This window comes from Arminella tubonensis (assembly GCF_003240585.1).
GTDB lineage: Bacteria > Pseudomonadota > Alphaproteobacteria > Rhizobiales > Rhizobiaceae > Rhizobium > Rhizobium tubonense.
Genome location: NZ_PCDP01000082.1, coordinates 54,342 through 110,046, shown reverse-complemented (window position 1 = coordinate 110,046; position 55,705 = coordinate 54,342). Strand labels below are relative to the sequence as shown.

At 59.8% G+C, this 55,705-nt stretch carries 58 protein-coding genes and 1 other RNA gene (2 of these 59 only partly in view); 32 read left to right on the top strand and 27 right to left on the bottom strand.

Translation table 11 applies throughout. The features are described from left to right. From CPY51_RS31660 to CPY51_RS31645, 4 genes are all read right to left on the bottom strand, one after another. Positions 1–70, bottom strand: partial view of a YciI family protein gene (locus CPY51_RS31660; protein WP_111164323.1) — the start only. Its footprint begins 281 nt before the window's first position; the window shows 70 of its 351 coding nt (coding positions 1–70); its start codon is at positions 68–70; its stop codon lies beyond the left edge, outside the window. Between the two features lie 260 nt (positions 71–330). Next, complete coding sequence (locus CPY51_RS31655) at positions 331–519, bottom strand: YegP family protein (protein WP_111164322.1); 189 nt, start codon at positions 517–519, stop codon at positions 331–333. 145 nt (positions 520–664) lie between these two features. Next, positions 665–958, bottom strand: coding sequence for a BrnT family toxin (locus CPY51_RS31650; protein ID WP_111164321.1), 294 nt, complete (start codon positions 956–958; stop codon positions 665–667). A 93-nt stretch (positions 959–1,051) separates the two neighbouring features. Beyond that, on the bottom strand, positions 1,052–2,866 hold the full coding sequence (locus CPY51_RS31645; protein WP_420820772.1) for an ABC transporter transmembrane domain-containing protein: 1,815 nt from the start codon (positions 2,864–2,866) through the stop codon (positions 1,052–1,054). A 182-nt stretch (positions 2,867–3,048) separates the two neighbouring features. Between CPY51_RS31645 and rpmE the strand changes: the two genes are divergently transcribed. Then, a complete protein-coding gene (gene rpmE, locus CPY51_RS31640; protein WP_111164319.1) occupies positions 3,049–3,270 on the top strand; it encodes a 50S ribosomal protein L31 in 222 nt (73 codons plus the stop codon). A 131-nt stretch (positions 3,271–3,401) separates the two neighbouring features. Here rpmE and rcdA read toward each other — a convergent pair whose 3' ends face one another. From rcdA to CPY51_RS31625, 3 genes are all read right to left on the bottom strand, one after another. Further along, positions 3,402–3,917: a protease adaptor protein RcdA gene (gene rcdA / locus CPY51_RS31635; protein ID WP_111164318.1), complete on the bottom strand. Its 516-nt coding sequence runs from the start codon at positions 3,915–3,917 to the stop codon at positions 3,402–3,404. 376 nt (positions 3,918–4,293) lie between these two features. Next, entirely contained in the window at positions 4,294–4,485 is a 192-nt protein-coding gene (locus tag CPY51_RS31630; RefSeq protein WP_111164317.1) for a DUF1192 domain-containing protein, read from the bottom strand. Positions 4,486–4,500: 15 nt separating this feature from the next. Beyond that, complete coding sequence (locus CPY51_RS31625) at positions 4,501–5,778, bottom strand: MFS transporter (RefSeq protein WP_111164316.1); 1,278 nt, start codon at positions 5,776–5,778, stop codon at positions 4,501–4,503. Positions 5,779–5,939: 161 nt separating this feature from the next. Here CPY51_RS31625 and CPY51_RS32960 point away from each other — a divergent pair, with 161 nt between their 5' ends. Then, on the top strand, positions 5,940–6,101 hold the full coding sequence (locus CPY51_RS32960; protein WP_195909671.1) for a hypothetical protein: 162 nt from the start codon (positions 5,940–5,942) through the stop codon (positions 6,099–6,101). Here the strand turns inward: CPY51_RS32960 and CPY51_RS31620 are convergent. The 9 genes from CPY51_RS31620 to tkt all read right to left on the bottom strand — a co-directional run bounded on the left by CPY51_RS31620 (position 6,098) and on the right by tkt (position 18,402). Beyond that, on the bottom strand, positions 6,098–7,015 hold the full coding sequence (locus CPY51_RS31620) for a PhzF family phenazine biosynthesis protein (protein WP_111164315.1): 918 nt from the start codon (positions 7,013–7,015) through the stop codon (positions 6,098–6,100). The two genes, CPY51_RS32960 and CPY51_RS31620, sit on opposite strands and share 4 nt — an antisense overlap. 179 nt (positions 7,016–7,194) lie before the next feature. Next, a complete protein-coding gene (locus tag CPY51_RS31615; protein WP_111164314.1) occupies positions 7,195–7,587 on the bottom strand; it encodes a hypothetical protein in 393 nt (130 codons plus the stop codon). An 11-nt stretch (positions 7,588–7,598) separates the two neighbouring features. After that, a complete protein-coding gene (locus tag CPY51_RS31610; protein WP_111164313.1) occupies positions 7,599–9,746 on the bottom strand; it encodes a S10 family serine carboxypeptidase-like protein in 2,148 nt (715 codons plus the stop codon). Between the two features lie 281 nt (positions 9,747–10,027). Next, the gene (locus CPY51_RS31605; RefSeq protein ID WP_111164312.1) at positions 10,028–11,053 is read right to left on the bottom strand and encodes a class I fructose-bisphosphate aldolase; all 1,026 of its coding nucleotides are present in this window, start codon (positions 11,051–11,053) and stop codon (positions 10,028–10,030) included. A gap of 191 nt (positions 11,054–11,244) precedes the next feature. Continuing rightward, complete coding sequence (locus CPY51_RS31600) at positions 11,245–12,447, bottom strand: phosphoglycerate kinase (protein ID WP_111164311.1); 1,203 nt, start codon at positions 12,445–12,447, stop codon at positions 11,245–11,247. Between the two features lie 73 nt (positions 12,448–12,520). Next, entirely contained in the window at positions 12,521–14,371 is a 1,851-nt protein-coding gene (locus CPY51_RS31595) for a potassium/proton antiporter (RefSeq protein WP_111164310.1), read from the bottom strand. A 356-nt stretch (positions 14,372–14,727) separates the two neighbouring features. Beyond that, entirely contained in the window at positions 14,728–15,309 is a 582-nt protein-coding gene (locus CPY51_RS31590; RefSeq protein ID WP_111164309.1) for a putative glycolipid-binding domain-containing protein, read from the bottom strand. Between the two features lie 7 nt (positions 15,310–15,316). Further along, positions 15,317–16,327: a type I glyceraldehyde-3-phosphate dehydrogenase gene (gene gap / locus CPY51_RS31585; RefSeq protein ID WP_111164308.1), complete on the bottom strand. Its 1,011-nt coding sequence runs from the start codon at positions 16,325–16,327 to the stop codon at positions 15,317–15,319. Positions 16,328–16,425: 98 nt separating this feature from the next. Further along, a complete protein-coding gene (gene tkt, locus CPY51_RS31580) occupies positions 16,426–18,402 on the bottom strand; it encodes a transketolase (protein ID WP_111164307.1) in 1,977 nt (658 codons plus the stop codon). A gap of 408 nt (positions 18,403–18,810) precedes the next feature. Here tkt and CPY51_RS31575 point away from each other — a divergent pair, with 408 nt between their 5' ends. The 9 genes from CPY51_RS31575 (at position 18,811) to CPY51_RS31535 (ending at position 27,433) form a co-directional block, all read left to right on the top strand. Next, entirely contained in the window at positions 18,811–19,086 is a 276-nt protein-coding gene (locus tag CPY51_RS31575) for a DUF4164 domain-containing protein (RefSeq protein ID WP_111164306.1), read from the top strand. Between the two features lie 54 nt (positions 19,087–19,140). After that, positions 19,141–19,518, top strand: a complete 378-nt coding sequence (locus CPY51_RS31570) for a cell division protein ZapA (protein WP_111164305.1) — start codon at positions 19,141–19,143, stop codon at positions 19,516–19,518. A 76-nt stretch (positions 19,519–19,594) separates the two neighbouring features. Then, positions 19,595–19,753: non-coding RNA, 6S RNA (gene ssrS, locus CPY51_RS31565), on the top strand. A gap of 407 nt (positions 19,754–20,160) precedes the next feature. Then, positions 20,161–22,770 carry a bifunctional lysylphosphatidylglycerol flippase/synthetase MprF gene (gene mprF / locus CPY51_RS31560; protein ID WP_111164304.1) on the top strand — a complete coding sequence of 870 codons (2,610 nt, stop codon included), beginning with the start codon at positions 20,161–20,163 and terminating at the stop codon, positions 22,768–22,770. Next, entirely contained in the window at positions 22,767–24,146 is a 1,380-nt protein-coding gene (locus CPY51_RS31555) for a virulence factor (RefSeq protein ID WP_111164303.1), read from the top strand. The genes mprF and CPY51_RS31555 overlap by 4 nt, the downstream gene beginning before the upstream one ends. 143 nt (positions 24,147–24,289) lie before the next feature. Next, positions 24,290–24,961, top strand: coding sequence for an HAD-IA family hydrolase (locus tag CPY51_RS31550; protein WP_338049448.1), 672 nt, complete (start codon positions 24,290–24,292; stop codon positions 24,959–24,961). A 76-nt stretch (positions 24,962–25,037) separates the two neighbouring features. Next, positions 25,038–25,625, top strand: coding sequence for a 5-formyltetrahydrofolate cyclo-ligase (locus CPY51_RS31545; RefSeq protein ID WP_111164302.1), 588 nt, complete (start codon positions 25,038–25,040; stop codon positions 25,623–25,625). A gap of 3 nt (positions 25,626–25,628) precedes the next feature. Further along, positions 25,629–26,453 (top strand): TIGR00282 family metallophosphoesterase, encoded by an 825-nt coding sequence (locus tag CPY51_RS31540; RefSeq protein ID WP_111164301.1) that lies wholly within the window; start codon positions 25,629–25,631, stop codon positions 26,451–26,453. 131 nt (positions 26,454–26,584) lie between these two features. After that, entirely contained in the window at positions 26,585–27,433 is an 849-nt protein-coding gene (locus CPY51_RS31535; protein WP_111164300.1) for an MBL fold metallo-hydrolase, read from the top strand. Positions 27,434–27,492: 59 nt separating this feature from the next. Here CPY51_RS31535 and CPY51_RS31530 read toward each other — a convergent pair whose 3' ends face one another. Further along, complete coding sequence (locus CPY51_RS31530; RefSeq protein WP_111164299.1) at positions 27,493–27,996, bottom strand: pyridoxamine 5'-phosphate oxidase family protein; 504 nt, start codon at positions 27,994–27,996, stop codon at positions 27,493–27,495. A gap of 209 nt (positions 27,997–28,205) precedes the next feature. On the opposite strand from CPY51_RS31530, the gene CPY51_RS31525 reads away from it, so the two are divergent. Further along, positions 28,206–28,955: a YebC/PmpR family DNA-binding transcriptional regulator gene (locus CPY51_RS31525; RefSeq protein ID WP_111164298.1), complete on the top strand. Its 750-nt coding sequence runs from the start codon at positions 28,206–28,208 to the stop codon at positions 28,953–28,955. A 65-nt stretch (positions 28,956–29,020) separates the two neighbouring features. Here CPY51_RS31525 and CPY51_RS31520 read toward each other — a convergent pair whose 3' ends face one another. Then, positions 29,021–29,326, bottom strand: coding sequence for a hypothetical protein (locus CPY51_RS31520; RefSeq protein ID WP_111164332.1), 306 nt, complete (start codon positions 29,324–29,326; stop codon positions 29,021–29,023). A 97-nt stretch (positions 29,327–29,423) separates the two neighbouring features. Next, a complete protein-coding gene (locus CPY51_RS31515; RefSeq protein WP_111164297.1) occupies positions 29,424–30,425 on the bottom strand; it encodes an LLM class flavin-dependent oxidoreductase in 1,002 nt (333 codons plus the stop codon). Between the two features lie 259 nt (positions 30,426–30,684). Between CPY51_RS31515 and ruvC the strand changes: the two genes are divergently transcribed. From ruvC to CPY51_RS31485, 6 genes are all read left to right on the top strand, one after another. Then, positions 30,685–31,197, top strand: a complete 513-nt coding sequence (gene ruvC, locus CPY51_RS31510; RefSeq protein WP_111164296.1) for a crossover junction endodeoxyribonuclease RuvC — start codon at positions 30,685–30,687, stop codon at positions 31,195–31,197. Positions 31,198–31,260: 63 nt separating this feature from the next. Further along, the gene (locus CPY51_RS31505; protein WP_111164295.1) at positions 31,261–31,512 is read left to right on the top strand and encodes an AbrB/MazE/SpoVT family DNA-binding domain-containing protein; all 252 of its coding nucleotides are present in this window, start codon (positions 31,261–31,263) and stop codon (positions 31,510–31,512) included. Positions 31,513–31,516: 4 nt separating this feature from the next. Then, on the top strand, positions 31,517–31,930 hold the full coding sequence (locus CPY51_RS31500) for a type II toxin-antitoxin system VapC family toxin (protein ID WP_111164294.1): 414 nt from the start codon (positions 31,517–31,519) through the stop codon (positions 31,928–31,930). An 11-nt stretch (positions 31,931–31,941) separates the two neighbouring features. Continuing rightward, positions 31,942–32,559 carry a Holliday junction branch migration protein RuvA gene (gene ruvA, locus CPY51_RS31495; RefSeq protein ID WP_111164293.1) on the top strand — a complete coding sequence of 206 codons (618 nt, stop codon included), beginning with the start codon at positions 31,942–31,944 and terminating at the stop codon, positions 32,557–32,559. A 78-nt stretch (positions 32,560–32,637) separates the two neighbouring features. After that, positions 32,638–33,678, top strand: coding sequence for a Holliday junction branch migration DNA helicase RuvB (gene ruvB / locus CPY51_RS31490; protein ID WP_111164292.1), 1,041 nt, complete (start codon positions 32,638–32,640; stop codon positions 33,676–33,678). 44 nt (positions 33,679–33,722) lie between these two features. Next, complete coding sequence (locus CPY51_RS31485; protein ID WP_111164291.1) at positions 33,723–34,286, top strand: DinB family protein; 564 nt, start codon at positions 33,723–33,725, stop codon at positions 34,284–34,286. Here CPY51_RS31485 and CPY51_RS31480 read toward each other — a convergent pair. Genes CPY51_RS31480 through CPY51_RS31470 form a run of 3 tightly spaced genes read right to left on the bottom strand, consistent with a single transcriptional unit; the run spans position 34,231 to position 37,264 of the window. Continuing rightward, positions 34,231–35,184 carry an NAD-dependent epimerase/dehydratase family protein gene (locus CPY51_RS31480; RefSeq protein ID WP_111164290.1) on the bottom strand — a complete coding sequence of 318 codons (954 nt, stop codon included), beginning with the start codon at positions 35,182–35,184 and terminating at the stop codon, positions 34,231–34,233. The genes CPY51_RS31485 and CPY51_RS31480 overlap by 56 nt on opposite strands. Then, the gene (locus CPY51_RS31475; protein ID WP_111164289.1) at positions 35,181–36,047 is read right to left on the bottom strand and encodes a glycosyltransferase; all 867 of its coding nucleotides are present in this window, start codon (positions 36,045–36,047) and stop codon (positions 35,181–35,183) included. Before CPY51_RS31475 ends, CPY51_RS31480 begins: the two co-directional genes overlap by 4 nt. Further along, positions 36,044–37,264 carry an NAD-dependent epimerase/dehydratase family protein gene (locus tag CPY51_RS31470; protein WP_111164288.1) on the bottom strand — a complete coding sequence of 407 codons (1,221 nt, stop codon included), beginning with the start codon at positions 37,262–37,264 and terminating at the stop codon, positions 36,044–36,046. Before CPY51_RS31470 ends, CPY51_RS31475 begins: the two co-directional genes overlap by 4 nt. Positions 37,265–37,399: 135 nt before the next feature. Between CPY51_RS31470 and ybgC the strand changes: the two genes are divergently transcribed. After that, positions 37,400–37,861, top strand: coding sequence for a tol-pal system-associated acyl-CoA thioesterase (gene ybgC / locus CPY51_RS31465; protein WP_111164287.1), 462 nt, complete (start codon positions 37,400–37,402; stop codon positions 37,859–37,861). Between the two features lie 69 nt (positions 37,862–37,930). Here the strand turns inward: ybgC and CPY51_RS33675 are convergent, their stop codons facing one another. Both CPY51_RS33675 and CPY51_RS31455 read right to left on the bottom strand, forming a co-directional pair. Next, a complete protein-coding gene (locus tag CPY51_RS33675) occupies positions 37,931–38,131 on the bottom strand; it encodes a type II toxin-antitoxin system RelE/ParE family toxin (RefSeq protein WP_244598849.1) in 201 nt (66 codons plus the stop codon). A gap of 121 nt (positions 38,132–38,252) precedes the next feature. Next, positions 38,253–38,516 carry a CopG family ribbon-helix-helix protein gene (locus CPY51_RS31455; protein WP_111164286.1) on the bottom strand — a complete coding sequence of 88 codons (264 nt, stop codon included), beginning with the start codon at positions 38,514–38,516 and terminating at the stop codon, positions 38,253–38,255. 354 nt (positions 38,517–38,870) lie between these two features. On the opposite strand from CPY51_RS31455, the gene tolQ reads away from it, so the two are divergent. From tolQ to CPY51_RS31405, 10 genes are all read left to right on the top strand, one after another. Beyond that, the gene (gene tolQ / locus CPY51_RS31450; RefSeq protein WP_111164285.1) at positions 38,871–39,590 is read left to right on the top strand and encodes a protein TolQ; all 720 of its coding nucleotides are present in this window, start codon (positions 38,871–38,873) and stop codon (positions 39,588–39,590) included. 28 nt (positions 39,591–39,618) lie between these two features. After that, the gene (gene tolR, locus CPY51_RS31445) at positions 39,619–40,080 is read left to right on the top strand and encodes a protein TolR (protein ID WP_111164284.1); all 462 of its coding nucleotides are present in this window, start codon (positions 39,619–39,621) and stop codon (positions 40,078–40,080) included. A 9-nt stretch (positions 40,081–40,089) separates the two neighbouring features. Then, positions 40,090–41,331 (top strand): hypothetical protein, encoded by a 1,242-nt coding sequence (locus CPY51_RS31440; RefSeq protein WP_111164283.1) that lies wholly within the window; start codon positions 40,090–40,092, stop codon positions 41,329–41,331. A 110-nt stretch (positions 41,332–41,441) separates the two neighbouring features. Next, on the top strand, positions 41,442–42,749 hold the full coding sequence (tolB, locus tag CPY51_RS31435) for a Tol-Pal system beta propeller repeat protein TolB (protein WP_111164282.1): 1,308 nt from the start codon (positions 41,442–41,444) through the stop codon (positions 42,747–42,749). Between the two features lie 153 nt (positions 42,750–42,902). After that, complete coding sequence (gene pal / locus CPY51_RS31430; RefSeq protein WP_111164281.1) at positions 42,903–43,436, top strand: peptidoglycan-associated lipoprotein Pal; 534 nt, start codon at positions 42,903–42,905, stop codon at positions 43,434–43,436. A 181-nt stretch (positions 43,437–43,617) separates the two neighbouring features. Then, on the top strand, positions 43,618–44,640 hold the full coding sequence (gene ybgF / locus CPY51_RS31425; RefSeq protein WP_111164280.1) for a tol-pal system protein YbgF: 1,023 nt from the start codon (positions 43,618–43,620) through the stop codon (positions 44,638–44,640). A gap of 11 nt (positions 44,641–44,651) precedes the next feature. Then, positions 44,652–46,031, top strand: coding sequence for a tRNA lysidine(34) synthetase TilS (gene tilS / locus CPY51_RS31420; RefSeq protein ID WP_244598848.1), 1,380 nt, complete (start codon positions 44,652–44,654; stop codon positions 46,029–46,031). 66 nt (positions 46,032–46,097) lie between these two features. Next, a complete protein-coding gene (gene ftsH / locus CPY51_RS31415) occupies positions 46,098–48,041 on the top strand; it encodes an ATP-dependent zinc metalloprotease FtsH (protein WP_111164278.1) in 1,944 nt (647 codons plus the stop codon). Positions 48,042–48,265: 224 nt separating this feature from the next. After that, a complete protein-coding gene (glmM, locus tag CPY51_RS31410) occupies positions 48,266–49,618 on the top strand; it encodes a phosphoglucosamine mutase (protein WP_111164277.1) in 1,353 nt (450 codons plus the stop codon). Positions 49,619–49,842: 224 nt separating this feature from the next. Further along, positions 49,843–50,691, top strand: a complete 849-nt coding sequence (locus CPY51_RS31405; RefSeq protein ID WP_111164276.1) for an outer membrane protein — start codon at positions 49,843–49,845, stop codon at positions 50,689–50,691. Positions 50,692–50,770: 79 nt separating this feature from the next. On the opposite strand, the gene CPY51_RS31400 is transcribed toward CPY51_RS31405, so the two are convergent. After that, positions 50,771–51,106 (bottom strand): type II toxin-antitoxin system PemK/MazF family toxin, encoded by a 336-nt coding sequence (locus CPY51_RS31400; RefSeq protein ID WP_111164275.1) that lies wholly within the window; start codon positions 51,104–51,106, stop codon positions 50,771–50,773. Continuing rightward, positions 51,093–51,623 (bottom strand): hypothetical protein, encoded by a 531-nt coding sequence (locus CPY51_RS32955; protein WP_195909672.1) that lies wholly within the window; start codon positions 51,621–51,623, stop codon positions 51,093–51,095. The genes CPY51_RS31400 and CPY51_RS32955 overlap by 14 nt, the downstream gene beginning before the upstream one ends. Between CPY51_RS32955 and CPY51_RS31395 the strand changes: the two genes are divergently transcribed. The 3 genes from CPY51_RS31395 to serA all read left to right on the top strand — a co-directional run bounded on the left by CPY51_RS31395 (position 51,565) and on the right by serA (position 55,412). After that, the gene (locus CPY51_RS31395) at positions 51,565–52,398 is read left to right on the top strand and encodes an outer membrane protein (protein ID WP_111164274.1); all 834 of its coding nucleotides are present in this window, start codon (positions 51,565–51,567) and stop codon (positions 52,396–52,398) included. The two genes, CPY51_RS32955 and CPY51_RS31395, sit on opposite strands and share 59 nt — an antisense overlap. A 155-nt stretch (positions 52,399–52,553) precedes the next feature. Continuing rightward, positions 52,554–53,732 carry a phosphoserine transaminase gene (locus CPY51_RS31390; protein ID WP_111164273.1) on the top strand — a complete coding sequence of 393 codons (1,179 nt, stop codon included), beginning with the start codon at positions 52,554–52,556 and terminating at the stop codon, positions 53,730–53,732. An 84-nt stretch (positions 53,733–53,816) separates the two neighbouring features. Continuing rightward, complete coding sequence (serA, locus tag CPY51_RS31385; RefSeq protein ID WP_111164272.1) at positions 53,817–55,412, top strand: phosphoglycerate dehydrogenase; 1,596 nt, start codon at positions 53,817–53,819, stop codon at positions 55,410–55,412. A gap of 77 nt (positions 55,413–55,489) precedes the next feature. Here serA and CPY51_RS31380 read toward each other — a convergent pair whose 3' ends face one another. After that, positions 55,490–55,705, bottom strand: the end of a protein-coding gene (locus CPY51_RS31380; RefSeq protein WP_111164331.1) for a helix-turn-helix domain-containing protein. The gene runs 819 nt beyond the window's last position; only the last 216 of its 1,035 coding nucleotides appear in the window; its start codon lies beyond the right edge, outside the window; its stop codon occupies positions 55,490–55,492.

Here is a 55,705-nt window from a genome sequence, read left to right as displayed (position 1 = left end):
CACCAGCCGTCGGATTGTCTCGCAGAGCGAAATCGTCGGCCGATTCGCGAATAAGGATGGCATATTTCATCGCTGTTCTCCTGATACTCGGTTGATGTACGGCAGAAGACAGGTTCGAGCGCGGCTCGGCCGCGTTGGTCCTTCTGTCCGCCGGTGGACCGGTTCATTCATACGATCCGATACAATGAGCCTCGGGTCGTCGAGATTTCGACAGAGATGGCGAAAATTTTCAAGATGGTTGGTTGTTCCGCTATGCCCTATGGAACTGCGGCCGGCTTACCTTGTGGTAGCCGGCCGCAAATGATGACGCGATCTATAAGAAACCAGGCCTCAGGCGAGGGCTGATGTCTGATCGTCCGTGGTGGCGTCCGGCACATGCTTCTTGATCGAATCGATGGCGTGCAGGGCCGAAGCCTTTGCCTTGTAGCCTTCCGACGAAAACATCGTCTCGCCATTCGATGCCTTGAACCGGAAGCGGAACTCGCCGGCCTTGTCCTTGTAAACTTCGAATTTATACATCTCGCCCGTCTCCCTGACAGATCGCTTGGACTCGCTCTCACGTTGAAAGCGCATCGTAATGCCGCCTGAAAGATCAAATTCTGTCAAGTCGCCATCGTCGACAAAACGCGCTGCATCCTCGTCAGAAGCGAATTCCGGCAGAGATTTAAGCTTTTTGCTGCTCCAAGTGTCGAACTTCCTTTGCATGCATATACCTAGCGCTTACGGGCCGCAGTAATGTTAGACGGTTTTTTCTCCGCAAGCAAAACACAATGAAGGTATATCGGTCGTCCCCGTCTTTACCTATGCCGCGGTACCGGTGCTCCTCGTCACGATCGGATGAGTCGTCTAAAACCCTCACATCACCATCAAAGATCGATTCTATTTGACTCTTGGATAGCCCATGCTTGCCACATTTTGGCCAGTTGCCATTGTCCCAATCGAAGCCGCCGATCTTCATGTTTTGCCGTTCGTGAACTCTCGTGCAAGAGTACAGGAAGGCACCGCGATGGCAACAATAAGTTGTGCTTTGGTGCTTTTGCGACCGCGACCTCTACTTCACCGTCAGCATGCGCTCCTCGACGCCGGCGTCGAATTGGAGGCGGGCAAGCTTGGCGTAGATGCCGCCGTGGCGGACGAGGCTTTGGTGGGTGCCTTCCTCGACGATGCGGCCATGATCCATGACGAGAATGCGGTCGGCTTTCAGGACCGTTGCGAGCCGGTGGGCGATGACAACTGTCGTCCGACCTTCCATCAATCCGTCGAGGGCCTTCTGGACGAGGGTTTCGCTTTCGGCATCGAGGGCGGACGTTGCTTCGTCGAGCAGCAGGATAGGTGCATTCTTGAGGATAGCCCGGGCGATGGCGATGCGCTGGCGCTGGCCGCCGGACAGCGTGATGCCGCGTTCGCCGACCGGCGTATCGTAACCCTGGTCCAGCCTCGAGATGAACTCGTCGGCCTGGGCGGCAAGGGCTGCCGCCTTTACCTCCTCGCGCGTTGCGCCCGGGCGGCCGAAGGCGATGTTCTCGTGGATCGTCGCGACGAAGATGGTCACGTCCTGCGGCACGATGGCGACGCGTTCACGCAACGCGTCGGGCGAGACGTTTCGGGCGTCGATGCCGTCGATGATCACCGATCCCTGCTGCGGATCGTAGAAGCGCAACACAAGCGAGAAGACGGTGCTTTTCCCGGCGCCTGATGGCCCGACGATGGCGACGGTCTCGCCCGGCTTCACCGCCAGCGAGAGACCATGCAGGGCAGATTTTCCCGGTCGCGAGGGGTAGGAGAAATGTACGTCGGAGAACTCGACCCGGCCTTCCGCAGGCTCGGGGAGCGGCAGCGGATTGGCGGGGCTGGCGATCGGCGACACTTCGCCGAGTAGTTCGCCCAGACGATCCGCGGCGCCTGCCGCTTGCGAAAGCTCGCCCCAGACTTCGGACAGCGCGCCGAGTGAGCCGGCCGCGATGACGGAATAGAGAAGGAATTGGCCGAGGGTCCCTGCCGATAGCGTCCCATCGAGGACATTGTGCGCGCCGACCCAGAGCACGGCGACGACGCTGCCGAAGATGAGGGTGATTGCAAAACCCGTCAGCATGGAGCGCGACTTGATAGCGGAGCGGGCTGCCTCGTAGGCATTCTCGACCGCGCCGCCGTATCGCGCCGCCGCTGCGTCTTCACCGTTGAAGGCCTGGACGGTACGCGTTGCCGCGATCGTTTCGTTGGCGAAGGCGGAGGCGTTGGCGAGCATGTCCTGCGCGGCGCGCGAGCGTTTGCGCACCGAGCGACCGAAGGCCACGAGCGGCAGGACGATCAGCGGAATGGCAATGAGCACGATGCTCGACAGCTTCGGGCTGGTGGCAATCATCATCACCATGGCGCCGAAACAGAGAATGAGGTTGCGCAAGGCCACCGAAGCGGTTGCGCCAACCGCGGATTTGATTTGCGTCGTGTCGGCCGTCAGGCGCGAGACGATCTCGCCGGATTGGTTGACGTCGAAGAAGGAGGGCGACAGCCGCGTTACATGGTCGAAGACCTCGCGGCGCAAATCGGAAACGATGCGCTCGCCGAGAGTAATGACGAAATAGTAGCGAAGGGCACTGGCCACAGCGAGCACGACCGCCATCACCATGATGACTGCGAAATAGCTGTTGATGAAGGTGCTGTCGGAGCGGGAGAAGCCGTGATCGATCATGCGCCTGACGGCGAGCGGCAGGGCGAGCGAGGTCAGCGCCGCCAGCGCAAGTGCTACGATCGCACCCGCCACCATACCGCGATAACGCAAGAGATAGGGGGTCAATCTGCCGAGAGGCCGGATCGAGCTGCGCTTTTTCGCTTCAGTTTGTGCCGTCTCTGCCAATACTCGTTCCATCCATAAAAAGCCCGGGGTCACACGGCCTGATGGCTCTTGTTATCCGCGCCACCTTCCTGTATAGGCACCGCATCTTAATGGGAAGCCGTAGCCTTTATCGGACTGCGGCTTCATTTATTCAATCGGTTCGGTTGCCGCAATGGGTTGCGACAAATGGACCCCGGCATGGCAGGAAGATTGTTATGAAGGCGAACATTCACCCAGAATACCACATGATCAAGGTGGTCATGACTGACGGCACCGAATACCAGACCCGCTCGACCTGGGGTACTGAAGGTGGCGTCATGAACCTCGAAATCGACAGCAAGTCGCACCCGGCCTGGACCGGCGGCAACCAGCAGCTGATGGACCGCGGCGGTCGCCTTTCGAAGTTCAACAAGCGCTTCGGCGGCCTCGGCCTCTAATCGCTTCGCGACAAGATGTTTTGAAAGAGCCCGGTTTTGCCGGGCTTTTTTGTTGCGCATTCGCCTGGAACAAACAAAAAACCGGCCGCGCTGAGCGCGACCGGTTTGATAGGACGGATATTGTTCTCGGTTCAGTTCAGGCCGAAAGCCGTCTGCAGCAGGTTGAGCTGGGCCTTGACGCTATTCTGGTTGTCCGGAAGCTTCTGGACCTCGTTCGGGCGGTAGATTTCGCGATCGAGCAGGGCAATGCGGTTCTGGAGGCGGAGCGAGCGTTCGACGAGATCGCGGAAAGACTCCGGCAGATCGTTCCAGCCGGGTGCGGCGCGATCGACGTTGAAGCCGTCGAGACGAACCTTGTTCTTTTCGCTCAGAACCTGGTCGCGCGACATTTCGCCATTGTTTACAGCGCGCTGCAGCAAAAGCCAGGACGCCATCTGCATCAGGCGGGTGGTGAGGCGCATGGATTCGGCGGCATAAAGGACGGATGCCATGCGCGGCAGAACCTTCGATGCAGCGCGGCCGTTTCCGTCGAGATAGCCTGCGGTTTCTTCGACGAGTGCCATGCCTTCGGAGTACAACGCCTTGAATTGCGAGGACGATGCCGCACGTCCTGCAAAGCTGATCGTGTTCAATCCAAGTTCGGACATGCAGGTAATCCCCATTTCATGCATACTTTGATCAGGTAATGCAGGCAAACCCCAAAGGTTTCGCCGCCTTCGTTCTTATGACTTCAAGATGGTATTTCTAACCGAAATTCGCAAGGCGATTCTTAAGAAAGGGTTAATCTCCACAGTTTCGTTAACCTAGGGAGAGGTCAAACAAAAAAGAAGAGCCGCGAAAGCGGCTCTCAAGGTAAAACAGGGAGAAAAATCAGACCAATTCGCCAAGTGGAGAAACTGTCTGAGTCCAGACAAAATCTGGATAGCCATAGTAATATCTCATAAAGCCTAATATTGGGTTAAAGATGCCCCGAAACTGTACTTCAAAGGCCCCGCGCAGGCTCACACGGACTATTTCCAGGCCCTAGGATCTGAACAGGTTTTCGGCGGCTTTGCGGCCGGATGCCTTGCTGGCGCATTCCGTTTCCAGCCTCTCGATTTCAGCCTGCAGCAGGGCGATGCGCGCCTTCAACTCGTCGACGGAAAGCATGGAAAGGTCGCTGCCGATCTCATGGGCGAGAGGCTTTTTCGGTCGATCGTCGTCAAAGATGCTCATGGTCCATCCTCCTCTTCAGCCGAACTTTACAGCCGGGTCCTCTGCCTCGGCAACTGTATCCGTGCGGTTGGCAAGCGACATGCTCTCCGGTGTTATCATCTGGGCATTGGCCGAGGGCATATTGGTATAGGCGTCGCGATCGCCCGCTGGTATTGCGGCGCGGCGTCGACTGCGGAACATGGCGTAGACGGTGATCGTCACATGGGCGAGGGCGGTGACGAAGAACAGCGAGTAAGGGCCAACCGAAGACATAACGGGGCCGCTGAGCGTCGGGCCGATGATCGTCCCGATGCCATAGAGCAATAGCAATCCGCCCGAGACTTTGACGAAGTCCTCGGACGAGGCGAAGTCGTTGGCATGGGCAACGGCGATTGGATAGAGCGTGTTGGCCGCCGCACCATAGATGATCACGAGGGTGATCAGGAAAGCGGGGCTGCTGGGCTGCACGAAAAACAGCAGCAGGCCGTCGATGGCGGCGATACAGGCCATCATCGCCAGTACATAGCGACGGTCGATCCGGTCGGAAAGCCGGCCGGCGGGAAGCTGCATGACGGCGCCGGCAAAGATCGTAGCGCTCATCATGATGGCGATATTGCTGTCCGACAGGCCGGCCCGTGCGCCGAAGACGGCGCCGAGCGTGCCATAGGCCCCGTTGGCGATGCCGACGAGGAGGATGCCGAGGCAGGAGACCGGCGAGTTTCGATAGAGCGCGCGCAGGTCAAGGCTGACGGTCTTGAGGGGTTGCGGCGAGGCGGCATTCGACAGGGTCGTCGGCAGCATGGCGACGCAATAGCAGATGCCGCAGACCATGAAGAGCATCGGCGTATGGATGTCGCCAAAGGGGATCATCATCTGGCCGCCGACGGCGCCAAGCAGGGTGATGCCGATATAGAGCGAGAAGATCGCGCCGCGGCTTTCGTTGGTGGCACGTTCGTTCAGCCAGCTTTCGATGATCATCGATGTGCCGGCCGTGCAGAAACCGGTGACGGCGCGAAGAACCACCCACCAGGTGCTGTCCACGACGAGCCCGGTCAATAGCGCGATGATGGCAATGACGGAAATGAAGCCGGAGAAAGCGCGGACATGGCCGATGCGCCGGACGAGCTTCGGGGCGGTCAGGCAACCAAGGACGAAGCCCGTCGCCCAGGTCGTTCCAAGCAGGCCGAGCGTCGTTGTCTCATAACCTTCGGCGGTGCCGCGGACCGGCAGCAGAAGGCTATGCAACCCATTGCCCATGAACAGGAAGAGCGTGCCGAAGAGCAGGGCAAGGACGGGTAAAAGATTTCTTCTCATTTATGCATTCTCGGCTATGTCGGCTTAAAAATCAGATAAAGCGGCATCGAAACCCGACAAGCATTGCTTGTGTAATCGGGAGCCTTTAACCGCTTCAATAATATGTCTGTTGGCGGGCAAAAATGTCGCCGCTATGACGGCTTCGCAATATAGAGAATCCCATGTCCAAATTGATAGGTCTGCTGCTGATTTTGGCCATGGTAGTGCACGTCATAAAGCCGCTCGGCCTGCCGGGACTGAGGCGGCGAGGCGACTTCTGGAAAATCGCGATTGCAGCATTTGCGATCTGGTCGATCGCACTGGTGTTCCGCGAGGCTTTCTAGAGCTCGATCACCCCGCGCATGACAGGCATGCAGCGCCCTGAGATGGTGACGGAGGCTACCACGCCGGCCGATTTACTGACGTTCACATCGATTATGCTGCGCCTCCCCATCTCGACGCCCTGCTCGATCATGATCCGGGCTTCGATATCGGTCTCAGGCATCAGGGACACCAGATAGGCGCCGAGCGCTGCGGATGCGCTTCCCGTCGCCGGGTCTTCCATGACGTTGTCGAGCGGCGCGAACATGCGGGCGCGGATATGCGAGGGGTTTTCGTGGCTTCGTGAATAAAGGAAGAGCGAGAAGTCGGCCTGTTGCGTGCGGTGGCATGCCAGTGCTTCCGCGAAGACCGCGAGGTTTGGGCGGGCAGATGCGAGAGTTTCGAGCCCATCCACCTCGGCGAAGGCGAACGGCAGTCCGACGGAGGCGAAGACGGGTTCGTGGCTGGAAAGCCGGATGGTGGCCGGATTGATCGAAGCGCAGCGGGCGACGAGCTCGGGGGCTATGGCCCCGCCGACCTGCAAAGGCCGCGGCGCCCTGATGGTGGCGCCGACGATAGCGCCTTGCTCGCTCAGAAGCCGAACCTCTATCAATCCCGCCTTCTCTTCGAAGCGGAGTGTCTCGCCGACTGGCCGGCCGAAGATCTCCTTCTGCTGTCCGATCACGAAAGCGGTTCCGACATTCGGATGACCCGCAAACGGCACCTCCGTCGTTGGTGTGAATATGCGAACACGCGCAGTGTTTTGAGGGTCTTCGGGCGGCAGTACGAAGGTTGTTTCCGAATAATTGAACTCCGCCGCGATCCTCTGCATCGCCTCATCGCCCACACCGCGCGCATCGGGAATGACGGCAAGGGGATTGCCGGCAAAACGGCTAGCCGTGAAGACATCGAGGGTGACGTAGGCGATGGTGCTCATGGGAAACTCCACTGGAGAACTAGCGCCCATTCTCAGCCGCCTGACGCGTCGGATGAAGCCCCAATCTTGTGTCGATGACAATTGCTAGCTGTGCGGAATAGAAAGCCCCGCTGCCAGGCAGCGGGGTTGGCAGTACGGGGATGCGGCGGCAGGTGCTGCCCCACGCCAAAGCGGCAAGGCTAGCGGATAACCTGGACGGCTTTGGCCGCCGTGTTGGCGCGCTGTTGCTTGACGGGCGACCGGGCATCGAAGAAAGCCTGCACCTCGGAGAAGGTGGCAAAGCCATCGCCATCGCGGTCGATCTTGGCGAAACGATCGGCGACAAGCCCCCAGCCTGCATCCTTGGCCTGTCTTGCGGTCAGGATGTTGCTGGATGTGCCGGCGGCCGCCTCGAACTTGGAGCGCAGCTGCTGGTCCATGGCGTCTTGTACGACTTCCGGTGTCATCTTAGTCACGATTGTCCCCGGCGGGTCCTCGGGGGGACGTCCGAGTGTTTCGCCTGATGAAGCCGGGCTGGCGAGGCCGGCGGCGATCAGTAAAACAAGAAGTGATAGTTTGGGTGAGATGATCATGGTGGTTTCCATCAGTTGAAGGTGACAGCGGAGGGCGCGGCGCCGGCTAGTGGCGGCGTTAGGGCTTCCGTGGCGGCAACGCTTTGCGGAGCGTTGAGACCGTCGGCCACCGGTGGCGCCTGATAGAATTCGTCCAGCCTAGCCTTGAGCGGGGCGCGGGACGCTTCGGTCAGATAGGTCATGTGGCCACCATCGAACCATTTGACCGGTACGCGCTCGGTCAGGCCCGCCTCGGCAAGATCGAGTTCGGTCTGGTGGAACGGGGTTACCAGATCCGTATAGCCGCCGACTATGGTAACCTTGAGCCCGTTGCCATCGCGGATGGCGGTCTGCAAATCGACGATGCTGCTTTTCCAGTATTTTACCGAAGGGTCACGCTGGTACATCCACGCGATACTGATGCCCTTTGTTATCGTCTTGTATTCGGTCACGGAGGTGTAATTCGCGAAGTCGGCGAGATGCGGCGTGATCGCGTTGCAGAAGGCGGTGTCCTCGTAGAAGCTCATATCGTAAGGGATTTTCCTGTCCCCATCCCCCGGCGCGGACATGCGAGTATCGTAGATATTGACAGCTTTTCCAGGCAGGAAGTTCAATATGAAATCACGCGTCCCAACATTCGGTGTAGCGGATAGAAAATCCGTGCTGATCCCCGTCCATGCCGACAGATCCTTCACGAAAGCCGCACCAATGTCTGTTGGCACAAAGGCGGTCCATCCGGTGTCGGCCGGTGCTTCCTTCGTTTTCAATAGAAATTGCACGACAGAGTCTATACCACCAGCATTGTTCAGGAGCTTGAGCGACGAGACTAGCTGGGCGGCCTCTTCGGGCAGTTCCGATTCGGGGTAAAGAACCGCTGCTGCGAATGCCCTCGCGCCTCCATACAAATCGGTGTTCTTGGGAAACATTGGAAAATATACGTCATATTCGTGGTTGATGAATGTTCTAATGGCGTCCAGAAACGCTGGAACGGAACGGTTGCCGCGTTGGGATTTGCCGTAGTGATCAACCGTCATCGCGTATGTCGGCAAAATTCCGTTGCACGAAACGTCAAAGCTCATGGCGCATGAACTCTGGTAATTCAGTATCGGCGAATGAAGAACGAGGCCGGAGAGGACTATCGGCGGTTTTCCAGAAGGGTCGGGCTCATAATTGGCCGTTCCCGCCGCCTCCAGCTTGGCTGCCATGATCGGCACGCGGATGCCGCTGTAGGATTCGCCATAAATGTATTTTGGTGAGCTCTGGCGATTGTAGTAGTTTATGAAGCGGGTAATGAAATCGTTGTTGACTTCGGCGTCGCGATCCATGTCCCAGAAATCGGTGTTGGTGTGCGGCAGGATAGCTTCGGACAGGCTGGTGCCGGGAGGATTGACAAAGACGAGGTCTGACTGGTCAAGCAAAGTCTCGTCATTGTCGATCAGCGGAAAGCTTTCCGGACGCGTAGCCCTGAATTCCGGTGGGATGTTTGGGGCGTCAGTTTTAAGCCGCTTTGGTGCCCACGAGCCAAGCTGCAGCCAGATCGCGGCCGAGCCTGGGCCGCCATTAAAGAAGAAGGTTACCGGCCGCTTGTCCTTCGGCAGACCATCTCGCGCATAATATGTGTAAAAAATCGCGGCTTCCGCGTCCTTCTTGTTGGAATCCTTGGGGTCCTTCGGTGCATAGGCGATCAAATGTCCGGCCCGAGTGATGAAATTCACATCCTTGCCGCCGATCTTCATCATCTGGCGCTTGGACGAGGGCGTCTCGTCAACCGTTTCGAGTGCAAGGCCGGCAGCAGCGGTACTGAGGTAGGCGGTCTTGTCGTCAACCTTGTGATCCTCCGGCGCCAGCAAGGGGAAGGCCTCGTCCTCCAACCCGGCATCGGCGAGTACGGCGCCGGCGCGCGTGATAAGGCCCTGAGCTTTGAGGACCTCAGCCGTCTGCCGCGCTATTGCTGCCGCGTCGGGCTTTGCCGGTTCGGGAGTTTGGACGGATACGGTATCTGCCGGAGATCGATCAGCATACCATGGCGTAGTCGAAACAGGTGAGGTGGCCGAAACTACACTGGCCTGAGGCGCAGTGTCGAAGGTACCTGAAGACTGAACTTGCGGACTTGTCGAACTAGAGTCGTCGCATGCCGAAAGCAAAAGCAGCAACGGAAGGGAAAAACGTTTCCAATTCATTAGTATATCCTTTTCTAAAAAGTACTAATACGAAAAGTTGCTTAAATATATTGCGCGTCATATTTCTGACACCTTCGGTTGTGACGTCAAGCTAAATTTTAATCAATGTTGTTGCATGCGTAAATTTTAGCACTGGCAAGGTGCCTTGCCAAAGAACGAGATCAGCTTTGCATGCGAAAAGTCCCGACCAAATAGAAACGGCCCCCGAAAGTTGGCAACGCAACTTTCGGGGGCCGTTCAAAGGCGATTGGGCTTGATGTCTCGCTAAAAGTGAGCCTTGATCAGGCCGCCTTTTCCAGCTCCTTCTTCCAGCTTCCCTTCGCGGCAAGGCTGTTCATTTCGGCGCGGTGAGAAAATTCGCGCTGGCCGGCGGCAACGTTTTCCTTTTTGCCGTTCCAGGCCTTGAGCGCGCTGTCCTGCAGGGCGCGGCCATAGGAGAAGGTGACATGCCACGGCAGGTCGTAGCCCGAGTTGATGGCGGAGAGATGCGCCGTCGCCTCTTCGGTCGACTGGCCGCCGGACAGGAAGGCGATGCCCGGGACGGCAGACGGAACCGTCTCCTTGAGCACCTTCACGGTGCGCTCGGCAACCTGTTCGACGGATGCCTTGCGAAGCTTCTTGCCGTCGATGACCATGCTCGGCTTCAGGATCATTCCTTCGAGGTTGATCCGTTCTTCGTTGAGCGCTTCGAAGATGATCTGCAGCGTCCAGCGGGTCACTTCCTCGCTGCGGGCTAGGTCCTGTGTGCCGGGTACACCGTCCATCAGGACTTCGGGCTCGACGATCGGGACGATTTTCGCTTCCTGGCAGAGCGCCGCATAGCGGGCAAGCGCATGTGCATTGGCTTTGATGGAGCCATAGGATGGCAGCGTGTCGGAGATGGCGATCACGCCGCGCCATTTGGCGAAACGGGCGCCTGCATCGTAATATTTGGCCAGGCGATCGGCGAGGCCGTCGAGGCCTTCTGTGACTGTCTCGCCGGGGAAGAGAGCCATCGGCTTGGCGCCGAGGTCGACCTTGATGCCCGGGATGCCGCCGGCGGCGCGGATGACGTCGACGAACGGCGTGCCGTCGGCTGCCTTCTGAAACAGCGTTTCATCATAGAGGATCACGCCAGAGATGTACTTCTTCATGGCGTCCTCGGACCGGAAGAGCATCTCGCGATAGTCGCGGCGGCTTTCCTCGGTGGAGACGAGATTGATCGCGTCGAAACGCTTCTTGATGGTAGCGGTGGATTCGTCGGCAGCGAGGAGGCCCTTGCCGCCCGAAACCATCTTTATGGCAATATCTTCAATTCGTTCGCTCATCTTCGTTCTCCAGCTCTTTTCAGTCCGCGACGGGTGTATCAGTCGGCGATAACAGAAGTTTGTACAGAGGAAAATGCCAGGCTAAATAATTGAAACGATTGAATTGATTTCAACCGATTGAAAGTTGAGATCGCATTTTACTACCGGCGGGGAAGCTGCGAAAGCTTTTCCGCCGCGAGATCACGAAAGCGCTATTTCTGCGCAGTCAGGACGGCAACACCCGGAAGCACCTTGCCTTCCATCCATTCGAGGAAGGCACCGCCGGCCGTCGAGACATAGGTGAAGTCATCGACGACGCCTGCGTGGTTCAGCGCCGATACCGTGTCGCCGCCGCCGGCGACCGATGTCAGCTTGCCGGCCCTAGTGCATTCGGCGGCATGCCTTGCGGCTGCCACGGTCGCGGCGTCGAACGGTGCGATCTCGAAGGCGCCGAGCGGGCCGTTCCAGACCAGTGTCGATGCGCGGGAAATCCAGGACTTCACGGCCTCGACCGATTTCGGACCGACATCGAGGACCATCGCGTCGGAGGGAATAGCGTCGATCGCCACGACTTCGTTGGCGGCCCCGGCCTTGAATTCGCGGGCAACGACACCGTCTTCCGGCAGCACTATAGCGCAGCCCGCAGTCGCGGCCTCGATCATGATCTGTCGGGCAGTATCGGCAAGATCGTGCTCGCAGAGCGACTTGCCGACGTCGGCACCCCGGGCGGCGATGAAGGTGTTTGCCATGCCGCCGCCGATCACCAGGGCGTCGACTTTCTTTACCAGGTTCATCAGCAGGTCGATCTTGCTCGACACCTTGGCGCCGCCAACGATGGCGACAACCGGGCGGACGGGATTGCCGAGGCCTTTTTCGAGTGCCTCAAGCTCGGCCTGCATGGTGCGGCCGGCATAGGCCGGCAGGTGATGCGCAAGGCCCTCGGTCGAAGCGTGGGCGCGGTGGGCGGCGGAAAAGGCGTCGTTGACGTAGATATCGCCGTTTGCGGCCAGGGCCTTGGTGAAGTCCGGGTCGTTCTTTTCCTCGCCCTTGTGAAACCGGGTGTTTTCGAGAAGTAGAATATCGCCGTTCTTCATCTTGGCGACGGCGTCGCTTGCCTGCGGGCCGATGCAATCAGCGGCGAAAAGCACGGCGTGGTCGAGCACTTCCTCCACCGTCGGCACGATCAGCGACAGCGACATGTCGGGCGAGGGACCATCCTTCGGACGACCGAAATGCGCAAGCAGGATGACCTTGGCACCCTTCTTCGACAATTCGAGAATGGTCGGTGCGACGCGCTCGATACGGGTTGCGTCGGTGACCTTACCGTCCTTCACCGGGACATTGAGGTCGACGCGCACGAGCACGCGCTTGCCTGCGATATCGGAAAGATCGTCGATGGTCTTGAAGGCTGGCATTTGTCATATCCGGGGTTGTTATGCGTACGAGTTTGGGCCGACCATACTACGGATGCGATGATACGCAAGGCGTTCATGCCTCGTTTTCGCCTGTATTCGAATCGTTTGAAATCTGCTTGGCCGGCTGCTTGCCGCGCTTGCGAACGAAGTCGCGGAGGCGGTCGACGATCTCGTGCATATTGATGAAGATGGGGAAATTCATCGCCGGTTCCACGGCTTCGAGCGACATGCCGACCGAGCGGATATGATCCGTCTCGTCGAGGTCGCGAACGATCAGGATAAGGGAACCGAGGCGTACGCGGTCGGCATAGTCCGCCTTGCCGCCGAGGCGCTGCTTCATCAATTCGGCGATGGTTAGCGTCCTCTCCTGCTCGTTCAAAAGGCCCGGGCCGTAGGCCGCGTCGAGGTCGGCTGCCGGGCGCAGCGGCGAGATCGTGAACGACCCGAAGAAGTCGGTGTCTTCAGGATCGACTGGCGCGCGGCTGGCGAAGAGCCGGTCGAGCAGGCGTGAATAGCTTGGAGCGATGAAGAGGTAGACGAGGTCGTTTTCGCGTAGACGGCCGGCATATTGGTAGCGCATCGACTTTCCGTCGCGCACCACCAGCGACGGCATGGCCCAGCGCGGTATCCGCTCGCCGCGCAGCACGGGGCTGTCCTTGACGACGCGATAGGAGAGCAGTTCGTGGTGGGCGGCGCCCGGCAGGTCGATCTCGACTTTCTGCACGGCGCCAATCCGCGGCGGAGTGATCAGGCCGAGCTTCTTGGCGACCGGCTTGATGGTCCATCCCTGGACCAGCAGCGAGACCAGCACGACGATGAAGGCGACGTTGAAATAGGTCTGGGCATGATCAAGGTTGCCGAGGATCGGCATGATGGCGAGAAGGATGGAGACAGCGCCACGTAACCCGACCCAGGCGACGAAGCCGGTCTCGCGCTGGATATAGTCGAACGGCAGCAGACAGAGCCAGACGGCGATCGGGCGGGCGACGAAGATCAGGAACAGGGCCAGAAGCACGGCCGGGATTGCGATCGCCGGAAATTGCGAAGGCGTGGCAAGCAGACCAAGCACCAGGAACATGACGATCTGGGCAAGCCAGGTCATGCCGTCCTGGAAGCGCTTGATGGTGGCCGATGCCGGCATTTTCTTGTTGCCGGCGTAGATGCCGGCGACATAGACGGCAAGGAAGCCGCTGCCGCCGACGGCGCCGGTGAACGAGAAGACCAGGAGCGCGAGCGCCAGAACGAAGATCGGGGTCAGGCCGCGATCCGTCTCCAGCCGTCCTGCGACCAGCACGATCATCATGCCGCCGAGCAGGCCGAGGATGACGCCGAGCCCCATCTGCTGAACGAACATCGCCAGCATGGCGAGATTGATGCCGCCATAGCCTTCGCCGCTGCCGATGGTCTCGACGAGCGCGATGGTGAGGAAGATCGCCATCGGGTCGTTGGTGCCGGATTCGACTTCCAGCGTCGAGCGCACCTTGTCGCGGATGTTGATGCCGCCGATGCGCAGCAGGAAGAAGACGGCGGCCGCGTCGGTCGAGGCGACGATGGAGCCGAGCAGCAGACCTTCGAGCCAGGTGAAGCCGAGGAGAAAGGAGGCGGCAAGGCCGCAGAGGGAAGCGGTCATCAGCACGCCGGCGGAGGCAAGCGTCAACGATGGGATGGCAGCAATCTTGAAGGACTGGAGCGAAGTTCCATAGCCGCTATCAAACAGGATGACGGCAAGGGCGATCGAGCCGAGAATATAGGCGAGATAATTGTTGCTGAACTCGATGCCAAGTCCGTCCGTGCCGGCGATCAGGCCGATCAACAGGAAGAGCAGCAGCAAGGGGGCGCCGAAGCGAAACGCAAGAAGGCTGGAAAACGCGGCGATCAGGACCAGAACCGTCGAGACCAAGACCACGATGTAGAATGCTTCCACCGACCGTTCCCCTTCTTACCGCATGTGACCGGAGCTCTGACGACACCTAGATGCCTGCAGCTGTCCGGATTTCTCCTGTCGCGCGCTTCCCCCTGACAAGACATCGAGCCGTGCTGAAAGGCCCGGCCATGAACTTAGACCGAGCGTGCAGGTCCAATGCCCGCCTGTCAAACTTCAACTTGGCGCAGTGTCGGTTTGCCGAAGCGGCAACAGGGGTCGGAGCGAGGTTGGGAGATGTCCAACGATTAAAAATTTAGAGATCGATCTGGACCAGAGAAGGGCGAAATGTGGCGTAAATCAAGGAGATCGGAAAATATGTCCGGTCAGAAACAACGTTTCGGATTGTGACGGTTAGCTTACAGCGCCAGACGCTGGAAAAGGCCGGGATAGTCGAGAACCAAGCCATCTTCATCGACAGGCAGATCGGCGGTGAAAGACCGCTCCTCGGCTTCGTAGCGATACAGTGCGTCTTGCTTGAGACAGCTGTAGCGCTGGGCGTCGCGTGTCGGCTCGAATGTGTCGAACGGGATGTAGAGCATGTTCAGCTTGGCCGCGGCAGAACCGGGCGTCAGGTCTAGTCGGCGGATCGGCAAGCTGTTGGTGAATGGAGTGCCAGCCAGGTCGATATCGATGCAGCCATCGAAATCAGGCAGGGGCCTGCCGTCAGCATGCCGCCAATGCCCATTGCCATCGGACCATAGCGCGACGGTTCGGCCGTCGGTGGTCTCGACGGAAAAGAACAGCACCTCCCAATGGGGAGAACAGTCGATGCGATAGCTTACGCCGTAGGGCGTTCCGCCCCGGTCGCCTATAATAGTGCCACCGGCGCGGATTATGGCGCCGGCGGAAGTTTCGACAGGACGAATCGTCAGATGTTCCAGTCCTTCTCCATCGAACGGACGCCAGCGGGCGTTCGTTTGTCGGAGAGAGCGGAACATGCGGGCTTCAGATGAGCTTGGCGAAGGCGACCGAGGTGTCGGCCATGCGGTTCGAGAAGCCCCATTCATTGTCGTACCAGGACAGGACGCGCACGAACTTGCCTTCCAGGACCTTCGTCTGGTCGGTCGCGAAGATCGAGGAGTGGCTGTCGTGATTGAAGTCGCGGGAAACCAGCGGCTCGTCGGTATAGCCGAGAATGCCCTTGAGCTTGCCATTGGAGGCAGCCTTGATAGCCTCGTTGACTTCCTGGATGGTCGTGTCGCGCTTGGCGACGAACTTGAAGTCGACGACGGAGACGTTCGGGGTCGGCACGCGGATCGAGGTGCCGTCGAGCTTGCCCTTCAGTTCCGGCAGTACGAGACCGACAGCCTTGGCAGCACCCGTCGAAGTCGGGATCATCGAGAGCGCCGCGGCGCGGGCGCGATAGAGATCCTTGTGCATTGTGTCGAGCGTCGGCTGGTCACCCGTGTAGGAGTGAATGGTGGTCATGAAACCGTGGTCGATGCCGATGGCATCGTTCAGGACCTTGACGACGGGAACCAGGCAGTTCGTCGTGCAGGAAGCGTTGGAGATGACCAGGTGTTCCCTAGTCAGCTGGTCATGGTTGACGCCGAAGACGACGGTGAGGTCGGCGCCATCGGCAGGTGCCGAGATGACCACGCGCTTGGCGCCGGCGGTCAGGTGCAGGGCGGCCTTGTCACGCGAGGTGAAGATGCCGGTGCATTCGAGCGCGATATCGACGCCATATACTCCGTGCGGCAGGGCTGCGGGGTCCTTGACGGCGGTGACCTTGATCGGCTTGCCGTTGCCGACGATGATCGTATCACCCTCGACCTTAACTTCGGACGGGAAGCGGCCGTGGATGCTGTCGTAGCGAAGCAGATGGGCGTTGGTCTCGACCGGGCCGAGGTCGTTGATCGCCACGACTTCGATGTCGGTGCGGCCGGATTCGACGATGGCACGGAGGACGTTGCGGCCGATGCGGCCGAAGCCGTTGATGGCTACTTTAACAGTCATTGAGTTCTCTCCCAATCAGGCAGGGCTTTGTTTTTCGGTGAAACGGAGGACGCGGCAGGCGCCCTCCCAATTTCGTAATAAGGCCGCGTTGTTCGCAATCAGGCCAGTTTGGCTTCGGCAGCGGCGACGATGGCATCCGCCGTGATGCCGAAATGCTTGAAGACGTCCTTGGCCTGGCCGGAAGCGCCGAAGCTCTTCATGCCGACAAAGGCGCCTTCCGGTCCGATGAAGGCATCCCAGCCTTCGCGAACAGCAGCTTCGGCGGCGATCTTGACCGGCGAGTTGCCAAGGATTTCCTTGCGGTAGGCATCTGGCTGCTCGAAGAAGAGCTCGGTGCAGGGAACGGAGACGACGCGGACGGAAATGCCCTTGCCTTCCAGCGTTGTGCGTGCCGCGAGGGCGATTTCGACTTCGGAACCAGATGCAAAGACCGTCACCTTGGCATCGGCATTGCCGGCCAGCGTGTAGGCGCCGAGTTCGCAAAGGTTCTTTTCGCTATACTCGGTACGGGCTGGGGCAAGGTTCTGGCGGGTCAGGGCAAGAGCCGACGGACGGTTGCGGGTCTTGATGGCGATCTGCCAGCATTCCGCGGTCTCGGTAGCATCAGCCGGGCGGAATACCATCAGATTCGGGACGGCGCGCAGGCCGGCCAGCTGCTCGACGGGCTGGTGGGTCGGGCCGTCTTCGCCGACGCCGATCGAGTCATGTGTCAGGACGTGGATGACGCGAATGCCCATCAGCGAAGCGAGGCGGATCGGCGGACGGCAATAGTCCGAGAAGATCATGAAGCCACCGCCGTAGGGGATCAGGCCGCCGTGCAGCGAGATGCCGTTCATGGCGGAGGCCATGCCATGTTCGCGAATGCCCCAGTGCATGTAGCGGCCGGCGAAATCCGTCGGCGTGATCGAGTGCATCTGGCTGGTCTTGGTGTTGTTCGACGGCGTCAGGTCGGCAGACCCACCCAGCGTTTCGGGCAGGAAGCCGTTGATGACTTCGAGCGCGTCCTCGGAAGCCTTGCGGGTTGCGACCGTCGGCTTGGTTTCGGCGAGCTTCTTCTTGTAGTCGCTGATGGCGGCGTCGAAGCCTTCCGGCAGATCGCCAGCAAAACGACGGCTGAATTCGGCCTTTGCGGAAGCCGTGGCAAGACCGTCTTCCCAAGCCTTGATTGTGTCAGCCGAACGCGTGCCGGCTGCGCGCCAGGCGTCGAGAACGTCGGACGGGATGACGAAGGGTTCGTATTCCCAGTTCAGCGCCTTGCGGGTCTCGGCGATTTCCTCGGCGCCGAGCGGCGAGCCATGGACCTTATGCGTGCCCTGCTTGTGCGGTGCGCCGAAGCCGATGATCGTCTTGCAGGCGATGAAGGTCGGACGGTCGGACTTGTGGGCGGCTTCAATCGCGTCGGCGATGGCGGCCTGATCGTGGCCGTCGACCTCGATGGTGTTCCAGTGAACCGCCTTGAAGCGGGCGACCTGGTCAGTCGAGTCCGACAGCGAGATGGCGCCGTCGATGGTGATCGAGTTGTTGTCCCAGAAGAGGATCAGCTTGTTCAGCTTCAGGTGGCCAGCAAGGGCGATCGCCTCATGGCTGATGCCTTCCATCAGGCAGCCGTCGCCGCAGACCGCATAGGTATGGTGGTCCTGCAGATCAGCGCCGAACTCCTCGCGCAGCTTGCGCTCGGCGATCGCCATGCCGACGGCGTTGGCAATGCCCTGGCCGAGCGGGCCGGTCGTCGTTTCAATGCCCGTTGCGTGGCCGTATTCCGGGTGGCCGGCGGTCTTCGAGCCGAGTTGGCGGAACTGCTTCAGGTCTTCGATCGTCATATCCGGATAGCCGGTCAGATAGAGCAACGAATAGAGCAGCATGGAGCCGTGGCCGGCCGAGAGCACGAAGCGGTCGCGGTTCGGCCAATGCGGCTTCTTCGAATCGAACCTCAGATACTTGGTGAACAGGACCGTCGCTACGTCGGCCATGCCCATCGGCATGCCCGGATGACCGGAATTGGCCTTTTCGACTGCATCCATGGCAAGGAAACGGATCGCATTTGCCATCCGGTCGTGTTGTTCGCGAGAGGTCATGGGGTTTTTCCGCAGGGTTCCGGGTTCAGGGGATGGTCGCAAGCGTGGGAGGTAAGGACCATCGGTTTGAAAGGCCACCCCTGAATTGGGCGGGTCCGAAAAACCGCCAGTTCCAGGTTGGCCCCAGGTGGCTGAGACATAGCATTTGATACGAGCAAGTCAATAAATCCAAAGCCGGTTCCGGTAGGGTGCGACGTTTTTCGACATTTGACCGCGGCGGTATACAAAAGACGACTTTGGCAAAAATGAGCGACGAAGCCGTAAAAAGCTGGGGGTTCATCCACAGAATAGCGCCTGTTGGACGTCATTGCCTTTATTGACGCACACTTCCCGAGTTGAATATTGTTACAAATCAGACAAGTGGCCGAATGTGGTGATTCGGAATCTTGGCGCTAAGGACCGAAAGACATGATGCCCACAGGCAAGACGGTGGATGCGGCGCTCGACGGGCTTCGCCAGGCAATAGCCGCACTTGATAATGCGGTCGACATGCGTTTCGAGCGCGAGCGTGAACGAGGCGAGATGGACGGAGAAGTCCGCAGGATCCATACGGACCGCTCGCGACTTGCTCAGGAACTGGACCAGGCGGAGTTTCGGGCCAACCGGCTCGAGGAAGTCAATCGCGAGGTCTCGCGCCGGCTGGTGACAGCGATGGAAACGATCAGAGCCGTGCTGGACCGCTAACCACCCGACTTCGGACGGCGTGCGGGAACAGCAGGGTAGGAAGCGAAGAGTCGGATGGCACAGGTAACGGTAACGATCGACGGCAAGGCCTATCGCATGGCCTGCGAGGAGGGGCAGGAAGATCATCTGACCGATCTCGCGACGCGCTTCGACCGCTATGTCAGCCACCTGAAGGATCAGTTCGGCGAGATCGGCGATCTCAGGGTCACGGTCATGGCCGGCATCATGATCACCGACGAGGTGGCGGAACTGACGCGGCGGGTCAGCGGTCTCGAGTCCGAACTCGAGACGTTGCGTAGCAATCGCGATACGGTGCTTGCCTCAAACGCGAGGACGGAGGAGAGCCTGGCGACGGTGCTTAATGAAGTCACGACCAACATCCGCGGCATTGCGGAGAAACTCGTGGCCCGGCCCGGCGCCGAAACGAACTAGCCGCGGCTACATTTATTTCTCTGCGCGAAGCCGTGTGGCACTGGTGTGTCGTCCAAAATCGCCCTATATGTCTGCTTGCGGTCTACGCTTCCCGACAGGAACCACAATCCCTGGGGCCATACTCGATCCAAAGGGAGCTGTCCCTGACTAGGCTCGTGGGCTTGGTCACACGGCGCCCACCTACGTTTGTAGGCACCCAGGATCGTAAAAATCCACCGGTCGTCGTGGATCGCACTTTTCCCTTTTTTTAGATTTCCGGGTCCCGATCTAGTCGCTTGCTCGCATGAGCAGCGGCCAATCGTGATTGTGCCGGGCACTTCTTCCGAATCTCACACATTTGGACTAGGCCAGAAATAGCTGCTACAGCGCAGCGACCAACGTCGACGCGAGGCGCGGCGGCCGATGAATTGTGTGTGGATAAGCCCAGATCGATCATAAATGACAATTTCCTTTTGCAAATAACGGATTCATTGCTGCGGGAGCGAGATCTGCGCCAAAATTGCCCGAATTGAGAACGATTGGAGCGCTCAACACTGGAGCCTCGCGAAATGTATGCAGGCAGTCATGAGAAATATAGATGTTGGCTGTACTGCACATCCGATGAACGGAGCTGGCCAAAAGCCAATTCAAAACAGGTAGTTTATGTCGAGCCAAATCGATCTGGAAGACGCCGATGAGGAACTGGTCGAGCACGGTTGGCTGGGCGGAATTTTGCGCAGATACAAGACGCAGCTCCTGGCGCTCGGCAGTGTCATCGTCTTCGGTCTCGTCGCTTTGGCGATCTTTCACCTGACGACCGAAGTGCGCTACGACGACGTCGTCCTCGCGCTCAGCGAGACGAAGTATAGTTCCATCCTGCTTGCGCTCCTGTTCACGGGCTTAAGCTTTTTCGCGCTGGTATTCTATGATGTCAACGCGCTGGAATTCATCGACAAGAAGCTGCCGTTTCCGCATGTGGCGCTGACTGCTTTCAGCGCTTATGCCGTGGGCAATACCGCCGGCTTCGGTGCACTCAGCGCCGGCGCGATCCGCTACCGTGCCTATTCCCGCCTGGGGCTGACCCCGGAAGACATCACCCGCGTCATCGCCTTCGTCACGCTCTCCTTCGGCCTTGGTCTTGCCGCGGTCGGTTCGATCGCCCTCCTGGTTATTGCAGACGAGATGGGACCGCTGATCGGTATCGACGGTATCTGGCTGCGGCTGATGGCGGGGGTGATCCTTTCGATCCTCGCCGTGCTGTTGTTCATGGGTCGCGGCGGACGGGAAATCGCCATCGGCTCGTTTTCGCTGCGACTGCCGGATTCGCGCACATGGTCGCGGCAGTTCCTGGTGACGGCCTTCGATATTGCGGCGTCGGCATCGGTTCTCTACGTCCTGCTGCCGGATTCATCGATCGGCTGGCCTGGCTTCCTGGCAGTCTATGCCATTGCCGTTGGGCTCGGCGTGCTCAGCCACGTTCCGGCGGGGCTCGGCGTCTTCGAAACGGTCATTATTGCCTGGCTCGGCAATGCCGTGAATGTCGATGCCGTGCTCGGCTCGCTGGTACTTTATCGCGTCATCTACCATGTCATACCGCTGGTGATCGCCATTCTCGCAGTAGCGGCGACAGAATTGCGCCGTTTCGTCGATCATCCGGCTGCATCGAGCGTCAGGCGCATCGGCGGCCGGCTGATGCCGCAACTGCTGTCGACCTTTGCGCTGCTCCTTGGCGTGATGCTGATCTTTTCGAGCGTTACGCCGACGCCGGACTCCAATCTCGAATTTCTCTCCGACTACGTGCCGCTGTCGATCATCGAAAGCGCGCATTTCCTGTCCAGCCTGCTCGGCCTCGTCATGGTCGTCGCTGCCCGCGGTCTTGGTCAGCGTCTCGACGGCGCCTGGTGGGTGCTGGTCTGCTCGGCACTGCTTGCGCTGACGCTTTCGCTGCTGAAGGCGATCGCGGTGGTCGAAGCGGCGTTCCTGCTGTTCCTGATCTTCGGGCTGGTCGTCAGCCGCCGGCTGTTCAATCGCCCGGCCTCGCTGTTCAACCAGGCACTGACAACGGGCTGGCTGACTGCGATCGCCGTGATCTGCATCTGCGCAGTCGTCATTCTGTTCTTCGTCTATCGCGACGTCGAATACAGCAATCAGCTCTGGTGGCAGTTCGAGTTCGCCGACGAGGCGCCGCGCGGGCTCCGCGCCGTTCTCGGGATCTCCATTCTTTCGGCCGCGATCGCGACGTTCAGCCTGCTGCGTCCGGCCACCGCCCGGCTGGCGCCGGCCTCGGATGATGCAATAGAGCGCGCAGTCGCCATCGTCGAGAAGCATGGAGTGGCCGACGCCAATCTGGTCAGGATGCGCGACAAGAGCATCATGTTTTCCGAAAGGGGCGATGCTTTCATCATGTATGGCAAGCGCGGTCGTTCCTGGATCGCTCTGTTCGACCCGATCGGTCCGCGCTACGCCTTGCCCGATCTCGTCTGGCGCTTCGTCGAAACGGCCCGAGCCGCCGGCTGCCGCGCCGTGTTCTACCAGATATCTCCCGCGATGCTGCCATCCTGCGCCGATGCGGGGCTTCGGGCTTTCAAACTCGGCGAGCTCGCGGTCGTCAACCTGTCCCAATTCGAGCTCAAGGGCGGCAAGTGGGCCAATCTTCGACAGACCGCCAGCCGCGCCGTGCGCGACGGACTGGAATTCGCAGTGATCGAGCCCAAGGATGTTGCGTCCGTCATTGACGAGCTCGCGGCGGTTTCCGAAAGCTGGCTCGACGATCACAATGCGAAGGAAAAAGGGTTTTCGCTCGGTGCCTTCGATCCGGACTATGTTTTGTCACAACCAGTCGGCGTCTTGAAGAAGGACGGCAAGATCGTTGCCTTTGCGAACATCCTGGTGACCGAGACCCACGAGGAAGGCTCCGTCGATCTGATGCGCTTCTCGCCCGATGCGCCGAAGGGCGCGATGGACTTCCTGTTCGTGCAGATCCTCGACCATCTTAGGAATGCCGGATTTCAGCGCTTTAACCTCGGCATGGCGCCGCTTTCGGGGATGTCGAAGCGAGAATCTGCCCCGGTCTGGGATCGGGTCGGCGGAACGGTCTTCGAGCACGGCGAACGTTTTTACAATTTTAAGGGGCTAAGAGCCTTCAAAGCAAAGTTTCACCCCGATTGGCACCCGCGTTACCTCGCGGTGTCGGGCGGGGTCAGTCCGATGATAGCGCTGATGGACGCGACGTTCCTAATCGGCGGCGGACTTAGAGGAGTCGTCAGGAAATGATCTTGAAATACGCAATGTCCCTCGTTCTCGCGGTTGTCGCGGCAACCGGTATCGCAAGGGCGGACGAGGACAATAGCAAATACGAGCTTGGCATGATCCCCGCGCCGCACATCATGCGGCCAGCGGGAAAGATCACCAGCGAAATCGTGCTCATTTCCGACGGCGCGGGCTGGGGTGACAAGGAAAACACCGTCGCGCAGAAGCTTGTTGCAGACGGTTCGCTGGTCATCGGCATCGATTTTCCATCCCTGCTGGCGTCGTTGAATAAGTATGACGTCAGCCAGAACGACGGCTGCATCTACACGATCTCGGATATCGAGTCGCTCAGCCAGCAGATCCAGCGGTCACTTGCCGACAGCACCTACCAATTGCCCATCATCGCCGGTGTCGGCGAGGGTGGGGCCATGGCGCTTGCGATCGCGGCGCAGACGCCGGATGCGACGGTCGCCGGCACATTGGCGGTCGATCCGGTCGTCGGCCTGGCGTTGACCCAGGAACTCTGCACGCCGGCCGAGCAGAAGAAGGTGGGAGACCGCGTTGTCCTCGGTCTCCAGGACGGCAGCCTGCCCAATCCGATCGTCGCTACCTTTACCGCCAATGCTCCGAAAGACGGCCGCGCGCATGTCGAAGCGATCCAGAAGGATCATTCAGACATCGAGATCAACGATTCCGACGACGATGCCTACACGACGCTCGGCGATGGATTGACGGAACTGATCAAGACGCTCGACAGCGAGAAATCACCGCTCGGCCTGCCTATCGACGTCATGAGCGCGAAGCCGACCGAAGATACGCTGGCAATCATCTATTCCGGCGACGGCGGCTGGCGCGACATAGACAAGGAAGTCGGCAGCTATCTGCAGGACGAGGGCATCCCCGTAGTCGGCGTCGACACGCTCCATTATTTCTGGTCGGAGCGGAAGCCGCAGGAAACCGCTGATGACCTCGGCCGCATCATCGATTTCTATACCAAGAAATTCAAGGTCCAGCACGTCGTGCTCGTCGGCTATTCCTTCGGCGCGGACGTTCTGCCGGCCAGCTACAACATGCTGAAGCCGAAGCAGCGGGACAAGGTCGTGCAGATGTCGCTTCTGTCGCTGTCTCGCAAGGTCGACTATGTCATTTCGGTCATGGGCTGGCTCGGCGCGTCGAGCGAAGGCAAGGGCGGCGATCCCATCAGCGACCTCAAGTCGATCAACCCGAAGATCGTGCAATGCGTCTACGGCAAGGACGACGATGAAGACGTGGCTTGCCCCTTGCTGAACGGAACCGGCGCGGAAGTGATCGCCATGGAGGGCGGCCATCACTTCGACGACGACTACGAGACGCTGGCAAAGAAGATCATCGCGGGCGTGAAGAGCCGGCTCAACGAGTAATCCGGAGCGGCACGGCCGGCCCCGTCCCACGGGAAGTGCGGCAGCAATCATTTGCTTCTTGGTCCCGCGGACGTTACTCGGAGTGCAACTACTGCGAGTCGCTCCGTGAGGATCGATCATCGCGAAACCGAAAGGGAACATCCTTGTCAGCCGCACCATCCTCAACCTTCGATAAAAGCTATTCCGCCTTCCTGTTCGACATGGACGGAACGATCATCAATTCGATCGCCTCGGCGGAGCGCATCTGGGGTGATTGGGCACGGCGCCAGGGTCTCGACGTCGAGAAGTTCATGCCGACGATGCACGGCGCGCGCGGCATCGACACCATCCGCAATCTCAATCTGCCTGGCGTCGATCCAGCGGCGGAATCCGCTCTGATCGAGAAGGCCGAGATTGCCGATGTCGACGGCGTAGTGCCGATTTCCGGCGCCATCGACTTCCTGGCCTCGCTGCCGCCGGAGCGGTGGGCGATCGTGACGTCGTCGCCTATAGCGCTTGCCAAGGCGCGGCTAGCGGCTGCCGGCATTCCGTTCCCCCGCTTCATCGTCACCGCCGAGGACGTCAAGGTCGGCAAGCCCAATCCGCAATGCTACATTCTGGGTGCGGAGCGCCTCGGTGTCAGCCCGTCCGAATGCCTTGTATTCGAGGATGTGCCCGCCGGTATCAAGGCTGGCGAGGCAGCCGGTGCCGACATCATGGTGATCACCGCGACGCACGGGCATCCGGTCGAAACGCCGCATTCGACGATTTCCAATTACGACGGGCTCCACGCCCACATCTCAGACGATGGAAAGCTGTCGGTGGTGCGGGGCTAGGTTGTCGGCGAGATCAGCACCTGCCCGAAGCGCCGCTTTATGCTTCCACACCTCGACCTGAACCCGTGAAAGCCTCATGACACCAAGAGAACTGAAGGCGGAACTTCGCAATGAGCGTCTGGCACGGCGTGACGCGATCTCGTTGGAAGATCGGATCGTCAAGAGTCTTGCCATGGCAGAGAGTGGTGGCGAGAGGATCGTGTTCAAGCCGGGCAGCATCATTTCCGGTTTTCTGCCGATCCGTTCGGAGGCCGATATCAGGCCGCTGATGGATCGGTTGCGGCGGCGTGGCGCGCGGCTTTGCGTGCCGGTCATTCTCGACAAGCAGACGATCGCGTTTCGCGAATTTTCGGCCGAGACGCCGCTGGTTTCCACCGGCTTTGGAACGCTTGGGCCGGGACCGGAGGCGGCGGTGCTTGACCCCGACATCATGCTGGTGCCGCTCTCGGCGTTTGACCGCACCGGCCATCGGATCGGCTATGGAGCAGGACATTACGACCGCGCGATCGATCGTTTGTGGCAGAAAGGGCTGGACCCGCAACTGATCGGCATTGCTTTCGATTGCCAAGAAGTGCCATCAGTACCCGCCGAACCGCACGACGTCCGCCTGGACGCGATCCTGACGGAAAGCGGCTACAGCATCTTTTCGCCGGAGATTGGATAGGGAATGAGACTGCTATTTCTGGGTGACATGGTCGGCAAGACGGGACGCGTGGCGGTCTGGGATCGCCTGCCGGGACTGGTCTCAGACCTGAAGCTCGATTTTGTCATCGTCAACGGCGAAAATGCCGCCGGGGGCTTTGGCATCACCGAAGACATCTTTCTCGAGACCATCAACGCCGGCGCCGACGTCGTCACGACGGGAAATCACGTCTGGGACCAGAAGGAAGCGGTGTCCTTCTGCGAGCGGCAGGACCAGTTCCTGCGCCCGGCAAACTATCCGGCGGGCACGCCCGGCCGGGGGTCGGGGCTCTACTACGCCCGCAACGGCGCGCGCGTGCTGGTTGCCAACATCATGGGCCGGGTGTTCATGCATCCGGAACTAGACGATCCGTTCAAGACCGCCGAGGCGATCCTTGCGGCCGCGCCGCTGAAGGAACAGGCGGACGCCATCATCTTCGATTTCCACGCCGAGGCCACCAGCGAAAAGCAGTGCTTCGGCCACTTCGTCGACGGTCGTGCCAGCTTCGTGGTCGGCACCCATACGCATGTTCCCACGGCCGATGCGCAGATTCTCAACGGCGGCACCGCCTATATGTCCGACGCAGGCATGTGCGGCGACTACGACAGTTCGCTTGGCATGGACAAGGAGGAGCCCCTCAACCGCTTCATCTCCAAGATGCCGAAGGGGCGTTTCGAGGCAGCCTCCGGGCCCGCGACGATCTGCGGCGTCGGCGTCGAGATTTCCGACGCGACTGGCCTTGCCGAGAAGATCGCGCCGCTGCGGATCGGACCGCGGCTGGCCGAGACGATCCCGGAATTCTGGCGCTAACGAATTCCATCTGCCGACCTGGTCCATTGTACTGCAATGACAGGATTGTGAGCATGTCAGGACGATTGCGTCTGGACCTGTTTCCGCTCCTGCCGCATCTTTGCTTCGTCCGTGGGGTTGAAGGGTGTGGCATGCTGCTGCGAATTCCTGTCTTCGCCGTATTCTGGCTACTGCTCGCTGCATCGTGTGGCCAGGCTGCGGCACAGGATAACCCGGCGCCAGGGCGGGTCAGCCAGTGCCAGGCGATTGCTCAAGGTCTCCCCCACGCAGTTTTTGCCAGCTATTCCGTTCCGCCCGCTTCGCTTGCGACCGGAGCCGTGGACGACCAGGTCAGGATCACCTTCCTCGGGCACGCAACCTTCTTCATCGAGACACCAGGCGGCGTGTCGATCGCGACCGATTTCAGCGGCGCCTATCCGCCGCCTTATACGCCCACCGTCGTCACCATGAACAAGGCCCATCCGTCGCACTACACGCTGTCGCCCGACCCCGATATCAAATATGTGCTGCACGGCTGGAGCGACGTTCCGGGCGAAAAGGCCCGCTATAACCTCACCATCGGGGACACGCTCATCCGCAACGTCACGAGCGATATCCGCTCGGGTTGGGGTAGCGGCGGGTTTGAAAAGGATGCGAACTCGATCTTCATATTCGAAGTCGCGGGGCTCTGCATCGGCCATCTCGGCCATCTGCATTTCGAACTGAACGACACCCAATATGCGGAGATCGGCCGTCTGGATGTGCTGATGGTGCCGGTGGACGGCGGGTTGACGATGGGTGCCAACAGCATGAGCCGTGTGGTGAAGCGGTTGCGGTCTTCGCTGATCCTGCCGATGCATCGCGTCGGGCCGCCGCTCGATCAGTTCCTCGCGATGTTCGGACCCGACTTCGATATTGCCTATGCGCCGACCTCGAGCGTCACGGTATCCTTGAAGGCCCTGCCGAAAAAGCCGCTGATCTATGTCCTGAAAGGCATGTGAATGCCCGGAATGCAAGATGCCCGGACGACGTACGTCCGGGCATCTCGATATAGCTCACATCAGGCGAACTGCAGATGCCGCTTGATGCCGATATCAGGGGTTTTCTCATCGCTGAGATTGGCCTTGGCGATTTCCCATCCGAACTTCAGTTTGCTGCCTGTCGAGACCCAAATTTCGGCGTCGTCGACATGCATGGCGAGCATGGTCAGATTGGGATCCTTCTTGCCGTTTTCGTACCAGGCCGCAACCACCGAACTCCAGAACTGGTCGATCCTGGCGGGGTCCTGGCGAACCTCGATGCGACCAGCGAGGCAGGCGTGATAGTCATGATCCTTACCGACAACGCAGAAGTGCGCGCGCGTACCCGGCTTGACGGCGCGGACGATGTCGGCATCGGTCTTTGTATAGAACCAGATTGTATTCGTGGTCGGATCGGCGTTCGGCGCCATGGGCTGCATGTGCATGTCAGCACCGTCGACGCCCAGCATCCCTGCATGAACGCCGTTGATCTGATCCCACAATTGTTGAGCTGGATGCTCCCGGGCTTCGGTGAAGCTTGCCATGGCCTGTCCTTTCCATTTCGAGTGATGCCGTTGTAACGTGAGGTCATCAGCTTTGTTCCCCCCGCGGGCGTTCGCGCTTCCCCCTGAAGGCAGACGCATTGCATTTCCGCCAAGCGACCTCTGGAAAATCCCCGGCTTTTCTCTTGAATGCGGTTCGCTTCGCACTTATAAGGCCGGCATTCCCAACATAAGACGTGAGCAGGGGTGCCATGGCAGGCCATTCGCAGTTTAAAAACATCATGCATCGCAAGGGTCGTCAGGATTCCGTGCGGTCGAAAATGTTCTCCAAGCTGGCGCGTGAAATCACGGTCGCGGCGAAGGCCGGGCTGCCGGACCCTGATATGAATGCGCGCCTGCGGCTGGCGATCCAGAACGCCAAGGCTCAGTCCATGCCGAAGGACAACATCGACCGCGCCATCAAGAAGGCGGCGGGCACCGATGGCGAGAATTACGACGAGGTCCGCTACGAAGGCTACGGCCCGGGCGGGACTGCGATCATCGTCGAGGCGCTAACCGACAACCGCAACCGCACCGCCTCGAATGTTCGCTCCACCTTCACCAAGGCCGGCGGCGCGCTCGGCGAAACCGGGTCGGTTTCGTTCTCGTTCGATCACGTTGGCGAGATTACCTACAAGGCCAGTGTCGGCGACGCCGACAAGGTCATGGAGGCCGCCATCGAGGCGGGAGCCGACGATGTGGAGAGCGATGAAGAAGAGGGTCACATCATCATCTGCGGCTTCGAAGTGCTTGGCGAAGTGGCAAAGGCCCTTGAGGGAACGCTTGGCCCGGCGGAGACCGTGAAGATCATCTGGAAAGCCCAGAACACCATTCCCGTCGATGAAGAAAAAGCACAGTCGCTGATGAAGCTGATCGACACGCTCGAAGATGACGACGACGTCCAGAACGTCTATTCGAACTTCGAAGTGTCGGATGAGATCATGGAAAAGCTGTCGGCCTGAATGGTGCCTCCCCCGCGTTGTGTCGCGGGGCAGACCAGGCCTGCCCGCACTACCTTCGGCCTCGCCTACTGCTCAAGAAAAGCGCTGCTTCCAAGGTCCGTGGCCAGATAGGCGTCACCTCCGCGATCGATGAAATTGTGGCGGGCAAGGCAGCTTCGCATGGCAAGCAGATAAGACACGCTCGGCGAATCCGTCGTTCCCCGGCGAGGAGCCTCTCTTTCACAATAGGCTCGAGCGTGATCGAACCGCTTTTGGAGTTGCGGGCTGGAATCGACCGGCACGCCGAAATAGGATTGATAGTTCGATGGGGCTCCGGCGGCTACGCAGCCCGACAAGCCCAAAGCCATTCCGACGGCAAGCAGAATTCTCATTTTGTCCATCCATTGCCAAGACCGTTCAGGTCGCTCCGCGCAGACACCGCCCGGAGCATATTTTGTGCCGTAGTCGACGCCTTCGGTCAAGACGGCCTTAAGCCGCTACTTTCATGATCGAGTGCAGGCCGGCAAAGAGTTCGACGGACTTCAGCCGCGCTTCGATATCATGGATCGGCATCGAGATGATCACCTCGTCGGCTGCTGTTTCCTTAAGGAACGCGCCGAGTTTGGTTTCGGCCGTTTTAGGCGAACCGACGACGGCATAGCGCAGCGTATGTTCGACGTTCATCTGTTCCATCGGCGACCAGAAGCCTTCCATCGTCTCCAGCGGCCTTGGAAACTGGCCACGCACATTCCGGCGAAGGTTTACGAACTGCTGTTGGGCCGAGGTGAAGTGGTATTGCGCCTCACTATCAGTGGCGGCCACCGCTCCCATGACGCCGACCATGAGATAGGGCTTGTCGAGCGTTGCCGACGGGGTGAAGCGCTCACGATAGATCTCGATTGCTTCCAGCAGTTGGTCGGGCGCGAAATGCGATGCGAACGCATAGGGAAGGCCCAAGGCTGCGGCGAGATGTGCACTGTAGAGGCTTGAACCCAGCAGCCAGATTGGAATGTTCGAGTTCATGCCGGGCACGGCGAGGATCGGCTGGTTTTCCTCGACTGGGCCGAGCAGCCTCTGCAGCTCGATGATGTCGTTCGGGAAACTATGGGCGCCTGCATCGAGATTGCGGCGCAGAGCCTGGGCGGTGCGCATATCGGTTCCCGGCGCGCGGCCGAGGCCGAGGTCGACGCGCCCCGGAAACAGGGCTTCGAGCGTGCCAAACTGCTCGGCAATCACCAGGGGCGAATGGTTCGGCAGCATGATGCCGCCCGAGCCGACACGGATGCGCGAAGTTGCCGCGCCGACGTGGCCGATGACGACCGCGGTCGCGGCGCTGGCAATACCCGGCATGCCGTGATGCTCGGCGAGCCAGAAGCGATTGTAGCCGTATTCCTCCGCCTTCTGCGCCATGCGCTTCGAGCCTTCCAGGGATTGGCGGATGTCGGTGCCTTCGGCGACGGGTGAAAGATCGAGAATGGAAAAGAGGGCCATGGCAAACCTGCGGGGTGAAATGGAAGATACGTGGGCTCTCATGTAGGTGCGGGAGCGCCCATTGCCAAAGGGGGGCTGGAGATTTGGTTGAATGGGTCTGCAATCTGATCACCGACCAGTAACGCGAGCCCTGAATCGGCGCGTTCAGAATATGCCACCGAGCCTCAGCCGCCTATCGCGGGGTGGGCATTCCATACCGATGTTTTTGTTTTGTTCACATTTTGCTGGCACATCCTTTTTGTGAAAGCTAGGGTGACACATGCAGAATACGATTCGCATCATCGGCATCGACCCGGGTCTCAGGCGCACCGGTTGGGGCGTCATCGACACGCTTGGTAATTCGCTGCGTTTCGTCGGGTCCGGGACGATCGTCTCGGATGGCGATATGGATCTCGCCTCGCGGCTATGTCAGTTGCACGACGGACTTGCGGAGGTTGTCCACGCCTACAAGCCTGATGAGGCGGCGGTCGAGCAGACCTTCGTCAACAAGGATGCGGTCGCGACGCTGAAGCTCGGACAGGCGCGCGGGATCGCGATGCTGGTGCCGGCCCGCGCCGGGCTGCAGGTGGCGGAATACGCGCCGAATGCCGTCAAGAAGGCGGTGATCGGCGTCGGCCACGGCGAAAAGCAGCAGATACACATGATGCTGAAAATCCTGATGCCGAAAGCTGAATTCAAGGGCAACGATGCCGCCGATGCCCTGGCGATTGCCATCTGCCATGCGCATAATCGCGGCGGTGCGAGGATGCGGATGGCGGCGCTGGCCGGGTGAGGTGTTCTTGACTTGTTCCTGTGGTAATGATAATTCTTACCAAGGCAAACACGGAGCAGGCTGATGCGAGTAACAGCAAAGGGACAAGTCACCATTCCGCGCGATTTGCGGGAATTGGCAGGCATTGAACTCAATAGCGAGGTTATCTTTTCGGTAGAAGGTGGAAAGCTAGTGGTCGCTCCGAAGAACGGCAAGCAGCAGATCGAGGATCGACAGCGGCTCGATCGCTTCGTCGCCACACTTCGGCAATTGGAAGGAAGCGGCGATCAGGATGTCGATGCCGATGCGCTTATGTCGATGACGCGCGACCGATAAATGAATGGTCACGATCATTGACACAAATGTCTTGGTTGACCTGGCAATCCCAGGTTCGACCTGGCACAACTGGTCTCACGAGCAGGTTTTTTCCGCTTTCAAGAGCGGCCCTGTCGTTATCAATCCTATAATCTATGCGGAGTTTTCGGTGCGCTACAGGGCAATGGACGAGGTTGACCGATTGCTACCCGAGAGCGAATTTCGCCGGGAGAATTTGCCTTGGCCGGCTGCGTTTGCAGCGGCGGCTGCTTTCAGATTGTATCGGAAGGGTGGAGGAGAGCGCGAGCGTATTCTGCCCGATTTCCTGATAGGGGCGCATGCTGCAATCAGAGGCTATGCCTTGTTGACGCGCGATCCCAAGGGTTATCGCTCTTACTTTCCGTCTATCAGCCTCATCACCCCCGAAACCCATCCCTGACGGAATTTCCCATGATCGGCAAGCTGAAAGGCACTATCGAGGAGATCGGCGAGGACTATGCGCTCGTCGATGTGCATGGCGTCTGCTACGTCGCCTTCTGCTCGGCCCGCACCCTGTCGCGGCTGGGATCGGTGGGGGAGGCCTGCGTGCTTTTCATCGAGACCTATGTACGTGAGGACCAGTTGAAGCTCTTCGGCTTCATGACGGTGCTGGAGCGGGAGTGGTTCAACCTGCTTCAGAGCGTACAGGGCGTCGGTGCCAAGGTGGCGCTTGCCGTTCTGTCGACACTGACGCCGTCGGAGCTTGCCAATGCGATTGCGCTTCAGGACAAGACAGCCGTTTCCCGGGCGCCGGGCGTGGGGCCAAAGGTGGCGACGCGTATGGTAATAGAGCTGAAGAACAAGGCGCCGGCGTTTGCCGGCGAAGGCGCGATCAACATCGGCCTGAAGCAGGAGCTAGGCGAGGGGGTTGCAGCAGCGCCCGTTGCCGACGCGGTCTCGGCGCTGACCAACCTCGGCTACTCCCGCGATCAGGCAGCCAACGCTATCGCCGCCGCGATGAAAACGGCCGGCGAAGATGCGGATAGCGCCAAGCTGATCCGGCTGGGACTGAAGGAATTGTCGCGGTGAACCCTTTTCATGACGCAGTTTCCCTGCGACCCTCGATGAAAGAGTCACAGGCGAAATACCTGGAATGGAATTTCTGATATGAGCGAGCCAGCCCGTCTGATAGCGCCTGACAAGCGTGGGGAAGATCTGGATGTGACGCTGCGACCGCAGTCGCTGGACGAATTCACCGGCCAGGCGGAGGCCCGCGCCAATCTGAAGGTGTTTATCGAGGCGGCGAAAGGTCGCGGCGAGGCGCTGGACCACGTTCTTTTCGTCGGTCCTCCCGGTCTCGGCAAGACGACTCTCGCGCAGATCATGGCGAAGGAGCTTGGTGTCAATTTCCGCTCGACGTCGGGTCCTGTCATCGCCAAGGCCGGCGATCTTGCAGCCCTGCTGACCAATCTCGAAGACCGCGACGTGCTTTTCATCGACGAAATCCACCGGCTGAGCCCTGCGGTGGAGGAAATCCTCTATCCTGCAATGGAGGACTTCCAGCTCGATCTGATCATCGGCGAGGGACCGGCTGCGCGTTCGGTGAAGATCGACCTTGCCAGATTCACGCTGGTAGCGGCAACGACCCGTCTCGGCCTGCTGACGACGCCGTTGCGCGATCGCTTCGGCATTCCGGTGCGCCTCAATTTCTATACGGTCGAGGAGCTGGAACTGATCGTCAGGCGCGGCGCGCGGCTGATGGGTCTCGGCGTCACGGAGGAGGGCGCCCGGGAGATCGCCAGACGGGCACGAGGGACGCCGCGTATCGCCGGCCGCCTGTTGCGACGGGTGCGCGATTTTGCAGAGGTGGCCAAGGTCGAAGCTGTGACGAAGCAGATCGCCGATGAAGCGCTGACCCGGCTGCTGGTCGACAATCTCGGCCTCGACCAGCTCGACAAGCGCTACCTGAACATGATCGCCGTCAATTTCGGTGGCGGACCCGTCGGGATCGAAACCATTGCCGCAGGGCTTTCCGAGCCGCGCGATGCGATCGAGGACATCATCGAACCCTACATGATCCAACAGGGTTTCATCCAGCGCACCCCGCGCGGGCGCGTGCTGACGGCAATTGCCTGGAAGCACCTCGGGCTGCAACCGCCGGAGGATATGGAGGCGGCCCAGTTTCGATTATTCCAGGAAGGCGACTAGCCTTCGCCGTCTGTTTTGACCTGCAAAGCTCCAGGAGACGTTCCATGGCTGATTTTGATCCGGGCCGCATGTTTCGCAAGCTTGCCTACAACAACGTGCTCGCCAACCATCGATTGCATCAGGCCTGCGCGGCTCTGGCTCCGGCAGAGTTCGAAGCGCCGCGGACGAGTTTCTTTCCGTCCATCAAGGCGACGCTCAATCATATTCTGGTCGTCGACTGGTTCTACGTCGATGGCCTGGAAGGCGGAAGCCTTGGTCGCGAGGCCTGGAAAGTCGAGGAACCCTGCCAGACGGTCGCAGCACTCGCCATCGAACAGTCCAAGGTGGACAGTCGGCTGGTCGCGATCTGTGAAACGCTGACCCCCACCGCGCTGGCGGGCGTGATCAATCTTCATCGTGGCGATCGCATTCAGCCGGAGCTTATGGAGGATGTGTTGAGCCACCTGTTCCAGCATCAGACCCACCACAGGGGGCAGGTACATGCGATGTTGGCGGGCAGCAGCGTCAGGCCACCCCAGCTCGACGAATTCATCGTCGCCGACGATGCCCGCTTCAGAGCGAGCGAGCTTGCGGCTCTTGGCTGGAGCGAGACGGTGCTGATGGCTTGAATGAGCCCGGCGAGGCAATGCCCGCCGCCAGATGCCGGATCGTGTGCCCCAGCAACTCCTTGCCGCCGCCGGTCCAGCCGAGCGCCCGGATCTTTGTCGTATCCATTTCACTGACGATAGAATGCGGCGCCGACGCGGGCAGGGGATGCGGACAGCGGGTGGCTTCCTGAAGCACAGCAAGCAGCTCGTGGGTGTCCGTCAGGACATCCGAGACGTTGAAGACTTCTCCGTCGACGCGCGTGCTCTCGGTTTCGAGCATCAACCTGATGGCGCGGGCCAGATCGCGGCCGTGAACCTCCGTTCCCGCCCGTGATGCAACGGGGCGCCCGTTAAGATAGTCATCGAAGAGCCTGTCCCATTTGTTCGGCTGAAGGTCGCCGTAGACGCCCGTCGCACGCAGGCTCACGCCGACAAAACCGGGCTGGGTCATCGACAGGAGAGCACGCTCGGCATTGAGTTTCACCTCGCCATAGAGCGTGTTGGGTGCTGTTTCGGTGGTCTCGAAGAGGATCTCGCCGGCGAGCCCGTCGCCGTAGACGGCGCGTGAGGACAGGAAAATGCAGCGGCGAATGCCGGCGCGCTGTGCTGTTTCGAAGAGCTTCACGCTGCCGTCGAGATTGAGACGGCGAAAGCCATCCGGGTCGCTGCCTTCGCCGCCACGATATTTGCCGGGCAGGTGGTCGAAGGCGGCGTGCACGAAGAAATAGGCCTCGTCAAAAGCGCTGCGCTGATCGACATCCGGATCGAGCGTCAAGGGAACAAAGTCGACGGGCTTCGAGAACAAGCCGTCTGCAGGGGCATTGCGCCCGCCTATTGCGACGGCGTACCCGTGGGACAACAATTCTTCGACGACATGACGGCCGACGAGACCTGTTCCACCTGATACCAGAACCTTCATGCAGCCTCTTTCGGATTGGCAAGAGCGGCAACATCCGGAACACCATGCCCGAGGTGAATATGATGCCACAAATCAATCAGCGGTTTCAATCTATCAGCCTTTGGGTGATTCTGCTCCCATGGCTTTTCATATTGGTAGTGCAGGATTGAAATGCTGTTCCAGTCCCAAAGAGCGGGCATGGTGAACCATACATATTGGAGCATGTTCATGAAGACCGGTAGTCCGTGCCAATCCGGGAAAAACGTCTCGAGGAAGGTCTGATCCGTCCTTCGCCAGAATGCGCCCGGCCGATCAAGCATGGCCTGCATCTCATTGAAGGTGGCAAGGGACGGGCGGGCAACGAAGACGCCCGAATTCATCCGCTGAAAATCGGCGAGGCTCTCGTAGACATTGGGTGCTGCCGAAAATTCGGGATATTCGAAGAGCCTGTCGACGTTCTTCAGGACGATTGCGTCGGCGTCGATGAAAACGCAGGTGTCGTAGTCGATGAGCTGCCAGAGCCGTAGTTTGCAGAAGTTGTCGAGCGGGGAGTGAAAGGAGGGCTTCCTGCCCTTCGTGAAGGGGGCGGCGGCGTGCAGGTTGCCGCGCGCGTGCCGTTCGTTGAAGTCGTCTGAGAGCGGAAGATGCGCAGCTTCAACCAGCCGGCAGCCTATCAGTGCGAGCGGTTCGAGGTCGCGTTCGTCCACCCCTGCGGTATGTAGAACCACGATATCGGCTGATGTCGTGGTGTATGAAAGCGAGCGGGCGAGCGCCAGCGCGCCCATTGCATAATCGGCGTTGGTGACCAGCGTGACGTAGGCCTGACGCGAGCGCGGGCTCGTGCGCGGCCGTATGCCCTGCAGGATTTCGCTCCCGAACATCATGAGACGGACTTCAATCGCTTGCCCTCGGGATCATGATTGACAGTGGCGGCGAGGTCCTTCGTCCAGGCCGAGACGGCAGGCACGCGGGCGCGGTCGACGCGATAGGCGAACTTCCTGGCAACGTCGACGATTTCGCCGAGAAGGCCAGCCTTGAGCGTGATCGGGTCGAGGCCGAGGTTTTTGAACTTCTCGTTTTCGACGATCAGTTCGTTTTCCGGCGCTTCCTTGCGTGGGTTGGGCAGCCAGAGAATCTCCGATCCGCTCATCCTTGCGATCATCTCAGCCAGATCGCGGATGCGGTGGGTTTCCGTCATCTGGTTGAAAATTTCGACACGTGAATTGCGCGCCGGCGGGTTCTTCACCGCCAGTTCAATGCAACGCACCGAATCCTGGATGTGGATGAAGGCGCGGGTCTGGCCGCCGGTGCCGTGGACGGTCAGCGGATAGCCGATCGCGGCCTGGATCAGGAAACGGTTCAGCACCGTGCCGTAGTCGCCGTCATAATCGAAGCGGTTGATGAGTTGCGGGTGGCGGCGCGTCTGCTCTGTGTGCGTGCCCCAGACGATGCCCTGGTGCAGATCGGTGATCCTCAGGCCGTCGTTCTTGGCGTAGAACTGGAAGAGAAGCTGATCGAGGCACTTTGTCATGTGGTAGATCGAGCCGGGATTGGCCGGATAGAGGATTTCCTGGCTGACGGTGCGCCCATCCGCGGTCTCGATTCCGACCGGCAGGTAACCCTCCGGGATGGCGGCACCGATCGTCGAATAGCCATAGACCCCCATGGTGCCGAGATGGACGAGGTGGGCGTCGAGGTTGAGCTCGACCAGCGCATTCAAGAGATTGTGGGACGCGTTGACGTTGTTGTTGACCGTGTAGTTCTTGTGGCGATCGCTCTTCATCGAATAGGGCGCGGCGCGCTGCTCGGCGAAATGGACGATCGCGTCGGGGCGATGCTCGGCAAGCCACTTCTTCAGCAGCTCATAGTCTTTCGCGAGGTCGATGAGATTGAAATGAATGCGTCGCCCGGTCTCGGCGTGCCAGATGCGGGTGCGTTCCTGGATCGAGTCCATCGGTGTCAGTGACTGTACGCCAAGCTCGGTGTCGATCCACCGTCGGGATAGGTTGTCGAGGATATGGACGTCATGTCCGGCTTCGGAAAGGTGCAGGGATGTTGGCCAACCGATGAACCCGTCGCCGCCCATAACCGCAATTTTCATGAAATCGTCTCCTTCTGCGCGTCGATCGCCATCCGGTATCTTTCCGGATAGTTAGGAAATGTGACAATTGTTCAATGCTTGCCTGTTGACCAGTCTTCAGACAAAGAGGGTCCCCAGATTTTTTTGGAGTTGGCGATGAACAATAGCGGCCCGTTTCTGATTGCCGGAGAACTGACCTCGGGCGGACATCTGCTGGCGCAGCGGGTCTACTACGAGGACACGGATTTTTCGGGCCTCGTCTATCACGCCCGCTACCTGCATTTCCTGGAGCGTGGGCGGACTGATTATCTGCGTTGTCTCGGCGTGGAACAGCGCGAACTCCTCAACGCCGATGAGGAGGGCCTGGTCTTCGTCGTCCACCGCATGGAAATCGACTTCAAGGGACCAGCGCGGATGGACGACGTGCTGACGATCCGCACCGCGACAGAGAAGGCCGGTGGCGCAAAGATGGTTCTCACCCAGGAAATCCGCCGCGACGAGACGCTCCTCATCGCCGCCAAGGTCATCATCGCAGTCATCAATGCCAAGGGCCGGCCGCGGCGGCTGCCGGAGGCGCTGGCACGACAGATGCTGGTGGCGTCGGAAGCTGCCGATTGAGTTCGTTCAGCAAGTCTGATGCCATATCTACCGATGTCGTCGGACGCGATGCGATCAGATCTCCAATCTTTACAGTTCCGGGTCCTCGAAATCGAAATCTTCATCAATTGCAAACCCGGGCGGTCGCTGGCGACCATGCCGGATTGCTCTCACCTCAATGGAGTCACCGACGATTTCGTAGTCGACCAGATATTCTCCGATCGTTAGACGGAAGATTCCCGGAACAGGCACCTCTTCGCTTTCGAAACCAATTTGACGGAAATGCGCCAATTAATTTGCAGCCTTCTCAGATTATTGAGAAACCGGTCGGCAGCAACTGGACTTCGATTCTTGAGATATTGCGCTTCGAACTTTATGTAGTCTCTGACATCGCTGGAGAGACGAATCTTTTTCAAGCTGCCGCCTCTTTAACGATCGCTGCCACCTCATCGATGACGTCTTCCAGATCGTGGACATCGCCTGCTGCCATTTCTCGGCGAGCCTTGGCGATGTCTAGAATCTCGCGACCCTCGGCCGCTAGATAGGCCTTCAGAGCTCTCACGAAGACCCAACTGCGTGTCCGCTCGCAAACCCCCGCTATCTGCTCAAGCTCGGCCAAAATGTCAGCAGGGACGCGCAATGTGATAGGATCGGAAAGCTCTCGTTGATTTCGCATCGCTAATCTCCCGTTTTGTATTACAAAAGTAGACTGACAGAGCCGATGTGTCAATCTTCGGCTGTTCCAAGTCCGGGAGTCGTTTGGCGCCTGCACGATCAATCTCAGCTCATTTCCCTAATTCTAGTTGTGTCCAGACGGTAACAATCTTTTAACCATAATAGTGTCTTAATACAGAAGTCGGAGATTGTGCGGTGCACGCCTTCCTTTGACCAAATTTGACGGCAAGAAGGCAGAAGAAAGCTTGGAGGCTGAGCCAAAGTCTTCAGTTGGCGGCTGCCAGTTACTTCTTGCGAGATCACTTTGTGCCGCCCGGTCTCGCGCCGGGCGTTTGGATTCGGGGATTTTGGATCAATGGAACAAGTTGGATTGGCTGCTGCAACGACGGATGTGACGTTATTGTCGCTATTCATGCAGGCGGGCATCGTCGTCAAGCTGGTCATGCTCGGATTGCTTGCCGCATCCGTGTGGACCTGGGCGATCGTCATAGACAAATATTTGAGCTACGGCCGTGCAAGGCGCCAGTTCGATCAGTTCGAGCAGGTTTTCTGGTCGGGCCAGTCGCTGGAGGAGCTGTTCCGGACGTTGTCTGAGCGCACCAATACCGGCCTTAGCGCCATTTTCGTTGCCGCGATGCGGGAATGGAAGAAGTCCTTCGAGCGCGGCGCGCGGTCGCCGATCGGCCTGCAGATGCGTATCGACCGCGCGATGGACGTGACCCTTGCTCGTGAGTCGGAACATCTCGGTGCCCGGCTTGGATCGCTTGCGACCATTGGCTCGGCTGCGCCATTCATCGGTCTCTTCGGTACCGTCGTCGGCATCATGACCTCGTTCCAGGCGATCGCCGGTTCGAAGACCACCAACCTTGCCGTTGTGGCACCCGGCATCGCTGAAGCGCTGCTGGCGACGGCCATCGGCCTTGTTGCCGCTATCCCGGCCGTTATCGCCTACAACAAGTTCTCTGCGGATGCCGGCAAGCTTTCCGGCCGTATGGAAGGCTTCGCGGACGAATTCTCCGCCATTCTTTCGCGCCAGATCGATGAGAAGCTGCAGCCGCGTGCGGCAGCACAGTAAAAGACGGACAGGATCGGAGTAACATCAGATGGGTATGTCTGTTGGAGGCAATGGCGGGGGCGGTGGTCGTCGCGGCGGCCGTCGTAGAGGGCACGGCAGAGGCGGTCCTATTTCCGAAATCAACGTCACGCCGATGGTCGACGTCATGCTCGTGCTGCTCATCATCTTCATGGTGGCAGCGCCGATGATGACCTCGGGCGTGCCGATCGACCTGCCGCAGACGCAGGCCGGCGCCCTGAACGCGCAGACGCAGCCGATCACGATTTCGGTCAAGGGCTCGGGCGATGTCTTCATTCAGGAAACGCAGATTCCCGCCGCGGAAATCGCGGCCAAGCTGCAGGCGATTGCCACGACAGGATACAATGAACGCATTTTCGTACGCGGCGACGCGACGGCGCCTTACGGTGTGATCGCGGATGTCATGTCGCGCATCCAGGAGGCCGGATACAAGAATATCGGCCTGGTTACCCAGCAGAAACAGGACAAATAGCGGACCGACATGAGGGGCAACGTTGTCACATCTGCTGTTCTTCACTGTCTGGTGCTCGCCTGCGCCTTGCTGACCATTGGCGCGCCGCCTTCTCTCGAGACTCCCGAGAGCGAAGCAATGCCGGTCGACCTCGTGTCTGCCGACCAGCTTCAGCAGGGCGAGAAGACCGCTCCCAAAAAAGACCATGCTGCGAAGAAGCAGACCGTCAAGCAGACCGAAGTGGCCAACGCGCAGAATGCTGGTGAAAACTCCATCGATCTGAAGAACCCGGCGACACCGACAGCCCGACCGACCGACGACAACGTCGCTGCGGGGCAGAAGAAGGTCGAGACTCCGACGCCGAAGAACGATCCGACACCGAACGACGTGAAGACGATCGAGCAGACGGAAACCGAGGCAGCGCCGAAGGAAGTGGCCGCTATTCCCCAGGTCAAGCCTGAGATCACGCCGCCCACCCCAACTCCACCAAAGCCGGATCCGACACCAACGCCTCCGCTTCCTACGCCGGAAGTCAAGGCTGAAACGCCGCCGCCCCCACCTACCCCGCAGCCGGCTGAAATAACCGTTCCCGATAATATCCCGGTTCCGGTGGTGAAGCCCGAGCCGATCCCGCAGAAAACTGCGGAGAAGACGCCTGACGTAAAGCCCGAGGTGAAGCCGGACCCGGTCAAGCCGGATCCGAAGGTAACCGACAAGACGACGACGCAGAGCACCACCAAGTCGGCTGACGACGGCAAGAAGGCCGACGACAAGAAGCGTGAAACTGCGAAGAGCTCGAATGCGCAAAGCAGCGATTTCAACGTCGACCAGATTTCCACCATGCTGAACAAGCAATCCTCCGCCGGTGGCGCCAAGCGCTCCAAGCAGGAAGCTTCGGCAGGCGCGGATACGCAAGTGGCTTCGCTCGGGGGCAAGAAGTCGGCCGGTGGCGGCAAGCTTAGCGCAAGCGAGCTTGACGGACTGAAGAGCTTGATTCAGGGCAACTGGAATGTCGTTGCCGGTCTCGATGGCGCATCCGAAGTGCGCGTCAAGGTCGTCATACAGCTCGACAAATCCGGCAACGTCATCGGAAGCCCGACGGTGACCGCGACCGGCGGCCCGGAAGGAACTCAGAATGCGATCAGCAGCAGCGCGCTGCGCGCCGTCATGCGGTCCGCACCCTTCAAGGATTTGCCGGCTGAGAAATTCGACGGTGAGAACGGCTGGAACCAGGTAGTGCTCAATTTCGACGCGAGCGACCTGGGGCTGTGATGCGGGACTTCAACACTTTGTCGCGCGAAAAATACCATGATTGGAGCGAACTCATCCTCGCTTCGCTCCCAGCGTACTTGCGCTATCAATAGCTGAAAGGCTTGGCACATATGATCAGAAATTCTTTTGTCCGTCTCTTGCTGGTACTAGCGGGTCTGATGGCGGTTGTCGCAACCCCGGCCTACGCCGAGGTGGAACTCAACATCAACAAGGGCAATGTCGCGCCGTTGCCGATCGCCATCACCGATTTCCTCTCGAACGGCGATCTCGGTGCGCAGATTTCAGGTGTCGTCGCCGCAGACCTGCAGCGTTCCGGGCTGTTTGCGCCAATCAACAAGTCGGCGTTCATCGAGAAGATCACCAATTCGGACGCCGCTCCACGCTTCCCTGACTGGACTTCGATCAATGCGCAGGCCCTCGTCACCGGCCGCGTTACGAAAGAGGCCGACGGTCGGCTTCGTGCAGAGTTTCGGCTGTGGGACACTTTCGCCGCCAAGCAGATGACCGGACAGCAATTCTATACGCAGCCGGAAAACTGGCGTCGTCTGGCCCACATCATCTCCGATGCGATCTATCAGCAGATCACCGGCGAAAAGGGCTATTTCGACAGCCGCGTGGTCTTCGTCGCTGAAAGCGGTCCGAAGACAGCGCGCAAGAACCAGCTGGCGATCATGGACCAGGACGGCTTCAACGTCCGGATGCTGACCGACGGCAGCGACCTTGTGCTGACGCCGCGCTTCTCGCCCAACCGGCAGGAGGTGACCTACATGTCGTTCGCCAACAACCAGCCGCGGGTCTATCTGCTGCAACTCGACAGCGGACAGCGTGAGGTGGTCGGCAATTTTCCCGGCATGACGTTCTCGCCGCGGTTTTCGCCTGACGGTCAGCGGGTGATCATGAGCCTTCAGCAGGAAGGCAACGCCAATATCTACACCATGGACCTGCGCTCGCGCACGACGACGCGTCTGACTTCGACGACGGCGATCGACACTTCGCCGTCCTATTCGCCCGACGGAACGCAGATCACCTTTGAAAGCGACCGTGGCGGCAAGCAGCAGATCTATGTGATGAATGCCGACGGCTCGAACCAGCATCGTATCTCTTTCGGCGATGGATCTTATTCGACGCCGGTGTGGTCGCCGCGTGGCGATCTGATCGCCTTTACCAAACAATCCGGCGGCACCTTCTCGATCGGCGTGATGAAGACGGATGGATCGGGCGAGCGGCTGCTGACCACCGGCTTCCACAACGAAGGACCGACCTGGGCGCCGAATGGCCGCGTCATCATGTTCTTCCGCGAAGCCGCCGGTGCAAGCGGCCCGGCTCTCTATTCGATCGATCTGACCGGCTACAACGAGCAGCAGATCAAGACTCCCGGCTTCGGCTCGGACCCGGCTTGGTCACCACTGCTTGAGTAGCGCTAAATTAGCCGTCACGTTCTCGCCGCAAAGTGCTGTGAGGTCAATTTTCGGGACAATTTAGACTTCTTTAACCACGTTTGTTGAAATCGGATTAACCGCGTGCGGTTACAGTCTGGCAACCTTAATACAAGACGCAAGGAGAGACCGGCTATGAGCCGTATTGACATCCCGGCCACGAGCCGCATGCAGAACTTCGCCCGCAACCCGATCATGATCGCACTTGTGTGCGGCCTGGCTCTTGCCGGCTGCGCCTCCAAGAAGAGCCTGCCGAACGACGCCAATGGCCTCGGCCTGAACGGTGCAGGCGCTGCGACCCCGGGCTCGGCTCAGGACTTCACGGTCAATGTCGGCGACCGCATCTTCTTCGACACGGATTCCACCTCAATCCGCGCGGATGCCGCCCAGACGCTTTCCCGCCAGGCTCAGTGGCTTGCCCGCTATCCGAAGTATGCAATCACGGTCGAAGGCCATGCTGACGAACGCGGTACTCGCGAATACAACCTCGCGCTCGGTGCCCGCCGCGCCGCCGCCACCAAGGATTTCCTCGTGTCGAAGGGCGTTCCCGCGAATCGCATGAAGACGATCTCCTACGGCAAGGAACGCCCGGTCGCGGTTTGCGACGATATCTCCTGCTGGTCGCAGAACCGCCGCGCAGTTACCGTCCTGAACGGCGCCGGCTCTTGATAGCTCAATAGCTCTCTTGCATTGATGGAGGCGGCCGTATCGGCCGCCTTTATCTTTTTATCCAGCCGTGTTTGCTTTTTCGACCACACTTTGGCCGAACTCCGTTGCTTTTTGAGAGCAATTGTAAAAACTCCTGCTCGTGCCGTCGGCGCGAAGAATCATGAAAGACAGGACGATACAAATGAGGAAATTTGTCGTGGCAGGCATGCTTTGCCTCGCAGCCGTCAGCGGCTCCGGGGGCCAGGCATTCTCCATGTCGCTTTTCGGGCTTCACCTTGGGTCGCGCAGCGCACAGCAGGAGCCGGCAACGCTTCCGCCGAGGCCGCTCGATGAAGCCGTCAGCCCCAATCAATCTCCGGTGCTTGTGCAGAGCAGCGACGCTGAAGTGCGATTGCAGCAGCTTGAAGACCAGATGCGGCAGCTGAACGGCCGGATCGAGGAAATGAGTTTCCAGCTGCTGCAGATGCAGGAGACGATCCGCAAGACGCAGGAAGACAACGAATTCCGCTTCCAGAGCCTTGAGAAGAAGGGCGCGTCGGGCGCAGCTGCCACCGGCGGCTCAATCAAGAAGAGCGAGGCGGATACGCCTGCCGCTCCGGCCGGCAAGTCGGACGACGTCGCCAGGGTCATCGAGACGCCCGGCGGGAGCGACATGCCGGACACGTCGTCGAAGAGCAATGGGCTCGGCCAGCCGCCGTCCCAGCTCGGGTCGATCCAGTTCGACCAGAGCGGCGCTCCGGTCGCCGCAAAGGCAAACCAGGTCAAGAATGGCTCCGGGGCCGCGCCCGCGGCGAGCTCGGACGATCAGACGGCCTCGCTGGGCAACGAAACCGATATGTATAAGGCTGCCTACGGACACGTCCTCTCGGGCGACTACAGCATCGCCGAAAAGGAGTTCCGGCAGTATATCGGCAGCTATCCCGAGACGGCACGATCGCCCGACGCCAACTTCTGGCTTGGCGAGGCGCTTTATTCGCAAGGCAAATACAACGATGCCGCCACGACCTTCGTGAACGCGTACAAGAAATACGGCTCGTCCGAAAAAGCGCCTGAAATGCTGTTGAAACTCGGCATGTCGCTGGCTGCCCTCGACAACAAGGACACAGCCTGCGCGACGCTGCATGAAGTGACCAAGAAATATCCGAAGGCTTCCAAGCCTGTAATTACCAAGGTCGCCAGCGAAGAAAAGCGGCTGGCCTGCTGATCGGCGAGGCTGTGAGCGAAAACGCCACGGAGAGCCCGGAAGCCGCCGCCGCGAAATTCCTCGGTTCGCTTCGAAAGCCTGCGCATATTCTCGTCGCCGTATCCGGCGGCAGCGATTCCATCGGCCTGCTTGTTATGCTTGCCGATTGCCTCAAAACCTTCCCCCATCCAGAAATCACCCTGTCTGCTGCGACCATCGATCATGGCTTGCGACCCGAGAGTGCCGCTGAAGCTGTCGTGGTCGCGGCACTGTGTTCCAGGCTTGGCATTACGCACGTGACCCGTCGCTGGGAAGGCGACAAGCCGAGGAGTGGCCTCATGGCGGCGGCGCGCGAGGCTCGCTATGAGCTACTCGCCGATGCCACCGCCGATCTCGGCGCCAATGTCATCGTCACCGCCCACACGCTGGACGACCAGCTGGAGACGCTTGCCATGCGCGGTGCTCGGCTTGCGGATGGAGAGCCCGGCGTCGGAACGGGCATCGCCGATGCGGTACTGTTCGACCGGAGGATATGGGTCATCCGTCCTCTTCTCGCCTGTCGTCGCGACAATATCCGCGCGTATCTGACAAATCGCGAGATTTCCTGGATCGACGATCCGAGCAATGATGACCCGCATTATGAGAGGGTCAGGACCCGCAAATACCTTGCGACGCTGAAGAACCTGCCGACTGTCCCGGTTTACGCGGGTGCTGCGCGCGCTGCGATCTCGGCGGCCGCGGCCGACTGGCTGGAATCTCATGTGATCATCCATGCGGCCGCGCTCGCGGAAATTCGTACGCCCGGGCTCGACGCGGACAGCGCCGTTCTTGCCTATGCGCTTTCCAATCTGACGGCGGTACTGGGCGGCCAATCTTTCGGGCTCGGCCGCGAGCGGCTCCGGCGTATTCTCGATTTCATCGGAGAGCGCTCGCCCGGGCGGCGGACGTCAGGTGGCGTGGTCTTCGATCTGCGCAGCAGCGGTCTCTACATGATGCGGGAGAGCCGGGGCATCGAGCCGCTGGTGCTTGCGCCCGGCGAACACGGGGTGTGGGACGGGCGCTTCGAGATCGTCAACGGCGGCGCGACGTCAGTTCGGGTGGAACCTTCAGGCAATGGAGGGGCGACTGCATTAGCGACGACGCTGCCGAAGGCGGCGGTCTACCGAGCCGGTGCGGTTTTGCCACACATCATCCATCTTGGGGGGCAGACGTCGCTAGGAGCTGGCACGATCGTCCATGTGGCCCCCTATTTTGCACCGTTCGACCGCTTTCTGACGCGATTCGATCTCTGTTTCGCGAACCGCCTGGCAATCTCCTTCGGGAGAAAGCCATATTTGCAGCCGCCGCTTTCGGGGTTATTGACGGAAAACGCATCCGTTGGCGCGGATTACCTTGGCAAGGGGCATGCGTAACCCTATGTTAGTGGCCAAGTTGCCAGCTGCCAAAAGGTCGGCTGTTTCATTTCCCTGGGGAGTTCAATGAACCCTAACTTTCGTAATTTCGCTCTGTGGGCAATCATCGCCTTGCTGTTGATTGCCCTCTTCAGCATGTTCCAGACATCACCGGCGCAGACCAGCTCCCGGGAAATCCCCTATTCGCAGTTTCTGCGAGAGGTGGATGCCGGCCGCGTCAAGGAAGTGGTCGTCACGGGCAGCCGTCTTACGGGCACTTATATTGAAAACGGCACGCCGTTTCAAACCTACACGCCCGTTGTTGATGGCAGCCTGCTCGATCGATTGCAGGCCAAGAACGTCATGGTGTCGGCCCGCCCTGAATCAGACGGCTCCTCGAGCTTCCTGAGCTATCTCGGCACGTTGCTACCGATGCTCCTGATCCTTGGTGTCTGGCTGTTCTTCATGCGGCAGATGCAGGGCGGTTCGCGCGGGGCGATGGGCTTCGGCAAGTCAAAGGCCAAGCTTTTGACCGAGGCGCATGGCCGCGTCACGTTTGACGACGTTGCCGGTGTAGACGAGGCAAAGCAGGACCTCGAGGAAATCGTCGAGTTCCTCCGCGATCCGCAGAAGTTCCAGCGTCTCGGCGGCAAGATTCCGCGCGGCGTGCTGCTTGTCGGCCCTCCGGGTACCGGTAAGACGTTGCTCGCTCGCTCGGTTGCCGGCGAAGCCAATGTGCCCTTCTTCACGATCTCGGGTTCCGACTTCGTCGAAATGTTCGTCGGCGTCGGCGCAAGCCGTGTCCGCGATATGTTCGAGCAGGCGAAGAAGAATGCACCCTGCATCATCTTCATCGACGAAATCGATGCGGTCGGCCGTCATCGCGGCGCCGGTCTCGGCGGCGGCAACGACGAACGCGAGCAGACGCTGAACCAGCTGCTGGTCGAAATGGACGGGTTCGAAGCCAACGAAGGCGTCATCCTGATCGCTGCGACCAACCGTCCCGACGTTCTCGATCCCGCGCTGCTGCGTCCGGGCCGTTTCGACCGCCAGGTCGTGGTGCCGAACCCTGACATCGTCGGCCGCGAGCGTATCCTCAAGGTACATGCTCGCAACGTGCCGCTGGCTCCAAATGTCGACCTGAAGATCCTTGCCCGTGGAACGCCTGGATTTTCCGGTGCGGACCTGATGAACCTCGTCAACGAAGCTGCCCTGATGGCCGCGCGCCGCAACAAGCGCATGGTGACCATGGCCGAGTTCGAAGACGCCAAGGACAAGATCATGATGGGCGCCGAGCGCCGCTCTTCGGCAATGACCGAGGCGGAAAAGAAGCTCACGGCCTATCACGAAGCCGGCCATGCGATGACGGCTTTGAATGTCGCCGTTGCCGATCCGCTGCACAAGGCGACGATCATTCCGCGCGGTCGTGCGCTCGGCATGGTCATGCAGCTGCCGGAAGGCGACCGCTATTCGATGAGCTACAAGTGGATGGTTTCGCGCCTCTGCATCATGATGGGCGGTCGCGTTGCCGAAGAGCTGACCTTCGGCAAGGAGAACATCACCTCAGGTGCATCTTCCGACATCGAGCAGGCGACGAAGCTTGCACGGGCCATGGTGACGCAGTGGGGCTTCTCCGACCAGCTCGGTCAGGTTGCCTATGGCGAAAACCAGCAGGAGGTCTTCCTCGGACATTCCGTCTCACAGTCGAAGAACGTTTCCGAGGCGACGGCGCAGAAGATCGACAATGAAGTTCGCCGTCTGATCGACGAAGCCTATACTCAGGCACGGACCATCCTCACCGACAAGCACAACGAGTTCGTCGTTCTTGCCGAAGGATTGCTCGAATACGAGACGCTGAGCGGCGAAGAAATCAAGGCGCTGCTTCGTGGCGAAAAGCCAGCACGTGACCTCGGCGACGACACGCCTCCGAGCCGGGGCTCGGCAGTGCCGAAGACGGGGGCCAAGAAGGACGGTTCGCTGGGCGCCAAGGGCGAAGAGCCGGAAGGCGGATTCGAACCGCAGCCGCGCTGAAGCGACCTAACCAGTTGACAAAGCAAGGCCGGCTCCCGTTTCTCGGGTGCCGGCCTTTTTTAATGGTAACGGGATATGATACTCATTTGCGGTAATTGACGTGATGGATGCGGCAATTTGTGTCATGAGCCTGTTATTTTCAGGTTTGTTTGCGTACCGATTGAGTCGCAATCGCTTAATCGGATGCGTTGCCATCTAGGCGCGCTGCAATGGCAGGAGTGCATATGAAGCGAAGCTATTTCGGAACCGACGGCATCCGCGGCCAGTCCAATGTCTTCCCGATGACGCCGGATCTTGCTATGCGCGTCGGTATCGCCGCCGGCACGATCTTTCGTCGCGGCAACCATCGTCACCGGGTGGTCATCGGCAAGGATACGCGGCTTTCTGGCTACATGCTGGAAAACGCCATGGTCGCCGGCTTTACCGCGGCTGGTCTCGACGCTTTCGTTCTCGGCCCGATCCCCACGCCCGCCGTTGCCATGCTGACGCGGTCGCTGCGTGCAGACATAGGCGTGATGATCTCGGCGTCGCACAATCCCTACGAAGACAATGGTATCAAGCTGTTCGGTCCTGATGGTTACAAGCTCTCGGACGATATCGAAGGGGAGATCGAGGAGCTTCTTGAAAAGGACCTCAATCTTCAGCTGGCGAAATCCGACGACATCGGTCGCGCCAAGCGCGTCGACGGCGTGCATGACCGTTACATCGAGCATGCGAAGCGGACGCTACCGCGGGACGTGACGCTGCAGGGGCTGCGGATCGCGATCGATTGCGCCAACGGTGCCGCCTACAAGGTCGCTCCCGCCGTGCTCTGGGAATTGGGTGCTGAAGTCGTGACGATCGGCAACGATCCGAACGGCATGAATATCAACCTGAATTGCGGATCGACCAATCCGGTCGCGTTGCAGAAGAAGGTCGATGAAGTCCGGGCAGATATCGGTATCGCACTCGACGGCGATGCCGACCGCGTCGTCATCGTCGACGAGACGGGCAACATCATCGACGGTGACCAGCTGATGGCGGTCATCGCCGAGAACTGGGCGGACAACCAGCTCCTGCGCGGCAACGGCATCGTTGCGACCGTCATGTCCAATCTCGGCCTGGAGCGTTTCCTTGACAACAAGGGCATGACGCTGGCCCGCACCAAGGTCGGCGACCGGTATGTCGTCGAGCATATGCGCCAGCACAATTTCAACGTCGGCGGCGAGCAATCCGGCCATATCGTCCTGTCCGACTACGGGACGACCGGCGACGGGCTTGTCGCAGCCCTGCAGATCCTGGCCGCCGTCAAGCGCACCGGCAAGCCGGTGAGCGAGGTTTGCAACCGCTTCGAACCCGTACCCCAGCTGCTGCGCAATGTGCGCATATCAGGCGGGAGACCGCTCGAGGACGGGATTGTCAAGAAGGCGATTGCAGATGCCGAGAGCGAGCTTGCCAAAAACGGCCGGCTGGTGATCCGTCCATCCGGCACGGAGCCGCTCATCCGCGTGATGGCCGAAGGCGACGATCGGAGCCAGATCGAACGCATCGTCAACGATCTCATCGGCCTGATTTCCAACGTCCGCACCGCGGCCTGATCACCAAAGGATCGTCAACTATATCGCCGGAACGGCAAGTGCTGCGTTTTCCCAGAGGCGCGCACTCGGCCGCTGTTGTTTTGCAATCTGACATATACTTCAACGAACACGGTAAATAATTGTAGTTAATAACGTTTTAACCTTTCCGATTCATTATCCACGACATGAAGTCGAGGTGGCTCTTGATTTAGCGAGCCGGTGATAGCGAATTTGGAGACGAAGTTATGATGAAACGCCTGATTGGCGCCGTTGCCGTTGCGCTTATAAGTACGTCCGCCTTTTCAGCCGACCTCTACCAACCGGAGCCGGCGCAGCCCGCGCCCGAGGTTGCCGTCAGCCAGGCGAGCGGCTGGTACTTGCGCGGCGATGTGGGCTACGCCTTCACTGACCTGCGCGGAGCCAACTATTTCCAGGGCTCCAACAGCAACAACGTGGATTTCAGCAGCGCTGAGCTGGACGACAATGTCACCCTCGGCGGCGGTGTCGGTTACCAGATCAACAACTACCTGCGCACGGACGTGACGTTGGACTATCTCTTCAAGTCCGATTTCAAGGGTTCGACGCACGGCCAGTGCGGAGCTTGCGGACCGGGCTTCACTCCGGCGGACGCGACTTCGACCGACTCGTCTTCGATCACGGCCTGGAGCCTTCTCGCCAATACCTATGTCGATCTTGGCACCTACGGCGCCTTTACCCCATACGTGGGCGCCGGTATCGGTGGTACCTACGTCAAGTGGGGTCAGCTCAAAGATACCAACTGCGCCGACGCCGATTCCACATCGTGCGACGGTTCGGACTATCACAACGGTCGCGGCAGCTGGCGCTTTACCTACGCTCTCATGGCCGGTACCTCGATCGACCTGACCTGCAACCTCAAGGCCGATGTCGGCTACCGCTTCCGCCACATCGAAGGCGGCGACATGTTCGGCTACGCCCAGAACGGCGGTCCCGGCTCGGATGAGGGCATCAATATCCATGAAGCCCGCGTCGGCGCCCGCTACAACTTCGGCGGTTGCCAGACTGCAACCTACATGCCGCCCGCCGATATCCCACCGGCACCGGTCTACAAGTAATACTGCGATATTCCAGTATGCCTACAAAAAGCCGCCCGGTCTCGCCGGGCGGCTTTTGACGTCATACCGTCGGCTCAGCTCAGTCGGAAAATCCGAGAACAGTAAGCAGCGCCGCCTCGATTTTCTTCAATTCGAGATCATCGATGCGGCCGATCTTCTCTTTCAGATTTGCTACAGGAACGGTCGATATCTTGTCGCACATTGCGTAGGACAGAATCCTCAAGCCGTTCGAGGCACTCGGGGGGATGCCGACGCGTACGATGGATTCCTCAACTGAATCAGTCGTCAGTGGAAGCACGATGATGCTCTCCAGGCGGAGGTCTGCTGTTTGAAGGACAATGGCAGGCCTCGGTTTGCCAGTGTAAGCGCCCTTGGCGGTCACCGTATAGATGCTTCCCCTCTCAATTCTGATCATCGGGAACGCTATGGGCGGCTATCCAATTAAGTACGTCGGTTTCATCACTGGCGTTTGCTCGAATTGAAGCGCCGCTATTTTCCAGCGCTGCTTTGCGTGCTTCTCGAACATAATTCTGTATGGCGTGTCTGAGTGCTTCGCTGGGAGATTCGCGATTAAGCTCAGCAGACTGAACAAACTGGCGCTTCAGGCTTTCGTCTATTCTTGCACTGACAAGACTCGTGGATTGCTTGGTCATAGAGAGCCTCGCGTTGTTTACACAAACGTATAACATATCTGTAGACACCAGGCCAGTATGGTTGCGCTGTTCAGCGGCGTCAGGAAAGCAATTCCCGCAGCTTAAACCTTCATTAACCATGAATTCCCTATGGTTAACGAAATGAAAACGACCGACGGATTCGCGCTCGCTGCGAGTCGGATGGAATCTGGGCGAAGCCCAGGCGGGAAGGGTGCTTGCGATGATCCGTTTGAACGCGTCGGCGGTGGCTATTGCAATGGTGGCCGGGATGCCAGGCATCGCATCCGCCGCCGATACGGCGCCGGAGATCAAGGTGCCCGAGGTCAGCGTCAAGGATGCCGAGGGCTGGTACGTGCGGGGCGATGTCGGCTACGCGGTCAAATCAAACCATCGTGATACAAGAGTCCGGTCTTACGACCCGGCAAACGGCGACTACAGTTCGTCGAACTTCGACAGCAGCCGCTTTGATGGCAATGATTTTTCCGGCGGTCTCGGCGTCGGCTACCAGTTCAACGATCTCATTCGTGCGGACATTACCGGCGATCTCTTCGGCGGGGACTTCGACGGCAAGTTCTCGAGCACTGCTCCTTGCGCCGGTGGAACAGGGGGCACGGGTTGCTCTTCGAAAACTTCCTCTTCCTTCAGGGCCGGCAGCCTGATGGTGAATGGCTACGTCGATCTTGGAACCCTTGCCGGCTTTACGCCCTATGTCGGCGCCGGCATCGGCGCGACGCGGGTGAACTGGGATAACGTCAATGCCACGTCCTCATGCGTCGACGGCGCCATCGGCTGTGGCGGAGCCGGGAGCACCAGCGCCCGCTATCCCGGTGAGAGCGACTGGCGGATGACCTATGCCCTGATGGCAGGTGTCTCCTATGATATTACTCCCAATATGAAATTCGATCTGGGCTATCGCTACAGTCACGTGGCGGGCGGCGACATGTTTGGCTATTCCTCCGCCGATTCGTCTGCCGGCGCGAGTGGCACGATGGGGCGCGACGGTGCGATCAACCGTCATGAAATCCGGGTCGGCCTGCGCGTCGCCACCTGGTAGCCGGGAAGCCTGGGCCTGCGACGCGGGGTCGCAGATGCGCCAGAAATTTCTCCGAGCGCGACATTCCCATCTTGACTTCGGCAAAGACGATCTATACCCACGGCGGCGGGACACCCTTCCCCAACGAAGGGCTTTCTATCTGAGAGGATAGCACTATGACGACGCTCGCCAAGCCGGACAACCGTCCGCAAAATACCCATTTTTCTTCTGGCCCATGCTCCAAGCGCCCCGGTTGGTCGCTCGATGCTCTTTCCGACGCGGCCCTTGGCCGTTCGCACCGCGCGAAGGTCGGCAAGAACAAGCTCAAGCAGGCCATCGATCTCACCCGTGAAATTCTGAAAGTGCCCGCGGATTACCGCATCGGCATCGTTCCGGCTTCCGACACCGGTGCCGTCGAGATGGCGCTCTGGTCGCTGCTCGGCGAACGTGGCGTCGACATGCTCTCCTGGGAGAGCTTCGGCGCCGGCTGGGTTACCGATGTCGTCAAGCAGCTCAAGCTGAAGGACGTTCGCAAGCTGGAAGCGCCATACGGCGAACTTCCCGATCTCGCGACCGTTGATTTCGACCGTGACGTGGTCTTCACATGGAACGGCACGACCTCCGGCGTTCGCGTTGCGAACGGCGATTTCATTCCTGATGATCGCAAGGGCCTGACGATCTGCGATGCCACATCGGCCGCTTTCGCCCAGGAACTCGATTTCGCCAAGCTCGACGTCGTCACCTTCTCCTGGCAGAAGGCTCTCGGCGGCGAGGGCGCGCATGGCATGATCATCCTTTCGCCGCGCGCTGTCGAACGGCTCCTGACATATACGCCAGCCTGGCCGCTGCCGAAGATCTTCCGCCTGACATCGGGCGGCAAGCTTTCCGAAGGCATCTTCCAGGGCGAGACGATCAACACGCCGTCGATGCTCTGCGTCGAGGACTATCTCGATGCGCTGCTTTGGGCGAAAAGCCTCGGTGGCCTTGATGCTTTGATCGGCCGTGCGGACGCCAACGCCAAGGTCATCCATGATTTCGTCGATGCGAACGCCTGGATCGCCAATCTCGCCTCGGTTGCGGAAACGCGGTCGAACACCTCTGTGTGCCTGAAGATCGTCGATCCTGAAATCGCTGCTCTTAGCGAGGACGAGCAGGCGAATTTCGCCAAGGGTCTCGTCGCGCTGCTGGAAAAGGAAGGCGTTGCGTTTGACGTCGGCCATTACCGCGACGCGCCGTCCGGCCTCAGAATCTGGGCCGGTGCCACGATCGAGACCACCGACATGCAGAAGCTGATGCCCTGGCTGAACTGGGCCTTCCAGACGCAGAAGGCTACGTTTTCACAAGCGGCCGCCTGATTGATAGCTCCGGCTCCGCCGAAAAGGCGGAGCCCATACGCATCGCACCTTATTCATCGCTGAACCTTTTTTCAGGAGGCCTCCATGGCACCTCGCGTTCTCGTATCCGACGAACTGTCGGAAACCGCCGTCCAGATCTTCCGCGATCGCGGCGTCGAAGTCGATTTCCAGCCGCAACTTGGCAAAGACAAGGACAAGCTGCTGGAAATCATCGGCAATTATGATGGCCTTGCCATCCGGTCGGCCACCAAGGTGACCGAGAAGATCATCGCGGCGGCGACCAACCTCAAGGTGGTCGGTCGCGCCGGCATCGGCGTCGACAATGTCGATATCCCGGCCGCCTCGCGCCGCGGCATTATCGTCATGAACACGCCGTTCGGCAACTCGATCACGACTGCAGAACACGCCATCGCGCTGATGTTCGCCGTCGCTCGCCAGCTTCCTGCCGCCGATACCTCTACGCAGGCCGGCAAGTGGGAGAAGTCGAAGTTCATGGGCGTCGAGATCACCGGCAAGACGCTCGGCGTCATCGGCGCCGGTAACATCGGCTCCATCGTCTGCTCGCGCGCCATCGGCCTGAAGATGCACGTCATTGCCTACGACCCCTTCCTTTCCAAGGAACGGGCCGAGGAAATGGGCGTCACCAAGGTCGAGCTCGAGGAATTGCTGGCCCAGGCCGACTTCATCACGCTACACGTGCCGATGACCGACAAGACCCGTGGCATCCTCAATGCCGAGGCAATCGCCAAGACCAAGCCGGGCGTGCGGATCATCAATTGCGCCCGCGGCGGCCTCGTCGATGAGGCAGCTCTTGCCGACGCCATCCGGTCCGGCCATGTCGCCGGCGCCGCCTTCGATGTGTTCGAGGTGGAGCCCGCCAAGGAGAGCCCGCTGTTCGGTCTTCCGAACGTCGTCTGCACGCCGCATCTCGGTGCTTCGACCACTGAAGCGCAGGAGAATGTCGCCCTGCAGGTCGCCGAACAGATGGCTGACTATCTCGTCAAGGGAGCCGTCTCGAACGCCATCAACATGCCGTCGATCACAGCGGAAGAAGCACCGATCCTGAAGCCGTTCATCCGGCTTGCCGACGTTCTCGGCGCCTTCGTCGGCCAGGTGACCGAGGAGCCGATCAAGGAAATCGAGATCCTCTATGACGGCGTTACCGCCGGTATGAACACCAAGGCGCTGACATCGGCACTGCTGGCCGGCTTGATCCGCAGCCAGGTGTCCGACGTCAACATGGTTTCGGCGCCGATCATGATCAAGGAAAAGGGCATCATCCTTGCCGAGGTCAAGCGTGACAAGACCGGCGTGTTCGACGGCTACATCAAGCTGACCGTCAAGACGGACAACATGACCCGCTCGGTTGCCGGCACCGTGTTCTCCGACGGCAAGCCGCGCTTCATCCAGATCAAGGGCATCAACCTCGACGCCGATGTCGGCAGCCACATGATCTACGTCACCAACACCGACGTTCCCGGCATGATCGGCTTCATCGGCACGACGCTCGGTGCTGCCAACGTCAACATCGCCAACTTCCAGCTCGGCCGCGACAAGCAGGGGGGCGACGCGATCGCTCTGCTCTATGTCGACGGTCCGATCAGCGACGAGGTGCTTGCCAAGCTTACCGCCCACGCGGCGATCCGCCAGGCAAAGCCACTGGCCTTCAACGTCGAATAATTTTCTTCCCAAGGAATGATATAGCCCGGCGCGGGAGACTGCGCCGGGCTTTTTGTTTTGGCGAGATCTCGCGACGATTATTGCGGCTGCGGCTGCACTTGGCTTTGCCGCCAGGCTGTCGGGCTGGTGCCGGTGACGCGGAGGAATTCCCGGTTGAAGTTGGATTTGCTGAGGAAACCAGATTCGAAGACGATCTGGGTGACCGGCTCGTCCGTGGCGGCAAGAAGACGGCAGGCTTCGTCGATGCGGTAATTGTTGACATATTGCGAGACGCTCATGCCATGGATGCGATT

Coding starts and splice junctions, on each gene's coding strand:
- CPY51_RS31655 (WP_111164322.1), bottom strand. CDS start 519: ATGTATAAATTCGAAGTTTACAAGGACAAGGCCGGCGAGTTCCGCTTC.
- CPY51_RS31650 (WP_111164321.1), bottom strand. CDS start 958: ATGAAGATCGGCGGCTTCGATTGGGACAATGGCAACTGGCCAAAATGT.
- CPY51_RS31645 (WP_420820772.1), bottom strand. CDS start 2,866: ATGGAACGAGTATTGGCAGAGACGGCACAAACTGAAGCGAAAAAGCGC.
- rpmE (WP_111164319.1), top strand. CDS start 3,049: ATGAAGGCGAACATTCACCCAGAATACCACATGATCAAGGTGGTCATG.
- rcdA (WP_111164318.1), bottom strand. CDS start 3,917: ATGTCCGAACTTGGATTGAACACGATCAGCTTTGCAGGACGTGCGGCA.
- CPY51_RS31630 (WP_111164317.1), bottom strand. CDS start 4,485: ATGAGCATCTTTGACGACGATCGACCGAAAAAGCCTCTCGCCCATGAG.
- CPY51_RS31625 (WP_111164316.1), bottom strand. CDS start 5,778: ATGAGAAGAAATCTTTTACCCGTCCTTGCCCTGCTCTTCGGCACGCTC.
- CPY51_RS32960 (WP_195909671.1), top strand. CDS start 5,940: ATGTCCAAATTGATAGGTCTGCTGCTGATTTTGGCCATGGTAGTGCAC.
- CPY51_RS31620 (WP_111164315.1), bottom strand. CDS start 7,015: ATGAGCACCATCGCCTACGTCACCCTCGATGTCTTCACGGCTAGCCGT.
- CPY51_RS31615 (WP_111164314.1), bottom strand. CDS start 7,587: ATGATCATCTCACCCAAACTATCACTTCTTGTTTTACTGATCGCCGCC.
- CPY51_RS31610 (WP_111164313.1), bottom strand. CDS start 9,746: ATGAATTGGAAACGTTTTTCCCTTCCGTTGCTGCTTTTGCTTTCGGCA.
- CPY51_RS31605 (WP_111164312.1), bottom strand. CDS start 11,053: ATGAGCGAACGAATTGAAGATATTGCCATAAAGATGGTTTCGGGCGGC.
- CPY51_RS31600 (WP_111164311.1), bottom strand. CDS start 12,447: ATGCCAGCCTTCAAGACCATCGACGATCTTTCCGATATCGCAGGCAAG.
- CPY51_RS31590 (WP_111164309.1), bottom strand. CDS start 15,309: ATGTTCCGCTCTCTCCGACAAACGAACGCCCGCTGGCGTCCGTTCGAT.
- gap (WP_111164308.1), bottom strand. CDS start 16,327: ATGACTGTTAAAGTAGCCATCAACGGCTTCGGCCGCATCGGCCGCAAC.
- tkt (WP_111164307.1), bottom strand. CDS start 18,402: ATGACCTCTCGCGAACAACACGACCGGATGGCAAATGCGATCCGTTTC.
- CPY51_RS31575 (WP_111164306.1), top strand. CDS start 18,811: ATGATGCCCACAGGCAAGACGGTGGATGCGGCGCTCGACGGGCTTCGC.
- CPY51_RS31570 (WP_111164305.1), top strand. CDS start 19,141: ATGGCACAGGTAACGGTAACGATCGACGGCAAGGCCTATCGCATGGCC.
- mprF (WP_111164304.1), top strand. CDS start 20,161: ATGTCGAGCCAAATCGATCTGGAAGACGCCGATGAGGAACTGGTCGAG.
- CPY51_RS31555 (WP_111164303.1), top strand. CDS start 22,767: ATGATCTTGAAATACGCAATGTCCCTCGTTCTCGCGGTTGTCGCGGCA.
- CPY51_RS31545 (WP_111164302.1), top strand. CDS start 25,038: ATGACACCAAGAGAACTGAAGGCGGAACTTCGCAATGAGCGTCTGGCA.
- CPY51_RS31540 (WP_111164301.1), top strand. CDS start 25,629: ATGAGACTGCTATTTCTGGGTGACATGGTCGGCAAGACGGGACGCGTG.
- CPY51_RS31535 (WP_111164300.1), top strand. CDS start 26,585: ATGCTGCTGCGAATTCCTGTCTTCGCCGTATTCTGGCTACTGCTCGCT.
- CPY51_RS31530 (WP_111164299.1), bottom strand. CDS start 27,996: ATGGCAAGCTTCACCGAAGCCCGGGAGCATCCAGCTCAACAATTGTGG.
- CPY51_RS31525 (WP_111164298.1), top strand. CDS start 28,206: ATGGCAGGCCATTCGCAGTTTAAAAACATCATGCATCGCAAGGGTCGT.
- CPY51_RS31520 (WP_111164332.1), bottom strand. CDS start 29,326: ATGAGAATTCTGCTTGCCGTCGGAATGGCTTTGGGCTTGTCGGGCTGC.
- CPY51_RS31515 (WP_111164297.1), bottom strand. CDS start 30,425: ATGGCCCTCTTTTCCATTCTCGATCTTTCACCCGTCGCCGAAGGCACC.
- ruvC (WP_111164296.1), top strand. CDS start 30,685: ATGCAGAATACGATTCGCATCATCGGCATCGACCCGGGTCTCAGGCGC.
- CPY51_RS31505 (WP_111164295.1), top strand. CDS start 31,261: ATGCGAGTAACAGCAAAGGGACAAGTCACCATTCCGCGCGATTTGCGG.
- CPY51_RS31500 (WP_111164294.1), top strand. CDS start 31,517: ATGGTCACGATCATTGACACAAATGTCTTGGTTGACCTGGCAATCCCA.
- ruvA (WP_111164293.1), top strand. CDS start 31,942: ATGATCGGCAAGCTGAAAGGCACTATCGAGGAGATCGGCGAGGACTAT.
- ruvB (WP_111164292.1), top strand. CDS start 32,638: ATGAGCGAGCCAGCCCGTCTGATAGCGCCTGACAAGCGTGGGGAAGAT.
- CPY51_RS31485 (WP_111164291.1), top strand. CDS start 33,723: ATGGCTGATTTTGATCCGGGCCGCATGTTTCGCAAGCTTGCCTACAAC.
- CPY51_RS31480 (WP_111164290.1), bottom strand. CDS start 35,184: ATGAAGGTTCTGGTATCAGGTGGAACAGGTCTCGTCGGCCGTCATGTC.
- CPY51_RS31475 (WP_111164289.1), bottom strand. CDS start 36,047: ATGATGTTCGGGAGCGAAATCCTGCAGGGCATACGGCCGCGCACGAGC.
- CPY51_RS31470 (WP_111164288.1), bottom strand. CDS start 37,264: ATGAAAATTGCGGTTATGGGCGGCGACGGGTTCATCGGTTGGCCAACA.
- ybgC (WP_111164287.1), top strand. CDS start 37,400: ATGAACAATAGCGGCCCGTTTCTGATTGCCGGAGAACTGACCTCGGGC.
- CPY51_RS31455 (WP_111164286.1), bottom strand. CDS start 38,516: ATGCGAAATCAACGAGAGCTTTCCGATCCTATCACATTGCGCGTCCCT.
- tolQ (WP_111164285.1), top strand. CDS start 38,871: ATGGAACAAGTTGGATTGGCTGCTGCAACGACGGATGTGACGTTATTG.
- tolR (WP_111164284.1), top strand. CDS start 39,619: ATGGGTATGTCTGTTGGAGGCAATGGCGGGGGCGGTGGTCGTCGCGGC.
- CPY51_RS31440 (WP_111164283.1), top strand. CDS start 40,090: ATGAGGGGCAACGTTGTCACATCTGCTGTTCTTCACTGTCTGGTGCTC.
- tolB (WP_111164282.1), top strand. CDS start 41,442: ATGATCAGAAATTCTTTTGTCCGTCTCTTGCTGGTACTAGCGGGTCTG.
- pal (WP_111164281.1), top strand. CDS start 42,903: ATGAGCCGTATTGACATCCCGGCCACGAGCCGCATGCAGAACTTCGCC.
- ybgF (WP_111164280.1), top strand. CDS start 43,618: ATGAGGAAATTTGTCGTGGCAGGCATGCTTTGCCTCGCAGCCGTCAGC.
- ftsH (WP_111164278.1), top strand. CDS start 46,098: ATGAACCCTAACTTTCGTAATTTCGCTCTGTGGGCAATCATCGCCTTG.
- glmM (WP_111164277.1), top strand. CDS start 48,266: ATGAAGCGAAGCTATTTCGGAACCGACGGCATCCGCGGCCAGTCCAAT.
- CPY51_RS31405 (WP_111164276.1), top strand. CDS start 49,843: ATGATGAAACGCCTGATTGGCGCCGTTGCCGTTGCGCTTATAAGTACG.
- CPY51_RS31400 (WP_111164275.1), bottom strand. CDS start 51,106: ATGATCAGAATTGAGAGGGGAAGCATCTATACGGTGACCGCCAAGGGC.
- CPY51_RS31395 (WP_111164274.1), top strand. CDS start 51,565: ATGATCCGTTTGAACGCGTCGGCGGTGGCTATTGCAATGGTGGCCGGG.
- CPY51_RS32955 (WP_195909672.1), bottom strand. CDS start 51,623: ATGCCTGGCATCCCGGCCACCATTGCAATAGCCACCGCCGACGCGTTC.
- CPY51_RS31390 (WP_111164273.1), top strand. CDS start 52,554: ATGACGACGCTCGCCAAGCCGGACAACCGTCCGCAAAATACCCATTTT.
- serA (WP_111164272.1), top strand. CDS start 53,817: ATGGCACCTCGCGTTCTCGTATCCGACGAACTGTCGGAAACCGCCGTC.